Origin of the sequence: Lactococcus sp. SK2-659 (assembly GCF_020218185.2) — a bacterium.
GTDB lineage: Bacteria > Bacillota > Bacilli > Lactobacillales > Streptococcaceae > Lactococcus > Lactococcus lactis.
Window position 1 is genome coordinate 1 of the sequence record NZ_JAIWQZ020000004.1, and the last position, 51,941, is coordinate 51,941.

At 32.0% G+C, this 51,941-nt stretch carries 57 protein-coding genes and 5 pseudogenes; 40 read left to right on the top strand and 22 right to left on the bottom strand.

Going from position 1 to position 51,941, the window contains the following annotated elements; genetic code table 11:
* Positions 1-56: 56 nt before the first annotated feature.
* The 7 genes from LDP15_RS11165 to LDP15_RS11195 all read right to left on the bottom strand — a co-directional run bounded on the left by LDP15_RS11165 (position 57) and on the right by LDP15_RS11195 (position 4,337).
* Complete coding sequence (locus LDP15_RS11165) at positions 57-554, bottom strand: GNAT family N-acetyltransferase (RefSeq protein WP_176490543.1); 498 nt, start codon at positions 552-554, stop codon at positions 57-59.
* Between the two features lie 108 nt (positions 555-662).
* Positions 663-1,127 carry a hypothetical protein gene (locus tag LDP15_RS11170; protein ID WP_046125146.1) on the bottom strand — a complete coding sequence of 155 codons (465 nt, stop codon included), beginning with the start codon at positions 1,125-1,127 and terminating at the stop codon, positions 663-665.
* Between the two features lie 18 nt (positions 1,128-1,145).
* Positions 1,146-1,373, bottom strand: coding sequence for a Blp family class II bacteriocin (locus tag LDP15_RS11175; protein ID WP_081044545.1), 228 nt, complete (start codon positions 1,371-1,373; stop codon positions 1,146-1,148).
* A 537-nt stretch (positions 1,374-1,910) separates the two neighbouring features.
* Positions 1,911-2,648: an ABC transporter permease gene (locus tag LDP15_RS11180; RefSeq protein WP_225513583.1), complete on the bottom strand. Its 738-nt coding sequence runs from the start codon at positions 2,646-2,648 to the stop codon at positions 1,911-1,913.
* Positions 2,641-3,543, bottom strand: a complete 903-nt coding sequence (locus LDP15_RS11185; RefSeq protein ID WP_031559159.1) for an ABC transporter ATP-binding protein — start codon at positions 3,541-3,543, stop codon at positions 2,641-2,643. The genes LDP15_RS11180 and LDP15_RS11185 overlap by 8 nt, the downstream gene beginning before the upstream one ends.
* A gap of 45 nt (positions 3,544-3,588) precedes the next feature.
* Positions 3,589-3,987 carry a hypothetical protein gene (locus tag LDP15_RS11190; RefSeq protein ID WP_176490542.1) on the bottom strand — a complete coding sequence of 133 codons (399 nt, stop codon included), beginning with the start codon at positions 3,985-3,987 and terminating at the stop codon, positions 3,589-3,591.
* Positions 3,984-4,337: a LytTR family DNA-binding domain-containing protein gene (locus LDP15_RS11195; RefSeq protein WP_153017358.1), complete on the bottom strand. Its 354-nt coding sequence runs from the start codon at positions 4,335-4,337 to the stop codon at positions 3,984-3,986. Before LDP15_RS11195 ends, LDP15_RS11190 begins: the two co-directional genes overlap by 4 nt.
* A gap of 496 nt (positions 4,338-4,833) precedes the next feature.
* Here LDP15_RS11195 and LDP15_RS11200 point away from each other — a divergent pair, with 496 nt between their 5' ends.
* The 20 genes from LDP15_RS11200 (at position 4,834) to LDP15_RS11295 (ending at position 22,297) form a co-directional block, all read left to right on the top strand.
* Positions 4,834-5,124 (top strand): hypothetical protein, encoded by a 291-nt coding sequence (locus LDP15_RS11200; RefSeq protein ID WP_225513582.1) that lies wholly within the window; start codon positions 4,834-4,836, stop codon positions 5,122-5,124.
* A 98-nt stretch (positions 5,125-5,222) separates the two neighbouring features.
* Positions 5,223-5,600 carry a hypothetical protein gene (locus LDP15_RS11205; RefSeq protein WP_225513581.1) on the top strand — a complete coding sequence of 126 codons (378 nt, stop codon included), beginning with the start codon at positions 5,223-5,225 and terminating at the stop codon, positions 5,598-5,600.
* A gap of 3 nt (positions 5,601-5,603) precedes the next feature.
* On the top strand, positions 5,604-6,089 hold the full coding sequence (locus LDP15_RS11210; RefSeq protein ID WP_225513580.1) for a hypothetical protein: 486 nt from the start codon (positions 5,604-5,606) through the stop codon (positions 6,087-6,089).
* Positions 6,089-7,915: a VirD4-like conjugal transfer protein, CD1115 family gene (locus tag LDP15_RS11215; protein WP_225513579.1), complete on the top strand. Its 1,827-nt coding sequence runs from the start codon at positions 6,089-6,091 to the stop codon at positions 7,913-7,915. Before LDP15_RS11210 ends, LDP15_RS11215 begins: the two co-directional genes overlap by 1 nt.
* Positions 7,916-7,918: 3 nt before the next feature.
* On the top strand, positions 7,919-8,194 hold the full coding sequence (locus LDP15_RS11220) for a hypothetical protein (protein WP_075070788.1): 276 nt from the start codon (positions 7,919-7,921) through the stop codon (positions 8,192-8,194).
* 45 nt (positions 8,195-8,239) lie between these two features.
* Positions 8,240-8,980 carry a hypothetical protein gene (locus LDP15_RS11225; protein WP_225513578.1) on the top strand — a complete coding sequence of 247 codons (741 nt, stop codon included), beginning with the start codon at positions 8,240-8,242 and terminating at the stop codon, positions 8,978-8,980.
* Position 8,981: 1 nt separating this feature from the next.
* A complete protein-coding gene (locus LDP15_RS11230) occupies positions 8,982-9,350 on the top strand; it encodes a PrgI family protein (protein WP_225513577.1) in 369 nt (122 codons plus the stop codon).
* 19 nt (positions 9,351-9,369) lie between these two features.
* Entirely contained in the window at positions 9,370-11,667 is a 2,298-nt protein-coding gene (locus LDP15_RS11235; RefSeq protein ID WP_225513576.1) for a VirB4-like conjugal transfer ATPase, CD1110 family, read from the top strand.
* Positions 11,668-12,348: 681 nt separating this feature from the next.
* A complete protein-coding gene (locus LDP15_RS11240) occupies positions 12,349-13,563 on the top strand; it encodes a CHAP domain-containing protein (protein WP_225513584.1) in 1,215 nt (404 codons plus the stop codon).
* 3 nt (positions 13,564-13,566) lie between these two features.
* Entirely contained in the window at positions 13,567-14,166 is a 600-nt protein-coding gene (locus LDP15_RS11245) for a hypothetical protein (RefSeq protein ID WP_225513575.1), read from the top strand.
* The gene (locus LDP15_RS11250) at positions 14,147-14,494 is read left to right on the top strand and encodes a thioredoxin domain-containing protein (protein WP_010783640.1); all 348 of its coding nucleotides are present in this window, start codon (positions 14,147-14,149) and stop codon (positions 14,492-14,494) included. The genes LDP15_RS11245 and LDP15_RS11250 overlap by 20 nt, the downstream gene beginning before the upstream one ends.
* A complete protein-coding gene (locus LDP15_RS11255; protein ID WP_160214900.1) occupies positions 14,491-14,718 on the top strand; it encodes a hypothetical protein in 228 nt (75 codons plus the stop codon). The genes LDP15_RS11250 and LDP15_RS11255 overlap by 4 nt, the downstream gene beginning before the upstream one ends.
* Positions 14,708-15,925 carry a conjugal transfer protein gene (locus tag LDP15_RS11260; protein WP_225513574.1) on the top strand — a complete coding sequence of 406 codons (1,218 nt, stop codon included), beginning with the start codon at positions 14,708-14,710 and terminating at the stop codon, positions 15,923-15,925. The genes LDP15_RS11255 and LDP15_RS11260 overlap by 11 nt, the downstream gene beginning before the upstream one ends.
* 14 nt (positions 15,926-15,939) lie before the next feature.
* On the top strand, positions 15,940-16,962 hold the full coding sequence (locus tag LDP15_RS11265; protein ID WP_225513573.1) for an ArdC-like ssDNA-binding domain-containing protein: 1,023 nt from the start codon (positions 15,940-15,942) through the stop codon (positions 16,960-16,962).
* Positions 16,963-16,966: 4 nt separating this feature from the next.
* Entirely contained in the window at positions 16,967-17,248 is a 282-nt protein-coding gene (locus LDP15_RS11270) for a hypothetical protein (protein WP_014011520.1), read from the top strand.
* A gap of 191 nt (positions 17,249-17,439) precedes the next feature.
* Complete coding sequence (mobC, locus tag LDP15_RS11275) at positions 17,440-17,808, top strand: plasmid mobilization relaxosome protein MobC (protein ID WP_014011521.1); 369 nt, start codon at positions 17,440-17,442, stop codon at positions 17,806-17,808.
* Positions 17,809-17,812: 4 nt separating this feature from the next.
* On the top strand, positions 17,813-19,324 hold the full coding sequence (locus LDP15_RS11280; protein WP_225513572.1) for a relaxase/mobilization nuclease domain-containing protein: 1,512 nt from the start codon (positions 17,813-17,815) through the stop codon (positions 19,322-19,324).
* Positions 19,325-19,961: 637 nt separating this feature from the next.
* On the top strand, positions 19,962-21,116 hold the full coding sequence (locus LDP15_RS11285) for a RepB family plasmid replication initiator protein (protein WP_017865309.1): 1,155 nt from the start codon (positions 19,962-19,964) through the stop codon (positions 21,114-21,116).
* A 145-nt stretch (positions 21,117-21,261) separates the two neighbouring features.
* On the top strand, positions 21,262-22,071 hold the full coding sequence (locus tag LDP15_RS11290; protein ID WP_011669115.1) for a ParA family protein: 810 nt from the start codon (positions 21,262-21,264) through the stop codon (positions 22,069-22,071).
* A 1-nt stretch (position 22,072) separates the two neighbouring features.
* Positions 22,073-22,297 (top strand): hypothetical protein, encoded by a 225-nt coding sequence (locus LDP15_RS11295; protein ID WP_014567964.1) that lies wholly within the window; start codon positions 22,073-22,075, stop codon positions 22,295-22,297.
* A 339-nt stretch (positions 22,298-22,636) separates the two neighbouring features.
* Here the strand turns inward: LDP15_RS11295 and LDP15_RS11300 are convergent, their stop codons facing one another.
* Together LDP15_RS11300 and LDP15_RS11305 are read right to left on the bottom strand one after the other, a co-directional pair.
* A complete protein-coding gene (locus LDP15_RS11300) occupies positions 22,637-22,987 on the bottom strand; it encodes a hypothetical protein (RefSeq protein WP_373442490.1) in 351 nt (116 codons plus the stop codon).
* A complete protein-coding gene (locus LDP15_RS11305; RefSeq protein ID WP_195936443.1) occupies positions 22,977-24,443 on the bottom strand; it encodes a Y-family DNA polymerase in 1,467 nt (488 codons plus the stop codon). Before LDP15_RS11305 ends, LDP15_RS11300 begins: the two co-directional genes overlap by 11 nt.
* A 537-nt stretch (positions 24,444-24,980) precedes the next feature.
* On the opposite strand from LDP15_RS11305, the gene LDP15_RS11310 reads away from it, so the two are divergent.
* From LDP15_RS11310 to LDP15_RS11325, 4 genes are read left to right on the top strand one after another with little or no spacing between them, the layout of a single operon-like run.
* Entirely contained in the window at positions 24,981-25,529 is a 549-nt protein-coding gene (locus LDP15_RS11310; protein WP_046401314.1) for a TetR/AcrR family transcriptional regulator, read from the top strand.
* 54 nt (positions 25,530-25,583) lie between these two features.
* Positions 25,584-25,997 (top strand): hypothetical protein, encoded by a 414-nt coding sequence (locus LDP15_RS11315; RefSeq protein ID WP_046401315.1) that lies wholly within the window; start codon positions 25,584-25,586, stop codon positions 25,995-25,997.
* Between the two features lies 1 nt (position 25,998).
* A complete protein-coding gene (locus LDP15_RS11320) occupies positions 25,999-26,415 on the top strand; it encodes a DUF2871 domain-containing protein (RefSeq protein ID WP_225513586.1) in 417 nt (138 codons plus the stop codon).
* A 13-nt stretch (positions 26,416-26,428) separates the two neighbouring features.
* Positions 26,429-26,803 carry an HsmA family protein gene (locus tag LDP15_RS11325; protein ID WP_213497089.1) on the top strand — a complete coding sequence of 125 codons (375 nt, stop codon included), beginning with the start codon at positions 26,429-26,431 and terminating at the stop codon, positions 26,801-26,803.
* A gap of 125 nt (positions 26,804-26,928) precedes the next feature.
* On the opposite strand, the gene LDP15_RS11330 is transcribed toward LDP15_RS11325, so the two are convergent.
* Entirely contained in the window at positions 26,929-27,279 is a 351-nt protein-coding gene (locus tag LDP15_RS11330) for a hypothetical protein (protein ID WP_081200387.1), read from the bottom strand.
* A 166-nt stretch (positions 27,280-27,445) separates the two neighbouring features.
* A pseudogene (locus LDP15_RS11335) lies at positions 27,446-27,619 on the bottom strand (sigma-70 family RNA polymerase sigma factor); the annotation flags it as partial.
* A gap of 525 nt (positions 27,620-28,144) precedes the next feature.
* On the opposite strand from LDP15_RS11335, the gene LDP15_RS11340 reads away from it, so the two are divergent.
* Complete coding sequence (locus LDP15_RS11340) at positions 28,145-28,504, top strand: helix-turn-helix domain-containing protein (protein ID WP_002405438.1); 360 nt, start codon at positions 28,145-28,147, stop codon at positions 28,502-28,504.
* A 513-nt stretch (positions 28,505-29,017) separates the two neighbouring features.
* On the opposite strand, the gene LDP15_RS11345 is transcribed toward LDP15_RS11340, so the two are convergent.
* Both LDP15_RS11345 and tet(S) read right to left on the bottom strand, forming a co-directional pair.
* A complete protein-coding gene (locus LDP15_RS11345; RefSeq protein WP_005228365.1) occupies positions 29,018-29,185 on the bottom strand; it encodes a cysteine-rich KTR domain-containing protein in 168 nt (55 codons plus the stop codon).
* Positions 29,186-29,272: 87 nt separating this feature from the next.
* A complete protein-coding gene (gene tet(S) / locus LDP15_RS11350; protein ID WP_002405437.1) occupies positions 29,273-31,213 on the bottom strand; it encodes a tetracycline resistance ribosomal protection protein Tet(S) in 1,941 nt (646 codons plus the stop codon).
* Here tet(S) and LDP15_RS11355 point away from each other — a divergent pair.
* Positions 31,198-31,323, top strand: a complete 126-nt coding sequence (locus LDP15_RS11355) for a hypothetical protein (protein WP_193393255.1) — start codon at positions 31,198-31,200, stop codon at positions 31,321-31,323. The genes tet(S) and LDP15_RS11355 overlap by 16 nt on opposite strands.
* Positions 31,324-32,041: 718 nt before the next feature.
* Here LDP15_RS11355 and LDP15_RS11360 read toward each other — a convergent pair.
* Positions 32,042-32,245, bottom strand: a complete 204-nt coding sequence (locus LDP15_RS11360) for a conjugal transfer protein (RefSeq protein ID WP_017370349.1) — start codon at positions 32,243-32,245, stop codon at positions 32,042-32,044.
* Between the two features lie 83 nt (positions 32,246-32,328).
* On the opposite strand from LDP15_RS11360, the pseudogene LDP15_RS11365 reads away from it, so the two are divergent.
* The 4 genes and pseudogenes from LDP15_RS11365 to LDP15_RS11380 all read left to right on the top strand — a co-directional run.
* A pseudogene (locus tag LDP15_RS11365) lies at positions 32,329-32,412 on the top strand (IS6 family transposase); the annotation flags it as partial.
* 133 nt (positions 32,413-32,545) lie between these two features.
* Complete coding sequence (locus tag LDP15_RS11370) at positions 32,546-33,742, top strand: DNA adenine methylase (protein WP_225513587.1); 1,197 nt, start codon at positions 32,546-32,548, stop codon at positions 33,740-33,742.
* The gene (locus LDP15_RS11375; RefSeq protein WP_225513588.1) at positions 33,724-34,656 is read left to right on the top strand and encodes a DNA adenine methylase; all 933 of its coding nucleotides are present in this window, start codon (positions 33,724-33,726) and stop codon (positions 34,654-34,656) included. Before LDP15_RS11370 ends, LDP15_RS11375 begins: the two co-directional genes overlap by 19 nt.
* Entirely contained in the window at positions 34,640-36,574 is a 1,935-nt protein-coding gene (locus LDP15_RS11380; protein ID WP_081200385.1) for an AlwI family type II restriction endonuclease, read from the top strand. Before LDP15_RS11375 ends, LDP15_RS11380 begins: the two co-directional genes overlap by 17 nt.
* Before the next feature lie 121 nt (positions 36,575-36,695).
* Here the strand turns inward: LDP15_RS11380 and LDP15_RS11385 are convergent.
* Positions 36,696-37,375 (bottom strand): IS6-like element ISS1S family transposase gene (locus tag LDP15_RS11385; RefSeq protein WP_010890648.1). Its coding sequence is split into 2 segments (ribosomal slippage): positions 36,696-37,006 and positions 37,006-37,375, totalling 681 coding nucleotides; the frame shifts between segments, so codons are not numbered across the junction.
* Positions 37,376-37,540: 165 nt separating this feature from the next.
* Here LDP15_RS11385 and LDP15_RS11390 point away from each other — a divergent pair.
* On the top strand, positions 37,541-37,963 hold the full coding sequence (locus LDP15_RS11390; protein WP_003108064.1) for a cupin domain-containing protein: 423 nt from the start codon (positions 37,541-37,543) through the stop codon (positions 37,961-37,963).
* A 230-nt stretch (positions 37,964-38,193) separates the two neighbouring features.
* Here the strand turns inward: LDP15_RS11390 and fetB are convergent, their stop codons facing one another.
* The 5 genes from fetB to LDP15_RS11415 all read right to left on the bottom strand — a co-directional run bounded on the left by fetB (position 38,194) and on the right by LDP15_RS11415 (position 43,448).
* Complete coding sequence (fetB, locus tag LDP15_RS11395) at positions 38,194-38,949, bottom strand: iron export ABC transporter permease subunit FetB (protein WP_003572050.1); 756 nt, start codon at positions 38,947-38,949, stop codon at positions 38,194-38,196.
* Entirely contained in the window at positions 38,946-39,596 is a 651-nt protein-coding gene (locus LDP15_RS11400) for an ATP-binding cassette domain-containing protein (protein ID WP_225513589.1), read from the bottom strand. The genes fetB and LDP15_RS11400 overlap by 4 nt, the downstream gene beginning before the upstream one ends.
* A gap of 127 nt (positions 39,597-39,723) precedes the next feature.
* Positions 39,724-40,871, bottom strand: a protein-coding gene (locus tag LDP15_RS11405; protein WP_128192793.1) for an IS3 family transposase whose coding sequence is annotated in 2 segments (ribosomal slippage) — positions 39,724-40,619 and positions 40,619-40,871 — 1,149 coding nt in all. Because the reading frame shifts where the segments join, the coding sequence is not laid out codon by codon here.
* Positions 40,872-40,974: 103 nt separating this feature from the next.
* Positions 40,975-43,092 carry a heavy metal translocating P-type ATPase gene (locus tag LDP15_RS11410; protein WP_012477764.1) on the bottom strand — a complete coding sequence of 706 codons (2,118 nt, stop codon included), beginning with the start codon at positions 43,090-43,092 and terminating at the stop codon, positions 40,975-40,977.
* The gene (locus tag LDP15_RS11415) at positions 43,089-43,448 is read right to left on the bottom strand and encodes a metalloregulator ArsR/SmtB family transcription factor (RefSeq protein ID WP_003726380.1); all 360 of its coding nucleotides are present in this window, start codon (positions 43,446-43,448) and stop codon (positions 43,089-43,091) included. Before LDP15_RS11415 ends, LDP15_RS11410 begins: the two co-directional genes overlap by 4 nt.
* A 238-nt stretch (positions 43,449-43,686) precedes the next feature.
* Between LDP15_RS11415 and LDP15_RS11420 the strand changes: the two genes are divergently transcribed.
* Positions 43,687-44,241, top strand: a complete 555-nt coding sequence (locus LDP15_RS11420; RefSeq protein ID WP_058224159.1) for a recombinase family protein — start codon at positions 43,687-43,689, stop codon at positions 44,239-44,241.
* Between the two features lie 68 nt (positions 44,242-44,309).
* On the opposite strand, the pseudogene LDP15_RS11425 reads toward LDP15_RS11420, so the two are convergent.
* A pseudogene (locus tag LDP15_RS11425) lies at positions 44,310-44,641 on the bottom strand (hypothetical protein).
* A 200-nt stretch (positions 44,642-44,841) separates the two neighbouring features.
* Here LDP15_RS11425 and LDP15_RS11430 point away from each other — a divergent pair.
* The 5 genes from LDP15_RS11430 (at position 44,842) to LDP15_RS11450 (ending at position 47,168) form a co-directional block, all read left to right on the top strand.
* Complete coding sequence (locus LDP15_RS11430) at positions 44,842-45,084, top strand: GlsB/YeaQ/YmgE family stress response membrane protein (RefSeq protein ID WP_081200310.1); 243 nt, start codon at positions 44,842-44,844, stop codon at positions 45,082-45,084.
* Positions 45,085-45,118: 34 nt separating this feature from the next.
* A complete protein-coding gene (gene amaP, locus LDP15_RS11435) occupies positions 45,119-45,679 on the top strand; it encodes an alkaline shock response membrane anchor protein AmaP (protein WP_192948974.1) in 561 nt (186 codons plus the stop codon).
* Positions 45,680-45,688: 9 nt separating this feature from the next.
* Positions 45,689-45,877: a DUF2273 domain-containing protein gene (locus tag LDP15_RS11440; RefSeq protein WP_015425997.1), complete on the top strand. Its 189-nt coding sequence runs from the start codon at positions 45,689-45,691 to the stop codon at positions 45,875-45,877.
* 20 nt (positions 45,878-45,897) lie between these two features.
* Positions 45,898-46,449, top strand: a complete 552-nt coding sequence (locus tag LDP15_RS11445) for an Asp23/Gls24 family envelope stress response protein (protein WP_015425998.1) — start codon at positions 45,898-45,900, stop codon at positions 46,447-46,449.
* Between the two features lie 257 nt (positions 46,450-46,706).
* Positions 46,707-47,168: a GNAT family N-acetyltransferase gene (locus LDP15_RS11450; RefSeq protein WP_225513623.1), complete on the top strand. Its 462-nt coding sequence runs from the start codon at positions 46,707-46,709 to the stop codon at positions 47,166-47,168.
* A 731-nt stretch (positions 47,169-47,899) separates the two neighbouring features.
* On the opposite strand, the pseudogene LDP15_RS11455 reads toward LDP15_RS11450, so the two are convergent.
* Positions 47,900-47,992 (bottom strand): annotated as a pseudogene (locus tag LDP15_RS11455) (IS6 family transposase); the annotation flags it as partial.
* Between the two features lie 118 nt (positions 47,993-48,110).
* On the opposite strand from LDP15_RS11455, the gene LDP15_RS11460 reads away from it, so the two are divergent.
* The 3 genes and pseudogenes from LDP15_RS11460 (at position 48,111) to LDP15_RS11470 (ending at position 51,887) form a co-directional block, all read left to right on the top strand.
* On the top strand, positions 48,111-49,856 hold the full coding sequence (locus LDP15_RS11460) for an ATP-dependent endonuclease (RefSeq protein WP_225513614.1): 1,746 nt from the start codon (positions 48,111-48,113) through the stop codon (positions 49,854-49,856).
* Entirely contained in the window at positions 49,856-51,403 is a 1,548-nt protein-coding gene (locus LDP15_RS11465) for a UvrD-helicase domain-containing protein (protein WP_138406152.1), read from the top strand. The genes LDP15_RS11460 and LDP15_RS11465 overlap by 1 nt, the downstream gene beginning before the upstream one ends.
* 152 nt (positions 51,404-51,555) lie before the next feature.
* Positions 51,556-51,887, top strand: a pseudogene (locus tag LDP15_RS11470) (hypothetical protein).
* Positions 51,888-51,941 lie beyond the last annotated feature (54 nt).

Here is a 51,941-nt window from a genome sequence, read left to right on the forward strand (position 1 = left end):
CTTTTAACAATATTGGTAGATTTGCTTTAATTAGTTAAAATTTATGTCCTCACATTTTAGTTCAGTGTTGGAATAATATACTGCATTTCAAAGTCTACTAAATTCAGATAGTGATTTATTTGTGGTTCTCTAGTATCTTTAAATCCTTGTTTCAAATAAAAATTGTGAGCCGAAGCACGTGCTGACAAGCTCACTCGATAATATCCTTGCTTACGAAAATCATCAATTGCCCAGCTTAACAAACGCGATCCCAGTCCCTGTTGTTGATGTTGAGCATCAACAGCAAAGGATACTAATCGAACCGTATTAGAATCTTTTGGATAACTTGAAAATGTTGCGACTAAAATATCATTAATCGTAATACCGTAAAACTGATTGTTTTGCTCAACCATCATTTCATCTGATGTAATTAACTTTTTTAGTGGTTTTCTCAAAACAGCATTTCTTAAATCAATATTTTGTTTATAAAGTTGTTTGTTATTTGCTTTAAATTTTTGAAAAATAGGTTCTTTAGTTATCAAATCATATTTCTGCATCACGTTTTGTTTTTTCATGTTTTTGTCCTTTGTCTAAATTATACAATAGTGACTCTAAGATTTAAGGATAACATCAGTAAAGTATATATACCAAAAATTACAGTGCACAATAGGAAAATCTTCCTACTATTTTACTTTCTTTATAAAGTAAAATACTACTGTCATGAATATACCAAAACCAATTGATATTAGAGCAGTTTTCCCGTCAAAAGCATTGTTAGGTATATTTGGCATGAAAACAACGGATAAAACGTAATATACAATTGTTATAATAATGCCTGTTCCCCAAGGGATTTTATTTTTTATTTCAAATTTATTTGTGATTTCATCATAATTATGTCGTTTTATATAGTATAAAAAAGGTAGAGGTAATACCATATTGGCAATAAAACCAAACAAAACAATATATAAAGCGTTATTATTATTTATTAATAATAGAGATATAAAAGCAAAGATAATTATATTAAATAAAAATGAAACAACTCCATAAATACTTAATGTTTTTCCTATTTTTATAGAACCTTCTTCACTTAAAATAGCTTTTGAAGGTATTCCTAAGAATCTATTTATTAAAAAATTATCATTTTTCATTAATTTGTAAGCCTTTCTTTAGTGTACTGGTCTAGCATAAGTTACTCCACCCAAAACGGCGCCTCCTAATGCTGACATCCCTATACCGACAGGATTACCAGTCCAAGATCCAGCGATTGCCCCTTTTACAGCTCCTCCAGCAATCGCTCCCCAGATTGATCCAGATCCATTAATATTTTCTAGTTCTTCATCCGTAACAATAGCAAAGGTGCTTTTTGTCTTTCTAGTTTGAAAAATATACTCTATTTTTTTATTCCTCGTAACTCATTATATATACTTACAATCAAGGCTATTACTAATAAGCATTCCAATATTTTACTAAAAATATATTGCCCATAAAAAATACTGAATACAGAAATAATTAATAGAGGGAATTGCCATAATAGTGACTGTATCCTTACATTTTTTCTTTTCTGTATCGAAATGATTGTAGCAATTAATCCTAATATAAATACTACTAGTATAAAAACATTCATAGGGATAGAGAAATAAAAAATCATAAATAATAATATATAATAGAAAACTTCTTTATACTTTGAAAAATTTTTTTTAATAAATAATTTTATTGTTGCTTACTCCGCTTTCAGACTTATTTTATACTATTAAATCATAATTCATTACTAAAATAAACTATTAGAATTATGGATAACAATTACTTTTAAATGCACAAGTCTATTGTCCAGCTACAAACCCTTATTAACCTCTAAAATAATTTTAGAAGATTTTTTTAGATGGACAACAGGGTATACTTTATTGAACTTAGTTAACTCATTATTTATAAAATTAAGCAATATCTTGTTTTCTATTCTTAGATATAATAAGCGAAATAGATATAAAGATAATAGCGTAAATTATCATTATTAAAATAGATTTTGAAGGTATCTCATTATTACTTATATATCCAACAGCTAACTCTCTAAAATGATAGGTAGGAGTTAATTTAGATAACATTTGCAACCATTCAGGAAATTGACTAGTAGGAAACCATAATCCACCTAACATCGCTAAAGCTAAAAATAATATATCGGAAAATACAGATGCTGTTTTTTCATCTTTAAAATTTGTTAAAATAGTTCCTAAACTAAGAAACACAATGGCTCCAAATAATAGTAATAATCCGGACATAAGCCATTGAATAAAGGTTAAGTGAATTCCTCTAACTAAAAAACCGACTAAAAATACTAAAATAATTGAAATAATGAAAAAAATAATCATTTTAATTACTTTAACAATAAATACATCTATATCAGTTACTGGTAATCTATATAACAAATTTCTCCATCCATTCTTCTTATCTTCTATAATTTCAAATGGAAAAGTGAATATTGAAAAGCTAGTTAAACTAAAAGTCGTCATAGACATTAGATATTCTTTCATAAATGTATCTTGTGCTTCAGGATTTGGTAATTTTATCATTGCCGTAAATACTAAGAAAAAAAATACGGGCATGCCTATGCTCATAATAAGATATTTTTTATTACGCCCCATTCTTAAAAATTCTATTTTTGCTAAATTAGTCATTTTGTGTCTCCTCAATATGAGTACCCTCAAATATAGTATCCAGTAATGATGTATTGGTAAGCTCAACTTCTTTAATAGGGAATCCTATGCTTAATAACGCTTTAATAATATAATCTGTTTTTTCTGCTACAAAATAAAATTCCACAGTAGATTTTGAAAAAATTTCTTTGATCTGATTACTTATAATTATATGTTGTAATGGTTGTTCAAATTGCTTATATAAATTAATATCTAAAACAATAATTTTTTCGTGATTCAGCATTCTTAGACGGTATGGTGTTTCATCTGCCATTAAATTACCGTTATCTAATAAAAGTACTCTATCCGCACAATAATTTACTTCTTCAATATAATGGGTTGTAAATAATACAGTAGTGCCTTTTTCTTTAAGTTGTTGGATACATTCCCAAAAATGGTGTCTGGTCGATGTATCCATACTTGAGGTAGGCTCATCAACAATTAAAAATTGTGGTTTGTTAATTACAGCTAAACAAAAATCTAGTAATCTCTGTTGCCCTCCAGATAATTTAGAAGCAAACTTATTCATTTGTTCGTTTGAAAAATTAAGAATAAGTGCAACTTCTTCCTCAGAAAGAGGAGTATCAGTATAACTAGATACAAACTTAATTAACTCGTTTACCTTTATATCATCAGGAAAATTGGTATTTTGAGGTAAAAAACCAACATTTTTTTTCTCGCAGTATATCTTTACATTTCCATCATTTTGAAAATATTTTCCTATGATTATATTCAATAATGTACTTTTTCCTGCACCGTTTTTTCCAAGTAGAGCAATACATTCATTTTTTTTAATAGAAAAAGTAATATTGCTTAAAACTGTTTTCTGATTAAATTCTTTTTTTATATCTTGAATCTCAACAATTTTTTTTGTCAAAATTGTATCCTCCTATTTTTATTACTATCTTTTGCTTTCATTCTATCAAGCTTTCTCTTTAATTTTCATTTTTTTACTTTTTTCATCTTTTAATTTTGTGTTAATTTTATAAGCGTCTTTGTGATTCATAAAGTGAAAATAGGAAAATACAGATATAAATACAATAAACCACAATAAACTTACCATACTCAAAGATGAATTTTCTCCTACTATCCACCATAAAATAATTAATAAATAACTTATTGTTGCATGTAATAATACTTTTACTAAATATAGCGTTTTTATTTTATTATGATAAATAAGTGGAACAATTATACCTTGGAAAACACCTAAAACAAGAGAACTAATTACTACATTGATTCCAAAGTAAGAAATTGAATTTAAAACAATAATGAAACTAGCAATACCAATGCCTATGAAACAAGAATGTATGTATTTTTTCAATTATTTTCCTCCTCTAATTTTGAATATATCTCCTCCAAATAAGTTCTAGAAATTGGAATTTTAAATCCCATTACTCTTGCGACCATCCCATGAATAAGATCTGCTTCTACAGAATCTAAAAAATTATAATTTATAATGTATGTTCTAGATATTTGGATGAAATCATCACTTAACAACTCTTTAATTTTATACAGCGTCAAGCGAACTCTAAAGTTTTTAATTGTGTTGTTTTCTTTAGCATATACTTCAAGATAATTTCTATTGGATCCAATATATATAATATTGCCGAGTTTGACCTTATATGCACCAGACGTAGATTTTAAATAAATACTGTTATCTAACATATTCATAATTTCTTCATAAATACTTTCTGAATATGTCCTAACCAATATTTCAGTTTCTGTATAACTAGGATCAATTTTTTTATGGAACTTCAATTATTTTGTCCTTTCATTCTTTAGCTTATTCTAACAAAACTCATTAATTAATCAATACTTTTGGGATAAAATGATGTTTTTTAGGGATGATAGTAAGTATATGTAAAAATAAGTATCCCTGGGAAAATTGAACAAAAGCCCACAACTATTAAGTTTTGACTAGCAAAAAAGACTTACCATATGTTTTTCTTGGCAAGTCTTTTTGTTCATGCTCGTTGGTCTGCTTGACGACAGAAGCAGTCCGCTTGCAAAGCGGAATTGGTATATCTATAAAAGATGTTGTTGCCTTGCAATTCTGAATTATCAGACAATTAAGATAAAGGTAATATAAAAGTAACCGCAACGCAACGGTAATGTTAATTTAAATTGATAATAAGTATATAATAGTAGTTATAGAAAGGAGTAAACATTGAAAGAAAATAATTGGTATACATTTTCAGAGGGTAGTAAAAAACTAGGAAAAAGCCATTCGTATTTGTATAAAAGTATGAAAGATAGACCTGAACTATTTAAAAGTACAATGATTCAAAAACAGGGGCGAATTTGGTTAATTTCAGATGAAGGCTTGAATCATATTAAAAAGAATACAAAAAAAGAGGGCGACCGCCTAAGAATCCTACCTCTTAAAGCGGTCTACAAAACAAAGCATATTCTTTGTTTTTACCCAACAAACCATTATATCAAAATAGAAATTAATTAATAGTCTTAACACGCATGCCACCTTAGAAAGTCATTTCTATAAAGTCATAGAAATGTTAAGACTATTTTTGCATTTTGGATAGGGGGGAATGAAGAAATATGAATAAATTTCTTTCAATACTCCATTTAATTTTTATCCGACCTATTGAGATTTTAGTAGGAATAAGTGGATTGATAATTAGGTTTGTTCTAATATCACCATTATTTCTTATTCAAAATTTAATTACAGGGGCAATAATTATATGGATTTACGGACAAGTTGTAGCGCTTGTAACAGCACATCAATTTTTACCTGCAAGTTATTTTGATATTTCAAAATATCCAAGTTATGTACAAGAAGTATTGCAGACAAAAATGTCTTTCTCAGGAATGTGGAATTGGTACATTATGCCACTAGCAATTGTACTTCTTATCGAGGTGGTTATCAGCTTTTTAGTATGGTTTATACCAAAAGAGCTACGTTCAGGAGGAGAATAATTTATGGCAGAAGAAGATGAAACAGTAAGGGTAATTTTAGGAGCTGGGAAAAGCAGTATTAAGCACGCTTATAGCTTATTGAAAAAGCATTACGACAGCAAAGGTAAAGTTCCTAACTTCACGGATAGCGAGTTATTAAATGAAAGTTTATCCAACAGTAATGTTGCTATCAAAGCCTTACACAGAGAATACAAAAAGAATGGCGTTGATTTTCTATCACGTGTATTACCAGACGGCAAGACAGAGTTACTATTTCATGCTAAAGACAGAAATATGATTTTAGCTACAACTGAAAAAGTAATGCGTGATATGCAAGCCAATCCTCAAAAATATCTCAAAAAAGAAAAAGCTATCCAACCAGAAAAAGGCAAAAAAGAACTTTCGTTAAAAGATGAAATTAAAATTGCAAAACAAGAACAACAAGAAATGCTCAAAAACGTTGCTGATAAGGCAGTCAACAAAACAGTAGGGAAAGGGAAGAGTATCTAGTGAAAGATTTATCAAAGGTAGTTAAAGCTAAAATCATAATCTTTTCAGTCTTAGGCTTAATACTTGGTTGTTTACTTAATCGCTTTGCTTATTTTCTTTTAAATGAGAAAGCAGAGGGCATACAAAAAATATTTAATAGTTTAGCAAACACAATGGATTCCTATTCTAATCAATGGATATTCTTTAGTTTTAAAGGCTACCCTTTATTGGCATTCCTTTTAGGTCTGGTCTTAGCTTTACTATTCTTTATGTTAAGTACAAGTAATGGGAAATACAGACAAGGTAAAGAGTATGGTTCAGCTCGTTGGGCAACGAGTAAAGAATTGAAGAAATTTGCGGACAGCAAAAACGAAGATAACAATCTTATTTTTTCAGAAGATGTAAAAATGAGTTTGACAACAAAGAATATGGATTTTGATTATCAAAGAAATAAGAACGTTCTTGTCTGTGCAGGCAGTGGTGCTGGTAAAACAGAGATGTATGTGAAACCCAATATATCACAACTACATTCCTCTTATGTACTAACAGACCCTAAAGGAAAAGTGTTCCATGAAACTGGAAAGATGATGTCTGAAAATGGCTATCAAGTAAAGATATTTGATGTTAATACATTCAAAAATTGCAATAAGTTTAATCCCTTTAAATATATTCATGATGAAATCACTCTAAAGCGAGTTATTCAATGTATTATAGACGCTACAAATGGCGAAAACAGCCGAAAAGGCGAGCCTTTTTGGGATAAGTCAGAAGAACTGCTACTTGGTTCAATCTTTTCATTTCTTTACTACAAATATAAAGGCGACCCTAAAAAAGGAATTACAGGTACAGGAGATTTACCTAAGCTATATGAAGTATCGGATTTAATTAGATTATTGAATAGGGAAAACGAAGAAGTACCGTCTGTTTTAGAAAGAATGTTTGAAAAATTTGAAGACCGTTTCGGTTCTGAAAATTATGCAGTTACTCAATTCAATAGTTTTAAAAATTATCGTGGGGATACAAGAAGTAGTGTTGTAGCGATTGCTACTGCTAGATTTTCAATGTTCGACTTACAAGATATAAGAGACATATTAGATGATGATGAACTAGAAATTGATACTTGGGTTACTAAAAAAACTATCGTCTATCTACCGATTCCAGATATGGATACCACCTTTAATTTCTTAACCACCATGATATTTGTCTTAGCGTTTAGAACACTTGAACATCAAATAGATAATGAATTTCACGGAAATCCACCTAATCATATTCGTTTCTTATTAGATGAATTTGCAAACTTAGGAAAGATACCAAACATCAAAGAAGCATTAGCTGTTTTCCGTTCACGTGAAATGAGTATTAACGTTATCGTACAAAATATTAATCAATTAACTTCTATGTATAAAGAAGATTGGAAAAGTTTTGTCGGAAACTGCGATACAATCATGTACCTTTCAGGGGGAACAGAACCAGAAACAGAAAAATTCTTCTCTGAACGTGCTGGTAAAGAAACAATCAACATGAAAAAGAACTCTGAAAATAGAGGGTCTAATGGTTCATATTCAATTAGTCATGAGGTATTAGGAAGAGATTTAATAACCAAAGACGAAGTAAATAGATTGCCTAGAAGTGAATGTTTAGTCTCTATCTCTTCAATGCCAATGTACAAAGGGAAAAAATTTCCTTTCAAAGGGCATAAACGTTCTTCTGAATGGAGTAGTAGTCCGTCAGACGATAACTGGTATGAATTTCAACCAGAATTTAAGGTTGATGAATTAGAAAAAGCATTTGACTATTGGAATAGCAAGAAACCAGTAGAAACATTAACGAATACAACGGAGGAATAAATTATGAAAACAGAATTATCAAACTTAGCATTTAAAGCAATGACACACCCTCTTTTAGCACAGGTAAATGGATTAGACACTATTAAAAATCTCTTAACTTGGTTTTTCGGTGCTGGTTCAGTGGGATTGATTATTGTAGGAGTAATTCAAATTGCCGAAAGTATGGCAGAAAGCAACGGAGGACAACGGACAAGAGGAATTATGCTTATTCTTGGTGGTTTGCTTTTAGCTGGGGCCGCTGGATTGGTCAACTTACTTACAAATCCTCCTGGCGTTTAATTTAAGGATATTAACCAAGCAAATAGAAATAAGGAGGTTCATTCTATGGATTTATTCAAAGTGCTTGGAGGACATGCAGACAAATTAAATGAGAATGGCTGGAGCTATGTAACACAAGTCATGCAGAACTCAACAACTAAAGTTGGAATTTATCTTCTTATCTTCTTTTTGATTTTTGAGATAGCCAAAATCTTTGAAACCGCAAATAAGAACAATGAGGGTACTGTTGTTCCTATAACGATGTTTCAAGCTTCTGTCAATGCCCTACTTGCAGGGGCGCTTGTAGCTGGTTCAGTGTTTATTTTACCTTTTATTAATGACATTGTAGTTGGTGGGATTAATTTAATTAAAGATACTGGTTCGTATAATATTTTTGCACCAGCTTCACTTCAAGGTGTTTCTTGGCAGGACGGTGTTGGAAAAGTTATATCTTGGTTAATAACTTACTTAGTAGGGGCAGGGGCTTCTATAATTATTGTAGTAGTAGTTTCACTAAGAACGTTCCAACTATACGTGTATACCATACTCGCACCTATTGCATTTTCTTCATTTGCTTCTAGTGAATATCGCTCAATTGGAGTAGGCTTTGCCAAGCAATACTGTGCTAAGGCACTACAAGGATTTGTCATTCTCATAATTTTAGGATTAAGTAATTCATTTTCAGCACCAGACCCAAAAGGGTCAATTGCTGGGGGATTCGTTTCTTTAATTCAACCTATTATCGTTGCTGTCTTAATTTTGCAGTCTGAAAAATATGCAAAAGCTGTCGTTGGATTAGGAGGTTAGTATGTATATCAAGGTATATAAAGACGGTTCAAAAATTAAAAGCAAGGTAGCTGGTTTAACGTTCCGTCAATTCATTTTCTTATTAAGTATAGCTGGTGTTACTGGCTTAATCATGATAAATAATTTTTTCCTACACATTAGTAGTCTTTTCTTTGAGTTTCCACTAATGTTGCTTCTATTTATTAGTTTTTTCGTTTCTTTAGTAAAAATAAACGGACTAACTGGCGACCGTTGGTTCAAACTGAAATGGAATTATTTAAAGAAACCTATAAAAAGAACATATCAAACAGAGAGGATAGTGCAATATGAACGTAAAGAGTTTATTCAATCAAAAAAAGTCAAAGAAACAGACACCTTTATCGAAGACTGAAAAGCTACGATTAAACCGATTGAAAAAGAATGCGCAAAAAGCAAAAAGTAGTTCCAGTCAAAACACACTAAGATACACCTCTCTTTTTGAAAATGGACTGATGAATATTGTTGATGACAATTATTCAATGACCTATGAACTAGGTTCTACAAATTATGCGACCGCACCAAACGAAGAAAAAACAAATATCATTCAAAAATACAACACAATGATAAATACGTTATCTGATAACGAGCATTTCCAATTAACATTACTGGTTTCTAAAGTAAACGAAAAAACGTATCAAGAAAAAAATGAATTTCCTTTACAGGGCGATTCATACGACTATTTAAGAGAAGAATTAAATGAGTTGATTAACCTTAACTATCAAAAAGGGCTAAACAACTATCAGATTGATAGATACATTACTATTTCTACCAATGCAGAGGACAAGAAAAAGGCATTAGGCAAGCTAGAAAACACAAGAAACTTGATGTCAAGCACACTAGCTTCTATCGAAGTTCCTATTAAGCCATTAGATGGGCTTGAACGTCTTTCTGTAATGAATAAAATGCTTAATTATGATAAGCCTTTATATGGCAATTTCAATGATATAAGGCGTTCTATACTTACTACTAAGGATTTAATTGCTCCTAGTTCCCTTAAATTTAGTAAAACAGGGGTAGAAATAGACGACCGCTTCAATCAAATTCTTTTCTTAAAGGATTTTCCAATGGAATTATCCGATAATCTATTTAAAGACTTAGCAGAATGCGGACAAGAGTTAGTCATTACGATTCAAGCACAACCTTACTCTATTATTGAAACAAATAAACGTTTGCGAGCGCAGGCGACAAGCGTTGAAAGTGAGATAATCAAGCAACAAAAAATTGCTGTTAAAGAGGGCTATTCTCCAGATTTTATTGGACGGACTTCAAAAGAAGCGCAGGGCGATTTAGACGAAGTAATCAACTTTGTACGTGAAACAGGCGATAAGCAATTTTCTTCAATCTTTTTAGTCTATCTTACAGGAAAAACAATAGAACAAAGAGACGAAAACATAAGGATTATAAAAGCGATTGGTGAAAAATATGGGGCTATCTTCTCTTCTTTAGGCTATCTACAAGAAGAAGCCTTAAATTCTATCTTGCCTATTGGAATGAACTTCACAGATTGTGAGAAGACATTCCAACGTGATTTAATTACACCTAACTTATCTATCAATTCCCCTTTCACAACAGTTGATATTAACCATAAAAAAGGTAAATTCTATGGAATAAACTTATTTTCTAATAATATCATTGCGATAAACCGTAGAGACCCGAGCATGGATAATTCAAACGGTATTATTACAGGGCTTTCTGGCTCTGGTAAGTCAATGACTGCAAAATATGAAATCATTACAACGCTCTTGAAAGATCCGCAAGACGAAGTAATTATTCTATCTCCTGACAATGAATATGATGAACTAGCTAACCTTTTAGACGGTCAATTGATTAAAATAGCGCCAAAAACAAATCATCATATCAATATCTTAGATTTACCAGATGAAAATTTACTGGATTCTGATGATGAACCAGTCGGCTTAAAATCGAGTTTTCTTGTCAGTCTGTTTTCTTCTCTTTTTGAAAACATCACAGAAATTCAAGAATCCATTATTGATGAGATAACGATTGCAACCTATAAAGAGTACAGTAATCCTACACTTCACAATTGGTTTGATGTCCTACAAACCATTGATAATGACGAAGCAAGAGATTTAACCTACAAGCTAAAACTCTATATCACAGGCTCTATGGATATATTTGCTCACGAAACGAACGTTGACTTTAATTCACGTTTAATTGTTTATAATATCAGTCAACTTAAAAATAAATTTAAACCGTTTGGATTTATGGCGATAGAAGAAAAGATCTGGCAACGTGTAGTAGAAAATAAAGCTAAAGGAGTTACCACATGGGTTTATTTTGATGAAATTCAAGTTTTGCTCTCTGGTGCTTCTAGTGAATCCTCACGAGAAAAATTTAAAGATGTTTGGGCGAGAATACGGAAATACGGAGGAAATCCAACAGGTATTACACAATCCATTGAAACCGTCCTAGCTACGGAAGAAGGACGTGCAATGTTTTTCAACTCTGAATTTTTAGTGCTACTCAAACAGAAAAAATTTGCCATTGAAATCATCAAACAACACTACAATATCACGGAACAACAAGAACAATATTTAAGAACACCAGCAAAAGGAAGTGGACTAATCATAGCAGGCAATACCATTGTTCCTTTTGAAAACACTATCCCTAAAACAACGGAACTGTATAAAATCATGCAGACAGATTAGCGAGGTCTTAGTATGAATGACAAGCAATCTAAAGAAAAATTTAGGTTTAAAAATAATGATAACCTAAAAAAAGCCCTTCATGATACAGACAATAATAAATTCTTTAAAAAGAAATACGTACTAAAAAAGAAACCTAGTATTCCAGCCGATTTTAAACGGTTTAAAAGTACCAAGAACCTTAAAAAGATTAAGCCAGTTAAAGCAATTGACAGAAAAAGCAAACAGCTTAAACCACGAAAACCTTTTTATAAAACTGGAAAATTAGTTAAAAAAACAAAACCTATCATTAATTCTTTTAATGATATTGAACCAGATAACAGCAGTAGTGAGGAAGAAGAATCCACTAGCTACTTAGTTAAAACATTAAAAAAACCAGCTAAAAAAGTAGGTTTTCTTACAAAACAAGGACTGGAAAAAAGATTAGCGCAAAAACATGGTTTTAAGACAGAAAAAGGGTTAAAAAAATACTTTAGACCAGCACAGAAAAAGAATGCCACGTTTGCAGGCAAACAAGCCACCAGCATTAATGCAAAGACAGCTAGCCAAGCAAAGATACTGTTAGAAAAAGCTATCGCCAATAGTATTGCTGTTACAAAATCTATCATAACAGCAGTAATCGCCTTTGTTAGTACCTTGTCTATTCCTCTTATTGCTATTATTGGGGCAATAGTGGTAGTTATCATGATTATTTCTTTATTTATCGGAGTGAAAAACGACCAATGTTCACACCCTAGTTATAGTGACAGCACTACAACCGAGGACTTAAAGAAAGTTCCTAAAAGCGTTGAAGACTTTGTTAAAAGCCATAAAGAAGCCTACATTCTCTCATGGAAAGCAGGCGGTTTCCTACCGTCCGCAAGTATAGCTCAATCAATGGTTGAAAATGGTTTTAACTTTACTAACCCTAGCGGAACTTCCCTATGGAAAGCCCACAATATGGGGGGCGTTAAGACCTCTAAAAAAGAAGATTTTCCAGTTACGCTTGCGACTTATGGGAACGATGCAGTCGATATAACAGGAACGAAAGCAGGAACGAGCGTAGGAGATAACACAGGCGGAGCATACACTTACTTTAAGGATTACAACGCAGGCATAGTTGGCAAATCCGAGTTTATGGCACATCAAAGCCTTTATAAAGGAGCAATTAATAACCCAGACGGAAAAGCAACTTTAATGGCAATCGCTAATGGTGGTTGGGCAACCGACCCTAATTATCTTGTTTCTTTAATTGGAGCATATAACTCACTAGGTCAAAAATTTAAATGGATTGATAAAGAAGCCATTGAAAAATACGGAGAAGCACCGTATAAAGCTAACAGTCCAATACCAAAATTACCAACTGATAAAATTCCAAACAAAAATGAATCTAAAAATACCGCAGGTGTTGATGTTGATGAGGACGGTTGCGTTGTAAACCCTAATCCTAGCGGAGAAGTTACTGGAAAAAATGGCGCACCTACTCAAACCTTACCGCCAGAATATATTGGTAAATTGACACTTCCAATGCCAGACGATAAAAACTATGCTGGTAATTCTTATCCGTTCGGACAATGTACGTGGGGCGCTTATAATCGCCTTGCACAAATTGGAATGCCGATTGAATGGTTTAGCGGAGATAGTGGAAATGGCGGTAATTGGGGCGAAAATGCTAAAGCAAAGGGCTACAAAGTAGAAAAAGGCAAGCCACATATTGGTTGGGGCGCAAGTTTCCATGGTGGTTTAGCAGGTTCTGACCCAACCGCAGGGCATATTGCCGTTGTTGAGTATGTCAACCCTGACGGTTCTATCCTAGTAAGTGAAACAAACGTGGTAAAAGCAGGAAGCGGATTAAGAAGTTGGCGTGTTATCAGTAAAGAAACAGTCGCACAAGTGAACTTCATTCAAGGGAGAAAGTAAATTATGGAAAAGAAAATATTTATTATGAAAATAATATCTGGTGCTTGTATATTCTGTTTCGTTGGTATGTTGGTGTTTTATATAACATTAGTAAATTCTACAAATAAAATAATTGGAGATAAAGACCAAAAAATAGTTACTCTCACAAAGGAAAATAAAGCACTAGATAGCAAGTATAACGAGTTATACAAACAGAAAAATGACAATGCTAACGAGCAACTGTTAAAAGCGACAAATGTCGTATTTTCAAGTCTGTTTGACTATGATACAAAAAAAGACAGCATTAAAGACAGACGAGAAAAAGCAAGCAAATTTACCACAGAGGAAGCCTTAGAAGCGATTTTACCCAAAGAAGCTACAACATATAACGCTTCTGTCAAGTCTGTTTCAAAAATCAAAGGCAAGCCACAAGTCTATTTTGAACCGTCCAGCGATAAAAAACAAAAGGTGTTAGTGATTATTGATAATGAAATAGTGATTGATAATAACTATCCAACCGAAGCAAAATGGCAATATGAAGCCACTTTCGATACTGACAAGAATGTTTTTGTTGAATTAAAAATGTTAGGGGAGTTACAACAACTTGATAAAAAAGATAATTAAAATTCTATTGGTTTTATGTATCGCTGGCATAGTTGGAATTGGATTTAATTTTTATCAAACAGAGCATAGTAAAGCAGTTATCACAACGATAAAAGAAGATAAAATCAACTTCTTTTATCGTGATGATTGCAAAGATTGTAAAAAAATATTTAAACAAGTCTATCTGCACAACTTAATTAATCATGATGTACAGTTTATCAATCTTAATCAAGAAAAAAATCGCAAATATATTGATGAATACAATATCCATACCGTACCAACTTTCATTCATGAAAACGAAGCCTATGCAGGTACTCAAAAAGAGAAGATAAAGGAGATTTTAAAATGAATAATCAAACCTTACAAGAAAAGAAACAAGGACTAATTAAGCAACAAGAAGCCTTACTCAAAAAAAAAGATAAAATCAATCAAGAACTTAAAGAACTAAAAAAGAAGATTGAAGATAGCGAGAAAGATTATCTAATTGATAAGTTGAAACAATCTAACGTTAGTGTAGAAGAAGCAATCGAGCTTCTAGGTTTAAATAGTAGGGGCGATAATCATGATGAATAAAAGCGATAAACCTTTTAAATACGTTTTTTCGGAAACAAGCATTGAATCCTTTAAAAAGAAACCAGAAGACAATCTAACCTTTTCGGCTCTTGTCAACCTTGTTCAAACTGTAAACTATCAAATAAAATACTTGAATAATGAAAGTGTCGTAATCTCAAAGTACACAAAAGACGGAAAACTAATTCATACTGAAAAAATTGAGTTGCCAGTATCAGAACATACCGATTTTGAAGCTTTATTAGTTAAGTTTGAACAAACCAAGCCACCAAAACCAACTAAAGAGAATGAGGTTATTTCAGAGGGTATCAATAAAAAATCTAAAAAGGACAAACCTAAATTTCAACAATTGTCTATTCAATCCGTTACTATGATAGGTTTTACCGTCTTAACAGTGTGTGTCTTAGGAACAGGCTTTACAATCAATCATTCCATTAACCAAGCGAATAAGCAACAAACCAAACTCTCACAAGAATTGCTACTCTCACAATTAGAAACGAGTGAAAAGTACGATAAAGTCGCACAAAAGATGAAAGAGTTTGATTATCCTAAAAAAGATATTGTTAATATGTATCTTGAAAATGGACAATTTGTGAATGCACTAAAAGCCGATAAAAAAGCTATCACAAACGTTTTAGATAAAATCGATACAATGAACAACAAAGAGCAACAAAAAGCCTTAAACGAGCTTAAAAAGGCAAATATTACCTCTAAAAAAGAAAGCATTAGCTTAGACTTGCGATTAGCTTTGCTTAACAAAGATATTGATTTTCTCAAAAAGAATATCAAGTCCGTTGATAGTCAAGCCTTGTCAGATAGAATTGTGAAGCTATTCATAGACGAAAAAGAATATGCTTCGGCAAATGAACAACTCAAATTCTTTGCAAACAAAGCACTAGACAAACAAGCAAAGCAAGCCGAACATGACGATAAAAAGCAAGCGCTCACAAACAGAGTGAATGAGTTGAAAAAAGCCATATCAGATACTCAAAAACAACTGGACGGAAAGAACACACAACTTTCAGACTTGCATAAACAGCTTGATGACTTGAACAAAAATGACAAATCACCAGACAAAGGCAAACACGTTGATGATAAAAATAAAGAGATTGACAATGCCAACAAAGACAAGAACAAAATCTCTGACATTCTGAAAGACCAACAAGCCAAAGAAAAAGAAGCGCAAAAAGCAGTAGATGATTTTAAATAAAAGGAGATGTTAAAATGGCACAAGAAGATATTCAAAGTCTGTTAGCGCAAAAAGATACAACGAAGCTCTCTAGCTTTTTAAAAGAACAAATTAGCGACTATAAAAATTCAGAAATGTTTAAAAAATATCTTGATTTTGTCGCAAAGTGTCCGAAATATTCTAGTAGAAATATCCGAATGCTCCAAAAACAAAAACCAAATATCGGACATGTTGGTACATTTACAAAGTGGAAAGAACAAGGCTACCACATAAAAAAAGGCGAACATGGCTATAAAATCCTCATGCCAAACTTTAGAAATAAATACGAAAATGGCAAACCAGTTCTTGACGAAAAAGGGAAAAAAGTTCAAGAACTTAAAGGATTTAGTATAGGAACAGTCTTTGAAGATAAGCAACTAGTCGAGTATGAAAATCTACCAAAACAAGTGGAATATCTCAATCAAGACCCTAACAATACAAAAGATTTATTTATGGCTTTATCAGAAGTCAGCGAAGTAAAAATCGGATTAAAACCCTTAGAAGTTGACGGATTTTATTCCCCACAAGATAAATGTATTTTTATCAATGCAAATCTACATGGTGCAGACTTAATTCATACACTTATTCACGAAGTCACTCACTCAAAATTACACACAAAATCAGAAGCAATTTTCGGAGATAAACAATATACTTTACAAGAATTAGAAGCAGAATCTACCGCTTATATTGTCGCAAATAACTATGATATTGATACCTCAAAATATACAATAGGTTATCTCAATTCATGGGGATTGGATAAAATTTCTAACGAAGAATTACAAGGAGTTATGGAAAATATCCAAAAAACTGCAAGAGGATTAATTGAAAAAATTGACCTTGAATTAGAGAAAAGAAAAAATATTGAACCTACAAAATCAAAACTACAAACTGAAATTCAAGAAGCTAAAAAAGAACAAAAAGAATTGCTAAAAAAGCACGAAGAAACACAAAAAAAGAAACCTAAAAAAGAAAGTAAATTAGACAGTTTTAAAAATAAATTCAAAGGAAAAGGAGAATGAAAAAATGAATGAACAAGAAATAATGACAGAAGTAGAAGACTATGGACGACAAATATTTGAAGCCATTTCTTATGCAAATGAATTTCCAGTTGTTAAAGAAAAGTTATTAATTATGTTTGATAAATTAATTGAAGAACTATCCGAACTAATTGACGAAGACGAATTAAACGACTACAAAAAAGCAAAAAAAGTCGTTGAAAAAATTCCAGAAAATGAAGTCGAAGAATTGTGTTTTACGGTTGAAAGTTTGTACGGAGATGTTGAAAATTATCCTAGCTATTTCTAAAAAATGGGGATTGGGGCAACGCCCCAAAAATAAAAAGAATCGTCTGAAACGAGGAACAAACTAAAATGTAAATTTTAGGTGTGACCGAGTGGAAGATGATTACTTTTTACTGCATGTGTGTACACACATGCGAAGTTCACCACAATACTTTATAATCGAATTACTATTCTTAAATTTGTGGAGGTTTTAATATGGATAAAAAAGCAAACAGACAACGGAACATTCAAAAAAAGTTTTTTGTTTCTGAACTAGAAAATAAAATTATTGAGAAAAATATGAGGGAAGCAAACCTACAAAATTTTTCTACTTACGCACGAAAATCTTGCTTAGATAAAAAAATTTACACGGTGGATTTTTCTTCTCTTAAAGAAATTATGTCTACCATTGCGCAGGCAAATTTAGAAGTCAATCGGATTGGAAATAATCTCAATCAAATTGCCAAACACTTAAATGAATCCGAACAAAATCAAACAAGAGAATTACTCAATGAGTATCAAAATGAAATTCAAAGTTTAGATAAAAAATTAAAAAGCATGCTAAAAAAAATAGCGGAGGGATAATGCCATGACCGTAATTTATATGCCTAGAGATACAAGTGGAGTAATTCATAGTAAAGGGCAACTCTCACGAGCGCTGAATTATATTGTCAATCCAGAAAAAACAAATAATGGAGAATTAGTATCAGGGCAAAATATAAACGTTCCAAACAATGCCTATGATGAAATGTTACTGACAAGGGAATTAGCAATATTATCTGGGAAGTCAGAAATTAAGAACGAGCGTTTTGGTTATCACTTTGTACAATCTTTTTCGCCAGAAGATCATTTAACACCAGAACAAGTGCATGAGATTGGATTAAAAACCATGAAAGCCTATTTAGGCGAATCCGCAGAATTTGTTATCGCCACACATACCGACAAAGAACACTTACACAACCATATTATTTTGAATGCCACGAATCCAAAAACACTCAAAAAATTTCATCAATCTAAAAATCAACTAGAAGAACTCAAAGAAATATCTGATGTTATTTCTAAAGAGTATGGTTGCAAAATTATTGACCGTAACTTGAAAAATTCTCACAAAAAATATCAAGTCTACCTTGCTAAAAATTCTTATCGAAAAGAAATAAAAAGCAAAATCAAATTTTTACTTTCTCATGCCAACAATTGGAACGATTTTAAAAATAAAGCAACTACTTTAGGCTTGATTGTGGATGATAAAGGAAAGTACACCACTTACCAACTGAGTGGCACTAGTCAAGAAAGAAAAGTCAGAGATAGAAGCCTAAAAAATCAAGCATTCATGAAAGAAGCCATTTCTGAACGATTGAAAGAAAATGAAGTGGTTTATACAGAATCAGAAGTCAAAGAACTGTGGGCAGAGAATCAAACCATTCAAGACAAGGAACAAGAAACAGAAATTGAAATGCTTATAGAAGATTGGCAAGTCGAAAAAGAAACAGCCGATTATTTATATGTGAATATCAACATTGGTTTAGAAAGAGAGCAACGAAAATCTGCAATCAAAATTCCAGCACGTTGCGTTGACAAATTAGAAAATGGCAATTACCAAGTTTTTCTCAAAAAACAAGACCGATTTTATTTTGTCGATAGTAAGAATCCAGAGAACAATAAAATCATGCTAGGAAAAACCGTTGCGAAAAACCTACAAAATCAAAGCGGAAGCGTACCGCTTTATTCTAACAATGCCAAAATCAAGTTAAAACAACTGTTTAACGAGTTTGATTTTCTTATTTCTAAAGGATTAGATTTTGACACTTCTTTTGAAGCTATCGGAAAAGAATTAGAACAAACCTATTACCAAACAGAAAGCATTTTAGAAAACCTAGATAAGAAAATTCTGGAGTATGTCGAAGAAAATAAAGTCTATGCACGACCAAACACACGCATATTAAAAACAATTGAAAACCTACAAAAGGAACGGACAGACTTACACAAGACCTTAAAACAAGTCGAAAAAGAAATGCTTTACTATGACAAGTCCGTTGACCGTTACGAAGATTACCAGCAAGAACACACCAAAAATAAAAGCCAACATTCCCCACGTTTGTAAATAAGTAAAATAAAGCCCTGTAAGCAACGTTTAACTATTAGCGGAAGAAATTACATTAGAAATAATTTAAAAGCTCTTAAAACGCAAAATATGGCGTTCTAGGACTATTGTAGAATCCTTTAGCGCTTTAGAAAAGAATTTTCGCTTTTCAAGCGAACTGCTTCTGTTGTCAAGCAGACCAACGAGGCCCAACTGAAAGACTTGCCAACACAAACCGTTGACAAGCCTTTCAGTTAGTGTATTTAGAAAGATAGGTGTTTGTTTGATGTTTTGTACTCAATGACACGTAAAGTTGCTTAGAAAGCAGAATAGGAGCTTTTAGGATTGGTCTATGTTGTTTTGCTGAACGGTTTTGATTTTGACCTTGATTTTAATTTTAAAAAAAAATAAAAAATAGACTTGCTAAAGCAAGTCCTTTTATATATTTATCATATATATTTTAATCTTTTGTTCTTTTGCGAAAAAAAAATTCTAGTGTTTGCAAGGGATAACAGGATTATAGTCCTACAAAAAACTGTGCATAGTCCTACAAAAAACTGTGCATAGTCCTACAAAAAACTGTGTATAGCCCTACAATTTATTTGTATTTGTAGGTGTTTTTTGTTATTATTTATTTAAATCATAAAAGGAGTGGATTATGCAAGAGATAGCCACAGGAGAAAGAAATAAACAAATACAGGAAATAAGTTCAAGGAAGGTGGCAGAGCATAACGATTTAATTAGCTCAGTTGCAAAAATGGATAAGACACCATTAAAAATCTTTGAGCTAGCTGTTTCATGTATAGATACTGATGCTCCTCCTAAAGATAATACAGTATTCTTGTCAAAAAAGGAATTATTTACTTTTTTTGATGTTTCTGATAATGATAAGCATCGTCGTTTTAAAGAAGCAGTTGAAAAAATGCAAGAACAAGCTTTTTTCAGAATAAAGGAGAAAAAGAATAAAGGGTTCAAGTTTAAACGGATAGTACCTATACCTTATGTTGAGTGGAATGATTATAATGATAAAGTTTTGATACGTTTTGACCAAGCGATTATGCCATATCTAATAGATTTAAAAAATAATTTTACGCAATATGCCATATCAGATATTATGGAACTGAATAGTAAGTACAGCATTATTTTATATAAATGGTTCTCTATGTCTTATAACCAATTTGAGCATTACCAATATAAACCTAATAGAACGAAGAAACAATTAGAAGATTACAAGAGTCCTAGGATAATAATTAGTGACTTGAGAGAATTAACCGATACTGTTGATGACTATAGTAGATTTGATAATTTTGAAAAAAGAGTCATAAAAGATGCAATTAAAGAAATAAATTCTTTTACTCATTTTAATGTTGAATATGAAAAAATAAAAAAAGGGCGTTCAATCGATTCAATACAATTTCATATAGTTAAAAAAGCAAATTGGAAAGATGAGAACTATAAACGTAATGATGTACAAGCACAATTAACTGAAGAGCAAAAACAAGCTCAAAATCAGGTTAATTATGCAGTAGCTGTTGCAAATCCATTTACCATGAAACTTATAAATTCCTCTTTGTTGTATGCAACCGATATAGCAAACCAGGACACGATTTTAGAGCTTGCTGAGAGTGTTTATCCGTTATATGATAAACTTGTAAAAGAACTTGGAGAAGATGCTTTAGAAACGCATATGGACTATGTACGAAGAAAGATGGTAGACTATTCAAATGAGAAAAAGAATATCGCCAAGTATTTAAGTATAGCAGCAAAACAATATCTTAATTCAAGGTTGAGTAAACAGCAAATGAAAGAGTAAGGAAGAAGTTAATACAAAAGAAAGAAAAAGGTCGTGCAAAGGTATGACCTTTTTCTTGACTTTATCTTATACAAGTGTTAAGATATAGGTGTGACTTAAGTAATACCTATGGAATACTAAAGTAGTCGAAAGAGGAGAATAAGGTATGCAAGTAATTAGTTTTATGGCAATTAAAGGTGGTGTAGGAAAGACTACAATGGCTTTCCAATTTGCAAAATATTTGCAAGAAAATAATAAAAGTACATTATTAATTGATTTGGATTCACAAAAAAGTTTGACTGGTACATTTGAGACAAAAGATTTTAATTTTAAAGATAAACACAATATTTCAGAAATTCTCAGCAATCCCCAAATTGGAATCATTGCTACTACGGTTGAAAAAAATATTGATGTAATTCCTTCAACTAGTAATTTAGAAGAAATCGCAGATAACTTGGCAACTAAACCTAATAAAGAATTATTGTTATTTATGTGGTTTGTAAAAAATTCAAAAGAACTAAATCAAAAATATGATTATATTATTTTAGACTTACCGCCTGCATGGAATTTATTAACCAAAAATGGTGTGGCAGTTGCGGATAAGGTAATATCACCAATGGAACCAAGTCGTTTTGGATACGAAAGTCATACCAAAGTATTACAAAGCGTTTCAACTTTAAAAAATGAAGTTGTTGATCCTGTCAGTGGTAAATCATATGTTAGCGCAAAAATCTATTTTTTAGGAAATAGAGTTAAACACAATACTAATTCATCTAAAGAATTTTTAGAAGCGTTAAAAAATATAAATGATGTAATTGGAATTGTACCTGAAAAAGAAGCTATTAATACAAGTATGCTTCTTAAAAAGGGAATATTTGATTATTTAGAAGAGACAGGGCAAACTCATACACAAAATAAATTCATTGCATCATTAAAAAAAGTATTCAACCAAATAGAAACAAAGGGGATAGAGTAAAATGGCAAACAAGTTTGAAGATATGACCTTTGATAATAATGATTATCAAGTAGTAAAAAATATTTCGGAAGATAATAACACAAATTTGGGTTGGGAGAAAAAAATCAAAACTAGTTTTTCAATAAAAAAAAGTAATTCAGAAAAACTAGATGAATTAGTAAAAAAATTTAATGCTAAATCAAGGTCAGTAATTATTGACATGCTAATTGAAAAAAGTGAACTATAAAAAGTATTACTAAAGTAATACTTTTCTCTTGCTAAGGTGTCCCTTTGGTATTTAATTGGTAAGAACATGATAGTACCCCATAGATTATTCTTTGAATTATGAAAGAGGTTTAAATAGATGATAGTTTAAAAGAGTTAGAAGAATAGTTTATTAATTTAAGTAGGTAGTAAACGAAGAGTAATAGCATTTATAATCAAGGATGATGTTAAGAAAAAGGTATTACTTTACGAATACTTTTATCTTGATAAAGTAATACTGCTTTATGGAACACAGGCAAAAAAGACTAGCAATTTTGTAACTAGTCTTGTCATAGATCAGATTTTACTTTTTATTTTATATTTAAGAAATATTTATAATCTGTTCAATGGATATAAGATAGATTTTATCTGTTGATTTTATTCTCACTTGATTATTGATAAATTCAGAAACAAAACCATAAATTTCAGTTAATTTATCTTTTGATTGATATTTAACTTTGATTTGGACTTGATTTGAAAAAGACTGATTAAGAAGATGAAGCACTAGATGATGTGGTAATGTTTGAATTACCTTATCATCTTTTTTTTCTTTTTCAAAAGTATTTTGAGCCTCCGTGAGTTCTCCTGTCGCAAATGCGCCCCATTTCATCATCCCTCTATCGTGATAAGCACGGATGACTTCATAGGGGCTATATGAACGGTCAACTGACATCTTTTTCCTCCCTCTCTTGACTTGCTGCATGACCTCCAATGAGTTTGTTCCGATAAATGACACGTGACCCCTCGGATAAACTACTTGCTTTTTGTATCGATAGAAAATCGAATGTTTCTCTAATCTCATCAATAACTTTTTGGAGTAATTCCTGTTTTTTATTAGTTTGATTTTCTTCAACACTTTCAAATAAAGAAAGTTGTTTAACAGAACTATCAGAGAGTTGATTTCCGCTTATTCCTATTTGTCTTATCGCTCCCCCCTGGTACTTTTCACGAAATAAGGAGATTGCGAGGTCTTGCAATTCTTTTGTGTTTTGCGTTGCTTCAATATTGCGAGAAACCTTAACAGAAGAGTATTCAGAAGTAGAAGCAGCACCTGCATAAAGTGAAAGATTGCTTGCTAGTTTTCCGCCCTTTCTTAATCTTATCGCTAAGTTCTCAGCCATTTCTTTAATCACAAGTTCAATTTCTCTTTGCTTATGATAGTCACGTGGCAGAATTTGAGAATTGCTGAAGCTAGTAGATTTTGGAGTATATTTTTCTCTTACGTTGCTTTCATCAATTCCGTTTGCGTGGAAAAAATGTTGAAGTCCAATTGTTCCCAAATTTTGTTTAAGGAGAAGTGGGTCAGCATTCGCAAGCTCTTTGATAGAAGTGATTCCAAGTTTGTTTAATCGTTTCTCAGTTCGCTTTCCAATTCCCCAGAAATCTGTCATCTTAGGAATTGTCCATAGTTTATTAGGGACATCTTCATAACGGATTAGGGCTCTCATATTATCATTGTGCTTGGCATAGTTATCCATTGCAAGTTTGGCAAGCAAGGGGTTGTCTCCCATCCCAACAGTCACATATAGTCCTAGTTTATCTCGAATCTCACGTTGCAAGTCTAAAGCAATTCGATTCATCTGTTCATAACGATTTTTAATCTCAGGGTAGAAGAAGTTCAATGATTCTGTGATATCCAAAAAAGATTCATCAATCGAGTAGGAGTGAATCTCATCAATTGACGTATAATTGGTCAGTATATCTGTCACTTCAATTTTATAGTCCACATAGAGTTGCATTTGTGGAGGAACAATCCACGTGCGTTTCGCCCAAGATTCAATAAAAGCGACATATTGCAAAGTTGGTTCCGTTCGCTGTCCATGAATGTCTGTATGTGTTCGATACCATTGCGGATAATTGAACTTTCGTGTTTCTATAAGAAAAGGTAAATCGCTGGCACGACTGACATTTTTCATACCAAAAACTTTTTTAAAGGTTGGACTAGAGGCAAGCGTTAACCCTTTAGAATGATCTGCTCGACTCATGACACAAAGAGAAGTGGTCAGAGGATTTAAATTTCGCTGAACGCATTCAATTGAAGCATAATTAGACTTGACATCTTGAAAGAGGATGGCACGACGTGGTTCAAGCGAGTAGTCAAAGTATTGATTTAATTTTAATTGTTCCATAGTTCCTCCTAAATCAAAAATATCAGTTTTACTGATATTATATCTTTTTTTAGAGTGAAAAACAATCGAAATAAACACCAAAACTGATAAATCGGGATATTTAAGGGAAATTCTTAGTCCTTCAACATCCTTCCTATGCTTTTGGTTTAAATTTTTTAAGGACGACTGGCTTGTCCATAAAAAGTCCATTTACTGAACTTTTTGTTGCCGTTTATAACCCTAATTTTCGAGCCGTTCTTTCTCCTTTAGTTTTAATACTCAAAAAATAGCTCACAACTGTTAAGTTATGAGCTTATAAATACTATACAATATATCGTTAACAATACATTTAAAAGAAGGTATTTATTATCATATACCAACTTAAATTTTTTGTATCTAATATTTGAATGAATATCTAATTATATGATGTTTGTCCAAATTTCACTAATATAAAAAATAAGTGATGAGTTCTTTATATAGGTATAGAAAAATATATTATTGACATATTATTATATTATAAGTATAATATATGTGAACAACGTTCATATTGGAGGAGAAATGAATAAAGCTGTAACTTCAAAAGAATTATTAGTATCTTATTGCAAGGAGATGGTTAGAGAAGACGGGATTTCGGAAATAAATATCCGTTCTTTAGCAAAGAAAAGTCAAATATCAGTTGGTGTAGTATATAATTACTTTTCATCTAAAGATGAACTTTTATCTGAGACGATTTGTAGTATTTGGTCAGAGATATTTCATTTTGAAACTGAAAGTTATACATTTGATAGTCTTACAGAATGCTTTAATTCCCTGTTTTATAGCATAGAAAAGGGAAAAGAACTCTATCCTAATTTTTTTACGGAACATACATTGGTTCAAACACAAAAAATTAATGAGGATACTATGACTTTTGACTACTGGGGACATATCAAACAAAGTTTGGTGGATACTTTGAAGAAGGATAAAAGCGTTAGAGAGGATGTTTTTAACAATATTCTTACTCCTCAATATTATATTGATTATATTTTTGTACTATTTCTGCAAGTCATTGTAGAATCTATGCCTAAAGAAGGTTTTTTAAAATTAGTAAGTAACTCTATTTACTAATTTATTTATACAACAATATGAACATCGTTCACATAATATTAAGAAAGGAACACTATGGTAAGAAAAAAAAGCTTATTGGGCTTAGCGAGTCTAGTATGGATGATAGCGGGTTTCAACGTTTTTAAAATAGGAATTGATACTTATATAAATTATATAAGTGTAATAAATATTATATTATCTTTTCTTGTTTTTGGTGTGTTTTGGTATATGGTTTTTTATAAACTAGTTGTGAAACATACATTGAGAATAAAAAATTTTCAACAACCTAAACAGTATTTTTGGAAATTTTTTGATATGAAATCTTTTATTATAATGGCAGTAATGATGACTGGAGGTGTTACGATAAGGATTTTTCATTTACTTCCTGATCAGTTTATTGCTGTATTTTATAGTGGATTAGGAGCAGCCTTATTTCTAGCCGGTTCACTTTTTGGATATAACTACTTAACAAACGAAAGAGAGAATTAAAATGAAAAGAGTTATGAATTTATCAATTGTATATTTCATATTGGCAATGGTAAGCGGAGTATTTTATAGAGAATTCACTAAGTCTAATGAGTTTATGGGACACACAACCCTAAGTGTACTACATACACATATACTTGTCTTAGGAACTGCTGTTTTTCTTTTCATTGCTTTACTGTTTAAAGTAACAACTTTAGAAGAAAACACATTATATAAAAAGTTTTATATTTTATATAATATTTCCTTTCCTTTACTAATTATAATGATGGGAGTGCGAGGTAGTTTACAAGTACTTGGAACTACAGTTAGCAAAGGATTAAATGGTATGATCTCTGGAATTTCAGGAATTAGTCATATTGGTATCACTATCGCATTTTTAATGTTACTTATCGCGATAAAAAAAGAATTAGTTAAAGACTGAATGGGAGGAGTATATGTCTCAATTATTAATTTTAGCAATATTTTCAATGATTTTTGCTTTAATATTTTACACTACAGGGGTTTTCGCAGAAAGAAAGCAAGGGAAACTTAAAGTATGGCATGCAGTAATTTTTATTTGTGGTCTAATATTTGATACTTTAGGCACAAACCTCATGAGCAAAATATCAGGAAATACCTTCGCTTTCAACTTACATGGTATCACTGGATTGACAGCATTGATATTAATGGCATTTCATGCACTATTTGCTATTATCGTATTGCTCAAAAAAGATGATAATGCACAACAAGATTTTCATAAGTTCAGTATATTCGTCTGGGCTATTTGGCTTATTCCATTTATCATCGGTATTTTTATCGGCATGTCTTAATAAGATCAACTATAATTCAAAAAATACCTACCAGAGTAACCTCTGATGGGTATTTTTATTAACTAGTAGATAAAAAATGACAACAAAAAACTCGAAACTGTTAAGTTATGAGCTGGTTTTTCATTTCAAGGCTTCATTGTTTTTAACAAATAGTATATAAGTCCTCCAAATATAATGAGGAGAACATCCGATAATATGACTATTATATTTGTCTCTTTATTTATCAAAATATAAAATAAAGATAATAAGCCTAAAGATACAGTACTAATAAATATTGGGAAAAAAATTTGTTCCTTTTTTATTTTTTTACGTTCTTTTAATTCCTTATTAATAAAAATTATACAAGCTAAAATTAAAATTGTAAATGCGTAGTAATTTTTATCTGAAGTAGTTTCGTCAACTTTACTTTTTAAAGTGTAAAGGTAGTAAAGAAATAGTGGGACAATAACGAAAAATACGTATGTTGTTTTTTTCATGGTGCATACTCCGAATCTGTAACAGCCTACCAGTCTGCATCTAATCTATTAAAATTATCATTCTATTTTAAAAACGTTTTTGCAATAACCAGCATATTACCATTACTTTTTTCTCAATTTTACACTAAAATAGATTTTTTGGAAAACTTTGCAACAGAACCTACTGGTCAATACTAGCAAACTGTTCCACTACATAATCATCTAGTTCTGAAAAAGCGACTTCTTTTTTTGATATCCGACTGAGAGACTTTAAATAGTCCTTACGTTCGTCATCAATGGATCGTTTACAAATATAGTCAAATTGCATTTCAATGGCAGCTTGGAACAGGGAAGAACTCATGTCATTCACACCTCCTTTCCCGTTGAGAAAGAAGATGATTCCAATGAACATTTATCTCCTTTCGTAATATAACCCGACGTAAAGAGAGGAAATGACGGAATTTTTGAAAAAAACTTTTAGAAAAACACAAAAAAGTCCATATCCGACGATATGGACAAAGTAATTCACACAAATAGTTCCCTTTTAATAGAACCAAGAAACTACATTTTAATCCGAAAGGATTCTTTGAAATAGAAAAAATTTTTTTGATAAATTTAGTAAATAAATCCAATGGATGCTGTCATGAGTCATGGTTTATTCTCCCAAAAACATCGTCTTTAGCTTTACACATAAAAAAATGACGATTCAGAAATCGTCGTTTAGTGTACTCAGATATATTTTTGTGCATAGGAAAGAAATCGCTAAAAGACTGATTTTTTTTCTTTTAGCAATTTGAAAAAAATATGATTTATTTAAGCTATATACTGCTTTATATAAGGCCTGTTTACATTTAGATAGGAACAGTATAATGCCGATAGGTGATATATGATGGACAGAAAAAAACATAGAACTTTTGATTTCAAACCATTGGGTCTTGCGATTAAAGAAGCCCGTCTTAGTAAAGGATTGACTCGTGAGCAGGTAGGATCAATGATCCAGATTGCGCCACGCTATTTGACGAACATTGAAAATAAAGGACAACAGCCAAGTTTTCATGTTGTATATGATTTAGTGACTTTGCTAAATATTTCTTTGGATGGATTTATTTTAGGGGAAGAAAACAGTCATAAAAGCTCCAAACGTCTTCAAGTAGAAGCACAGTTGGATTGTCTGGATGAAGATGAATTAGTGACGATTGGGAAAGTGATTCAAGCAATTTACGGAGAAAAATGTAAATTTAACTAGTTCAATAATACACAATGGATTAATTAATACTATCAGGAAAGATTGATTACAAAGATGTAATGAATTTTTTCTGATTTTTGTTAATCATAAATAGAAAATGAATTTATCTTTGTTACACTTAGGAACTAGAGCGAATGATAAATAGTTCTTTGGTTACTCTTATCGCTGCAAAGTACAGTTCATTTTTTGTTGTTGGGAAAATTTTCTGGATTTATTGCATATCACTTCATCCGACTAAAAATTTTTGATTCCCATAGCGAAGTTCGTTTTTGTTCCTTAGGAAAAACTTGACTGATATACTAGTTTTGAAATGACGAGTAACTCTGTACTTCATCAATAATCAAGTATTGAATTTTAATTGTATACTTTTTATGCTTGAGGGATGTCTACTGTAATACAGCTACTGCAAAAAAAATCAGTACACTTATTTTCTTATAAAGGATATCAAGAACTAAGCTCAATGGTATGCATAGAAAAGAAAAAGCCGATAAAATGAGATTTTGATATCTCGAATTATCGGCTCTGCGTCTTTGCGTCTGGCTCTGTAATTACAGTTATTCTAAACTTCGTTATTTCAATTAAAATTTCTTGTCTGCATTTAGGACAAAATAGAGGGAAATTTTTTAATTCAGTATCTTCCCTCATTTTTAAACGGGTCTTATTGCCACATATAGGGCACAGTATCTACCTAGTATTTACAATATCTATATCCTCCTGTTCTAATTAACAACTCAATATTCATTTTAAAAATTTCTCTTTAGTTCACTATCAATGTAAGTTGATTTTATTAAACATATGCCTTACTTTGTCTATTCTATTATTTGGACGACGTGGTTGGAAAGCAGACTTAATGTTAGTAACCTGATAACCTTTTAACTCTGTTAAACAGACACTGCGTCCATTTGTAAAGAAAGTTAAACTGTTTCGATACTCTTGAATACAACGGGCTGGAATTTCACCAATGAGAATGACCTCGTTACCTTTTAACTTAGTATTTAAAATATTTGCACAATATTTGGAAGCATCATTATATGCTCTCGAAAGATATTCTTGTGGTACATAAATTTCGAAGCTAAGATATGGCTCTAATAACTCTGTACCACTCTTTCTAAAAGCCTGCTCTAGTACAATAGGCGCAAGCATTCGGAAATCTGCTGGCGTACTGACAGGGCTGTAATATAGACCATACTTAAAACAGATCTTACAGTCTGTTAATTTCCAACCGTACAATCCTTGTTCACACCCATAGCGTATACCTTCCATAACTGCATTTTGAAATGATTGATTTAAATAACCTAGAGAAACCAGGCTCTCATACTGAATGCCACTACCCAAAGGAAGTGGTGTTACAGATAAACCAATAGAAGCCCAGAAAGGATTTGGAGGTACTTCGATATCAATGGTAAATTCAGATTTTTTTAATGGTCTTTCCATATAAATGACAGTTGGTTTTCTTGTTTCTATCTCAATATGATATTTTTCTTGAATCAGAGTACAAGTTACCTCCATTTGGACCTCACCTAAAAAAGATAGCACAATTTCGTGAGTTACTGTATCTACATAATATTGTAGAAGGGGATCACTATCGGATATTTCAAAAAGTGCATCTAGTAACTTTTCTCTTTGTACTGATTTACATGGTTCAATTGTTGTTTGTAACATAGGAAGAGGATTCTCAAGAATTTCTCTATGTGGTAATCTTTTTTTATCTCCAAGTACGTTATTTAGTTTTAAAAGCTCATTTTTTAAAATAATAATCTCACCAGGCTCTGCCTTATCTATCTGGCGTAATTCTCCATTTATTGAAGTATACATTTCTGTAACTTTTATTTTTTCCTTTTCTGATATATTGACTGAGTCTCGCAAATGTAGCGTTCCACTATAAAGACGTACATAGACAAGCCGTTGACCATCATCTGAATATTCTACTTTAAAAACATTTCCACAAAGTTTATCTGAATTGAGTTGTGTGGGTGAAAATAATTTGCTAGTAATTACCTCTATAAGTTGTTTAATTCCAATATTATTCTTTGCACTTCCGTGATAAACAGGATATAAGGAGCAACTTTGAATTCTTTCGTTTTCCTCCTTTTCAAGTTCTGCAATATTCAATGTTTTCCCAATGGTATATTTTTCTAATAAATAATCATTTCCCACAATTACTGTCTCCCATTGTTCTGGTTCAGTATAATCTATTACATAAGGTTTCAAATTTAGATTCACAGTCTGCTTAATTATGATGTCGTCAGAAAGTTTGTCCTTAATATCTTGATAAACATCTGGCAAATTTATTCCATTTTGATCAATTTTGTTAATAAAAAATATTATAGGTATGTTCATCTTTCTAAGTGCATGGAATAGTATACGAGTTTGTGACTGTACTCCATCTTTTGCAGAGATTAGCAAAATAGCTCCATCCAAAACAGATAATGAACGGTATACATCTGCCAAAAAATCCATGTGTCCAGGAGTATCTACAATATTTACTTTAACATTTTCCCGTTGAAAAGATGTTATTGCGGTCTGAATAGTAATACCTCTCTGGCGTTCCAAAAACATAGTATCCGTTTTCGTTGTACCGCTATCTACACTTCCTAACTCTTTAATTGCTCCGCTACTGTATAGTAAGCTTTCTGTCAAAGTAGTTTTTCCTGCATCAACATGTGCTAAGATACCGATATTAATAATTTTCAATTTTATTTCCTCCATTCAAAAGCTCAAAAAGCAGAAAAAATCCCAGTGATAAATACTCTTATCACTGGGATTTTAATACAAAAATAGCTGTATACTACACACTGATAGCCACAGATGCTTTATGATAAAATGATAAAAGTATTCTTAAACTGGGCACAAAAAACCAGTCCTTATTTTAAATAAGGATGCTTAATTAATTATTCCCGCTATCTAATTGACAGTTTATTTAAGAATACCTTGCCGCATTTTTATTATCTCCTTTTGAATGTTATCTTAATTCTATCATATGATAGAATGCTTGTAAAGCCAACCATATTTTTTGAACGAAAGGGAAATTAATGAGAAATTAATGGAAGTTAGTGTAGTAGTTGAAGATAACTCTTCAGAATGGCTATCAAAATTCAGCGATTTAATAACGATTTACAAGTTCATAAGGGATTCTTTATTCATCCAGCTATTATATTACTTTTCAGGTCAATAGGACAACTGTCCACAACCTTTCTACAAATATATTACGTATAATTTTTGAAATATATACTGCTTAACAAAATATTTTGCAGTGGTTCCAATAGTTTTGAATTGTTAATATTAAGTTTGACTTGGAAAATATCATTAAAAGTTATACTGTTTATTTGGAAAAAATTGGAGAGACCTTTTTAAGTAATGTAATGAAAATAGTTATAAGTTAGAATAAAGGTGAATTTGCTTATACTTCTCATAGAAGGTTGATTTCACGCTATATTTTGGATTATTTATGCTAAATCATTATAAGTTTGCTATAGTGACATACAATTTTTTTTGCTTATACTAAATATTCAAGTATTGTTTTCATCTTAATATTCTTTATTCATTCATTATTATTTTCCAGTTATCCTTCTTCTCTAAAGTTAATTGGTATTGGGAAATATTTTCAATCTTTGTTTCATTGTCTAAATATCGAACGGCTATTTTTACTAGATACTGTTTCTCTTTCTTCTGAATAATTGGATTCACCAACTCAGAGTAAATAAAGTTTTGACTGATTATTGGTAAAACATCTTCCATCATATAATAATCGGTTCTGTTGCAAAGTTTTTAATCTACTATCAAATAAGGTAGAATAATAGAAAAAGATAGCAGGAGGAATGACGATGAATCATTTTAAAGGAAAGCAATTTCAGCAGGATGTGATTATTGTAGCCGTGGGCTACTATCTTCGTTATAACTATAATTTTAGTTATAATTGTAGTTGTAGTTGTAGTTGTAATTATAACTTAGAATAGAGATATAAATTAGATTTGAAGTGAATGCGTATAGAATATATATATTTATGATATAATTTAACTGTAAAAGGAGAGTGATGCCTAAATGATGTCTACTAAGGAAATTGAAACAACTTATGATATTACCCGCCAAACTTTAAACAATTGGATACAAAGAAAAATAATCTCAAAACCTACAAAAAAAGGAAATAAAAATATATGGTCTAGAACAAATATTATTGAAATTGAAAGAGCAGTTTCTCAAAAAAATGGAAAAACTCCTTTTTTTGAATTTGATCATCAAAAATTAAAAATAAATAATCGCCGTTATCTAGGAAGTAAACAGCGAATGCTTAACTTTATTGATGATGTGGTCAAGGAGAATACAACTGATATTAAGTCAGTTGCAGACATTTTTGGAGGAACTGGAGTTGTTGCAGATCTTTTTTATTCACAAGGTAAAGAGGTAATAGTTAACGATATTTTATTTAGTAATGTAATTTCTTATAATACATGGTTTGGGACAGAAACAATTGATTATAGAAAAATAGAAAATAAAATTTGTGAGTTGAACAATTTAACAGGCATTTCTGGCTACGTGACAGAGAATTTTGGAGATCGTTATTTCTCAGAAGAAAATGCCAAGAAAATAGATGCTATTAGAGAAAAAATAGAGCGCTATTCTGACTTAAACAAGAGAGAGCATGATTTTCTTTTGACCTCGCTACTTTATGCAATGGATAAATCAGCAAATACAGTTGGGCACTTTGACGCTTACCGAAAAAAAATGGATAGCTTAAAACCTATTATTCTTAGAGTTCCTGAACAAAGAAAGACTAATAAAAGTCAAATATTTAATATGGATGCGAATCAACTTGTTAGGATAATCTCAGCAGATTTAGTTTATATCGATACCCCATATAATTCACGAGGTTATGAAAGTGCATATCATGTTTTAGAAAATGTAGCAGAATGGAAAAAACCAGCTGTTGAAGGGGTAGCTAGAAAAGCTATTAACCGTTCAGAAAAATCTTCTGATTATACAAAAAATAAAGCTCCCCAAGCTTTTGATGATCTAATTCAGAATATTTCGGCACGTTATATTTTAGTAAGTTTTAATAATATGGCTCATAAGGGGAATTCACGTTCTAATGCAAAAATATCGAATGAAGAGATCTTAGAAAGTTTAAAAAAACGTGGTAGTGTAGAAGTTTTCAGTACCGATTTCAATGCTTTTACAACTGGAAAATCAAAAATAGCTAATCACAAGGAGTTACTTTATTTATGCAAAGTCGATTCATAAAAAGTGCTTTAAATTATACAGGAGGAAAATATAAAATTCTTCCCCAAATTATTCCTCATTTCCCAAGAGATTATGAAAGATTTATAGATTTATTTGCTGGAGGAGCAACAGTATCAGTAAATATAGCTTGTTTTGATAGTGATAAAAAATATCTTATTAATGATATAGAAAATCATGTTATTGATTTTTTTAAATATTTAGCAGAAATAGATTTTGATAATTTAATTAATCAAATAGAAAGTAAAATTTCATATTATGGCTTATCCGATTCAAAAGTAAATGGATATAAATTTTATAATCTTGATAGTTCAAAAGGTTTGGGCAGTTATAATAAAGAAAAATATAAAAAACTTCGAGATGATTATAATCTAAGTAAGGATAATGTTTTATTTTATTTGCTAATTGTTTATGGCTTTAATAATCAAGTTAGATTTAATAATCAAGGAAATTTCAATCTGCCTGTTGGTAAACGTGATTTTAATAAGAGTATGCTAAATAAGCTGAGAGAGTTTCATCAATGTTTTAAAAAAGGTTCCTTTGATTTTTCATCAAAGGATTTTAGAGAAATTGAAATTCAGAAATCAGATTTTATTTATGCTGATCCTCCATATAGAATCACTACGGCTTCATATAATGAAAATGGTGGTTGGGGAATTCAAGATGATTTAGATTTGATGGATTATCTTGATAAGGTAGATAGTCTAGGTGCAAAATTTGCCTTATCAAATGTTTTTATTCATAATGGAAAATACAATAAAGAGCTTATTAATTGGTCAAAAAAATATAATGTAAGTGAACTAGATTTCCATTATAATAATAGCAATTATCAAACCAAAGCAAAAAATAATAATACACAAGAAGTTTTGATAACAAACTACTCGGAAAAATTAGAGGTGTATGATGAAAGTAAGTAATGGGTCAACTTTTAATTTGGGAGATACGAGTTTTCGTAGAAAAACCCTTTTAGATGATTATAAAACCTTATTACCAATTTTGAGAAAGCACAATACTTTATTCCCAAATTGGAATAATGACTCACAAATAGCATACTATCAAGAAGTAATGGCTGAAACAGATTTATTTGAACGCTCAGAAAGTGATGATCCTGCTAAACGTAGTAGAACCTTAACCAACGCTCTAATAAAATCAGGTTTAATTAATGATAAAAGAAAATTATCTGAGGTTGCTAATAACTGGATTGATGACAAGATTGAAAATTTTGATGACCTTGAAAAAGCGTTAGGCATTTCAAAAGATAATCTAGTTTTCTTCAGACAGTTCATAAAATTAAGGGTTTATGATAATTCAAATAATTATTTTTATCCTTTCAGAGTAGCTTTGAAATTCCTAACAAAATATCAGAATGTTCCAGAAACGGACTTTCTTGTATTGTTACACTCTATATCTTCTAATAATTCTGAACAAAGTATTTCAGAATTGATTGAAGATTACTCTGAGGTTGCTAGTAATAATCAAACTTTTGGTGAATATATTGCAGAACATTTTTCTGATAGTTCAGCAGATAAAGTTAATGCAAAATTATTATTTTCAAAAACTATGATTGATGCAGAACTATTTTATAGATTATTTTCTAATCGTAAAACTCCAGCAAGTCAAGTAGAGTATATTGACTTTGTTACAAATCTTTTAAATTATAAACTAGAAAAAAATGAGGATAATTTAAGAAAACTACTTGCTTCTTCCAAAAAGTCAAGTGTAAAAAAAGCATTTGGATTTAACAAACTTCCCTTTGAGTCTAAGAGAACTATCGAAGAGTTTGAAGAAGCAAATTTAGAAAGCGATCTTTTAGATTCAGATAACACAAAAATTTACTTTCAATTTTCAAGTTCCAAAAAATATGATTTGGTTCGTGAATATAAAGATATGACTAAGCGATCTTTTAATTTAACGGGGATAATAAGTTTTGCTAATGGATTAGTTAATTTGGAAAATAGAGAAGTTATTGAAATTATTATTTCTAATATTGATTTATCGGGAAATGGTCAATATAGAGATTATGAAAGTAATTTGGATAGTATTTTTTATAAGGACTTAGCGACCACAAATATTTTAGGGCTTGATACTTTTGAAATTACGAAACTAAGAGAAAAAATTGTTGCATTACTAGGAACTGAAAGCTTTGATATGGCTGTCAGAAATCAAAAGGAAAAGAAATTTAGAAATATTATTAAAAAAGAATTTCCAAAATCTAAAATTCAAGAGCTTTTACCTATGTTTATAACAAGGGAAGATGAAAAAATTCAAGAAATGGTTACAGATTTAGCTAAAGTTCCTGATATATTTGAATATATTTTAGCTATTGCTTGGTTTTATTTATCTGATACTGAGTATTCAATAATAGATAGTTTAAAATTACCACTTGATGCTAATTTCAAACCTCTTGGTCATGCCTCCGGTGGAGATGGGGATATTATAATAAATCATCCTAATTTGACAATTATGCTTGAAGCTACATTAATGAAAAAAAATGTTCAAAAACGAGGAGAACTTGAACCAGTCATACGCCATGCTACTAATCTATCAATCACTAGTGAAAATAAAGTAAAAACGATTTTTGTTGCTGATGAGTTAGATGATAACGTTATAAATATTTTCAGAGCTACTACTTATATTGAATTAGAAGGTACCAACGTAAATGGTAAAGTCAATGGTGTTAATATATTTGCCTTGACAATATCTGAAATTATGAAAATGTTGGAATTCAACATTCCAAGTAGTAAAGTATTTAATGCTATGAATAACCATTTTACAAATCAACCTGAGTTTGTGAAATGTGGCTGGAGGAATTTAATCCTTCAGGAAATTTTTTAATATCAGCAAAATAATATTATATTTTAAAATTAGGCAGGTAATGAGTATGTACGAAGATTACACAAACGGTTCTGTTGCAAAGTTTAAAAATCAAATACAAGGTTTATAATCCTTCTTGTTCTTAAGCTAATATTCCCATTAAGACCTTAATCTCAGTAGATACCGAAAATCCGAAGAGCGTTCCATTTCTTCGGTTCTTTTTGTATATTCCTCGAATTGTTTCCATGCCCTTAATCGTGGTTGAGGCAGTTCGTAGACTTCGATAAAATTTATTGCGTCGTTTGATTGGTCGATGGTCTTGCTCAATGAGGTTATTGAGATACTTCACGGTTCGATGCTCTGTCTTAGTATATAAACCGTTACTCTGTAACTTTCTAAATGCAGAACCAATAGAGGGCGCTTTATCCGTGACAATTACTCTTGGTTGACCAACTGTTTATGTAGTCGTTTCAAGAACGCATAAGCAGCTTGAGTATCCCGTTTCTTGCGTAGCCAGATGTCTAAAGTTAATCCATCCGCATCAATTGCACGATAGAGATAATGCCAACGACCTTTGATTTTGATATAAGTTTCATCCATTTTCCACGAATAGAAGGACTGTCTATTTTTCTTTTTCCAGAGATGATAGAGGACTTTACTGTATTCTTGTACCCAACGATAAATAGTTGTGTGACAAACGTTAATCCCACGATCATAAAGGAGTTCTTGAATTTCACGATAGCTTAGATTGTAACGTAGATAATAACCAACAGCGACAATAATCACATCTTTTTGAAATTGTTTACCTTTAAAATAGTTCATTGATATACCCTCGCTGTCATTTTTATTCATTTTATACTAAAATAGACTTATCAGAAAACTTTGCAACAGAACCTTTTTCTTTGCTTTGTAAACGGTTTTATGTTATTACTATAGTATAGATTAATTATTAGAATTAGTCTAATTAAGAACAAGGAGGACTTTCTAATGACATTCGATTATAAAGATCATGGCAAAGAAAAATTTATCGTTAACATTGAGGATTATACCAAAGAAAACGAGAATTACCGTACAACAATTTGGACTGGTGAAAAACTTCAGGTTACATTAATGGCTATTGAACCCGGTGACGATATTGGTTTAGAAGTACACATGGGTATCGATCAATTCCTCCGTATCGAAGAAGGTAAAGGTTTATGCCAAATGGGAGATGCCGAAGATAATCTTACATTTGAACAAGAAGTTTCAGATGATGATGTAATTTTAGTACCTGCTGATACTTGGCATAATGTAACCAATATTGGTGACAAACCTCTGAAAATTTACTCAATTTATGCAGGCCCTGATCATGTCCCTGGTACAGTACATAAAACGCATGAGGAAGCTAAAAATGATCCTAATGAAGACTAATTTTAGTTATATGATTTGTCAAATTAAGGGCACCTCTAATAACTACCAATTAATTCACCTCTAAATGAAATTAGAAAAAAACACAGAAAACTAAGCATAGTCTACTGTGTTTTTCTTTATGTTACAGACGCCACTTGACTGTTTATTCTTATTTTAGACAGATTACCTCCATGTTTTGAGATTTAAACGTTTAACTTGTTCGTACCTCGCGGGACTGCAATCAGGAGTCATTACTTCAACTGTTTTTGTTCATTATAGAAATTACGGTAAGCTAAATAGCAAGCAATGATTGACCCCAAACTAGTCGCTGATAAGAGCATGAACGTGACCATAATTTGATACTTAATGGCCCGTACTGGATCGACCCCTGCAAAGATCAAACCGGACATCATCCCTGGCAGACTGACTAGACCCACAGTCTTTGCCGAATCAATGGTTGGTGACATCCCCGTACGAATCGCCTCACGCACGATGGCAATCGAAGCATCAAGTAGACCAGCCCCTAACGCCAAACGTTCAAGCACACCTTGCCGCTGGTCATGAAACTGACTATTGAGGCTGCGATAAGCCAGCCCAATTGCGACCATTGAATTCGACGCAATCATACCAGAAATAGGAATCATTTGCGATGGCACAAACTTAATCGCACCAGATAGCACGAGGACGCCGAGTGTTACCCCCGTACTAACAAAAATGGCTAATAACGAAATGGCTAATGCATGGTCAATCCCCGGCCCCCGTTTTTTCGCATTCCAAGCCGCATTGAAGATAATGAAGCCCATCATCGCCAGCGTTAGCCACAAATTGTTGACTCGGAAAATATACTTTAGCAAGTAACCCACGATAAATAGTTGTACAACAGCCCGCACGACACCAATGACGATGTCCCTATCCAAGCCAAGTTTCTGCCACAAACTAATTCCTAACGCGACGAGCACTAACATTGCCGCCAAAAATAGCGACGTATTATTAACTGCTAAATTCATGCGTGTACCTCCAATCTGCCAGCAATCACTTTCGCTAATTGATCTGCCGCAGCAATCTCTGTCGCGTCATGAGTAATCATGATCGTTGTCACGTGATCCTGCTCATTTAACTGTCGTAACCAGGCGTGCACGATTTGCTTATTATTTTCATCCAAACCAGCTGTCACCTCATCTAATAACAACACTTTTGGTAAGAATAAGATGTTGCGAATCAGCGCGACTCGCTGCCGTTCACCACCGGAAAGCTCGATAATCGGCTGATCCAGGGTTCGTTCGGACAGCCCAAGATTATTTAACGCCGTTACCACTCGTTGCGTATCCATGACTTGCTTACGAATTTGGTACGGGAAAGCTAAGTTATCTGCCACCGTCTCACCAAATAACGTCGGTTGTTGGAAACAATATGAGACTTGCCGCCGATACATGATTGGGTCATAACTTTCAATCGGCTGCCCATCAAAAATCAAGGTCCCACTTGTTTTAGAAATCATGGCCGCAATGATCCGTAATAACGTACTTTTCCCACCACCGGATGGTCCCGTCAATGTAATATGAGCCCCAGCTGGAATCTGCCAATCAACATCATGTAAAATATGTTGATCAGCGATTTGATAATTAACTTTTTCTAAACTAATCAATGAATTCATATGCCCGCCCCCGATTACTAATTTATAATCATTATAACCTGACTTGGACTAATGTCAAATAATTAGACACGAAAATGGAAATTAATTTGGAAAGTCAACGAAAAACTAGACACGGAGTTAAGAGAATTTAAGAATTATATTTTTCAAAGTCTTTTGGAGACTTGTAATCAAGACCTGAATGCATCCTTTTTGTATTGTAATAGGTCTCAATGTATTTAAATATTTCTTGAGTAGCCTCAGCTCTTGTCTCAAAATGAGCATCATTAATAAGCTCCCTCTTTAGCGTCTTATAAAAAGACTCCATCATTGCATTGTCATAGGGATTTCCTTTACGACTCATGCTAGATTGAGCACCGACTTGACGAAGAGTAGATTGATAACGAGAGCTTGTATATTGACTCCCTTGATCAGTATGGACAATCAAGCCAGGCTGAGGATGTTCTTTCCCACAAGCTTGTAAGAAGCAATCCCTCACCAGTTTATCTTGCATCCGTGAAGACATTGACCAGCCTACAATCTTACGTGAAAAAACGTCGATATTCACGGCTAAGTATAAGGTGCCTTCTTTGGTAGGGATATAGGTCATGTCTCCCAGCCATACTTTATTAGGAGCTGTTGCTTTAAAGATCTGATTAATTAAATTGGGTCTTGAAAGCGAAGCTCCTTTTCTGTTGTAATGTTTATATTTATATCGGCTTCCCTTGGCATAAAGTCCCATCAAGTGCATCAGTTTCCCAACACGTTTCGTGTTGGTCATAACACCAGTATTATGAAGTACCTTGGTAATTCTAACCGCACCATAGCGTCCCTTATGCTCATGAAAGACAGCTTTTATCTTCTCTGAGAGAACTTCTCTCTCCATTTGTTGTTTTGAAGGACGACGATGCATGTATTCATAGAAACCTGAGCGAGAAACCTTAAAAACTTTTACTGCATGCTTAATTTTTATCTTCCCATGATGTTTCAAGAGAAATTCAAAACGTTTTACTTGCTTCGCTTCAAGAAGACCCGGAACTTTTTTAGAAGTTCAAGTTCCCCCTGAAGATAACGATTTTCTTTCTCTAACAATTTAATCTTATGTTGGGCATCAGCTAGGGCTGTCCCATTGCCTGGAAAAGCACTTTCTCCATATTCTTCAACTTCTTGAACCCAGCGATAAAGACTATTGGCATGAACCTCAAGCTCTTGGCTGACTTCTTTAACAGAGTAACCCTCTTCAAGAATGAGTTTTACTGCAGAATTTTTAAATTGTTTATCGAATTTTCTTCTTGCCATAATAAACCTTTCCACGATTTCTCTTAACTTTGTGTCTAGTTTATTATAACCTTTCCATAAAAAGAAGGCACGCTTATAAACATGCCTTCTTTTATTTGTTGTGTTATTTAACTTTCATCAATCGTAATCCGTTTAATGTTACTAAAAGCGTTGCTCCCATATCTGCTACAATAGCAATCCATAGTGTTAGCCAACCTGGTATGACTAGTAGTAGAGCTAATAGTTTTATACCTAATGAGAAGGTGATATTTTGCTTAATTACTTTTAGAGTTTGACGGCTAAGTCTAACAATGAATGGTAATTTTTGTAAATCGTCGCCCATTAGAGCAACATCAGCAGTTTCGAGAGCCGTATCTGTTCCTGCACCGCCCATTGCAATACCAACCGTCGATGCAGCTAATGCTGGTGCATCATTAATGCCGTCGCCCACCATTGCTACTTTATTATAAGTTGTCCGCAACGCTTTAATCGAATCTAATTTTTCTTGAGGCATTAGATCTCCTTTTATTTCAGTCACACCTAATTGCTTACCAATAGATTCAGCGGTTTTAGTATTATCACCAGTAAGCATAATAGTGTGTTCAATTGACAACTTGTGGAGTTCAGAAATAACGGCAGCACTTGAATCTCTTACTTCATCCGCGACAGCAATTACTCCTAAAATTTGTTCGTCAGTACCGAAATACATGGCGGTTTTCCCTTGTTCTTGAAATTGTCTGTATTGTACTTTGACCGCTGTTTCTTCGATTACTGATGCAGAAAACAGTTTAGGGCTTCCAATATAGTAACGTATGTTTTGATGTATACCTGTAAGTCCTTTACCTGTGATAGATTGGAAATCCTCGATTTGTATTGACTTGTAATCCACATTAGTTTTATCCGCTTCGTTTAAAATAGCAGAAGCTAATGGGTGTTGAGAAAGAGATTCCAACGATGAAATAATCGATAGATAATTTATATCAGTTTCAGAACTGGTTGCAATGAAATCCGTTACGATAGGCTTTCCTTTTGTTAAGGTTCCAGTCTTATCGAAAGCAATTGCTCTCAAATGACCAATTTCTTCCAGATAGACTCCGCCTTTTACTAAAACACCATTTTTTGCTGCATTACCAATAGCCGAAACAATTGAAACAGGTGTTGAGATCACTAATGAACAAGGACATCCGACAACTAAAATGGATAACCCTTGGTAAAGCCATTTATTCCAGTCACCACCAAAGAATAGCGGAGGAACAACCACTATCAAAAGGGCCATAATAATTATGAATGGCGTATAGTATTTTGCAAATTTATCTACAAAGGCTTGTGCAGGAGCTCGTTCTCCTTGCGCTTCTTCAACTAAGTGAATGATTTTGGCAATCGTTGTATCCGTTACTTTTTTTGTTACTTTGACTTCAAGAACACCTTCTTCATTTAGTGTTCCTGCAAACACTTCATCATCTAACTGTTTTTCAACAGGAACCGATTCTCCTGTTATTGCTGCTTGATTTACTGAAGAATGACCGTTGATAACAAGCCCATCCATGGCTATTTTTTGTCCGGGTTTAATGATCATAATATCGTCGATATCGATTTTATCGACACTGACTAATTGCTCTACATTGTTTCTCCTGATAAGAGCTTCTTTGGGAGCTATATCCATAAGAGAACGAATCGACTGTCTTGCTTTATCCATTGAAAATCGTTCCAAAGCTTCGCTAATAGCAAATAGTATTACTACAATAGAACCTTCGGCCCATTCTCCAATAAATGCGGCCCCAATAATTGCAATAGTCATTAAAGATTCCATGGAGAAGTCCAATTTGATCAAATCAGAGAACCCTTCTTTAAATAAATCAAATCCACCAATTATTATTGCCAATATATAAAGAGCTTTCGTTAATAAATGATCTTCGCCCAATGATAGTTGGGAAATCACAGCAACAAGTATAAAACCAAGAGAGATGATTAAAGCGATATTCCGTTTAATAAAAGACTCTTTTGATCTAACTTGTTCATCATTTTCTTGATCATCACGAATGATAAGATTTTCGAAGGCTCCCGCTTCTTCGAGTTCTTCAATTGTTGTTTGGCCTTCTACTGAAATCTTACTTGCACCAAAGTTTACTGTTGCACTCGTAACTCCTGGCAACTGCTTTACATTTTTTTCAAATTTACCTGCACAATTTGTACAGCTTAATCCTTCTATTCGATAGGTTTTTTCGGTCATTTTCTCACTCATGCTAGCACCTCTTCTTTAAAATTTACGCCAAGCTCCATAAGATTTAAGATTTTGATATTTTTAATAAAATAGTAGACTAACTTACCATCCTTGTGACTATCAACTACTCCCAATTTTTTTAAGGAGTTCAGATGGTGTGAAGTTGTTGCGACCGAAGCATCAATGATATTAGCAATATCACAAACACATAGCTCATCTTCATGAACTAAAGCATGTACAATTTTAAGTCGATTTTCATCTGACAATATTTTAAAGAAACCACTTACTGACGGAGTATCAAAGTTTGCTAGTTTAGATTTAGCACGATTAACTTTGTCTTCATGAATACAAGTTATTTCACAAATTTCATTATTCATACGATCATTCCTTTACATTCAAATGTTTGTTTGAATGTATTATATCAGAACATCCATCTATATTCAAGTGAATGTTTGAATGTTCATAAAATGGTCATTTTCTGAACACTTTTCTTTTCCTATTAAATTTCTCAAAATCATTTACATTTAATGTTCATTAACCCGTAATTTATTCTATGTTCACTTATACGCATATTTTTAAGTTATGATACAATAATATCAATGGAGGTTAAAAAAAATGAATATCGGATATGCCCGAGTTTCAACTGGACTTCAAAATTTGGATTTACAAAAAGATAGTCTTAAAAAATATAACTGTGAAAAAATATTTACTGATCATATGTCAGGAAGTAAAAAAGATAGACCTGGATTAAAATCCGCTATCGAATTTTCTCGTCCTGGGGACACGATCGTTGTTTGGCGATTGGATCGGTTAGGAAGGAACATGGAGGATCTCATTAATATTGTAAACTCACTTAATAATAAAGGAGTTAGTTTTCATAGTTTACAAGAAAATATTACAATGGATAAGTCAAGTTCTACTGGGCAATTAATGTTCCATTTGTTTGCGGCTTTTGCGGAATTTGAGAGAAATCTTATTTTAGAACGTTCTGCCGCTGGTAGAGAAGCCGCACGTGCAAGAGGACGGCTGGGAGGAAGACCTGAAAAATTTTCAGAGCAGGACATAAAGCTTCTTAAAACATTAGTTGAAAGTGGTACTCCAATTAAGTCGATTGCGGATTCTTGGGGAGTTTCTAGAACAACAATTTATAGATATATTAATAAGTTTTAGAATAAACCAAAAACGGTTCTGTTGCAAAGTTTTAAATAAAGAATAAAATCCCTTACGGTATCTATGATTTAAGCTGGGATTCCCAATAATACCTTGATTTCAGTACAGACCGAAAACCCGAAGAGAGTGCCTTCTTTTCGGGTTTTCTTATATAATCCTCGGATGGCTTCCATGCCTTTTATTCGTGGAAAATGGACTGTCTATTTTTCTTTTTCCAGATTTGATAGATCAGCTTACCATATTCTTGAACCCAACGGTAAATTGTTGTGTGAGAAACGTTAATGCCACGATCATATAACATCTCTTGAACATCACGATAACTCAAATTATAGCGAAGATAATACCCAACAGAGATAATAATCACGTCTTTTTGGAATTGTTTGCCCTTAAAATGATTCATCTGTTGTCCTCGCATTCTTTTTTATTACATTTTACAATAAATCAGGTGTTATGGGGAACTTTGCAACAGAACCGTTATTTGAAGTACCACAACTACTGGTGTTATTAAATAAAAAAAGGAATCATATCCCTTGAATGCGATTTCTAAATGTGTTAGATTAAAGTAAGAAACATATTATAATCTTTAGAAAGAGGTGGCTTATGATTTGGTCATTAATTGTTGGTGCATTAATCGGTTTAATCGCTGGTGCGATTACAAATAAGGGAAGTTCAATGGGCTGGATTGCTAATATCTTGGCAGGGTTAGTTGGATCTTTTGTAGGTCAAGCCTTACTTGGAACTTGGGGACCTTCGCTTGCTGGCATGGCATTAATACCATCCATTATTGGAGCGGTCATTGTGGTTGCTGTAGTTTCCTTCTTCTTATCTAGAATGAATCACTAGATCTTAATATCTTAAGATCAAGAAAGGAGGAGTTTTGGCAACTGGAAAGAAAATAATACTCATTATCCTTGATCTCCTTTTACTTACGCTTGTTCTACCAATGACGTGGGATTATTACAATTTCATGGAGTATGATTGGGGGACAACGACCTCTAGTAACATTCCCTTCATAGGCAAATATATGGCAGACTATTTGTTTTGGGGGAACATCGTTTTAACAGTCATATTAATTATTGCCTTGATTGTAATCCTTTTTTACCCTCGAACCTATATGGATGTACAACTCACTTCAAATAATGGAGATTTAACTTTGAAGAAGTCTGCCATTGAAGGTTTTGTAGGTGAAAAAGTAAAAGAAAATGATTACCTTAAAAACTCAAAAATCGCTGTTTCACTTTTTAAAAATAAGATAAAAATTGATATAAAAGGTGAGATTATTCCTCGAGTTGAAGTGGCACAAAAAGCCCAAGTTCTGGAACAGGAAATCATTGAAGGCTTAAAAAAATTCTTTGGATTGGAACATACGGTTAAACTTAAAGTAAAAGTCAATACATTAAGTAAAGACGATAACCCTAAACGACAACGTGTTATGTAGGAGGGATCAATGGATTATTTCGAAAAAAATCGATACCCGATTATAGGGGGAATCGTAGGTGCACTCATTGCTGTGTGTATCTTCACTATTGGATTTTGGAAAATGATTCTGGTTTTATTTTTAATTGGATTAGGAATTTACATTGGTCTATTTTTAAAAAAATCAGGAATCATTGATCAATTTATAAATCGTAAATAACATTATAAAAGGAGAAGATTATGGTACAAGAAAACATGAAAGCATTTGGAACAATGGCAGAAAAAGAAACTCCTAAAACAAAGGAAACCCAACCAGAAATTAAGGGGACTTTGACTTATGAAGATAAAGTTGTGCAAAAGATTGTAGGACTAGCATTAGAATCAGTGGATGGACTTCTTTCTGTAGAAGGTGGGTTCTTCTCAAACTTAACAGGAAAACTTATTAATACTGATGATGTTACAACAGGTGTTGACGTAGAAGTTGGGAAAACACAGGTTGCAGTAGACTTGAAAGTAGTTACAGAATATCGTAAGAATGTGCCTGATATTTATGAAAAAATTAAAGAAGTCATTCGTAAAGAGGTTGCGGCAATGACAGAATTGGAAGTTGTTGAAGTTAACGTAACAGTCACAGATATTAAAACGAAAGAGCAACAAAAAGAAGATGATGTAAGTATTCAAGATCGAGTGACTAGTGCGGCTCAAACAACTGGAAAATTCACCTCTGAACAAGTTGATAAAGTAAAAGACAAAGTAGAAGACAATACAGATAAAGAAGCTAGAGTTAAATAAATTTCTAGATAAATCGTGAGAAATAAAAGCCTCTATTATGAGGCTTTTTTAGTAAGTGACTTCAATTATATAGTTTTTTATTTAGATAAAAGCACCGAGTCAAATAAGTCTAAGGAGATCTTTCACGATAGATTATAACACACGTATTTGTGTCTACTTTTATAGTATAGCTCCAGGTCGGGCAGATATTGATAAAGATACAGGCGAAGTATTGAATAATGAGTAAGGGTTTAATTTTATTTTAGGGGGAAGCAATTATGAAATTTGAAGAAACATTATTACCAGAAAAATCAGACGTAATGATATTACAAAATATGATCAGAAAGTATAATAAGCAAAATTTTGAAACTGCAAATCAAACAGATTTTGCTATTTACATAAAAGATGATAGTGATAATGTTATGGGGGGTATTTCAGGAGAAATATTTGGTAATTGGATGGATATAGAATATTTAGTTATTCATGAGAGTTTGCGCAGAAATGGGTTAGGTCGGGATTTGTTAAAAAAAGCCGAAGATTTAGCTATACGGAGTAATTGTAAAAATATATTTTTATATACATTTGATTTTCAAGGTAAAGATTTTTATCCCAAATTTGGATTTAAAGAAGTTTATGTAAAAAGACAGTATCCGTTAACTGGAACAGAACATTTTTTTGTTAAGAAATTATCAAATGAAATCGATAAAGAAGCTGGCGAAATACTAGAAGAAACTGACTGATGTGATGAAAGGACGGATAACTAGATCCGTCCTTTTTTGTTGTCGGCTAGCCGACTTCTGATACATTTTTAAGCAGAAAAACCACCAATTTTGGAGCGGGTTGTAGGTGCGCATTGTCATGAAAAATGGCATGCAATTTCATCACTTTTTAAAGTGATGTTACCCTTAAATCCTAGAGTCACTATTGTATAATTCATCTAAAGGACAAAAACATGCAAAACGATACTCACAAGAATTTAAAGAAACACTTATCGACTTCTATCATTCTGGACAATCCGTCGTACAGCTTTCTGGACTAATGTCAATAAAGAATATAAAAAACTAAAGAATAAAAAGTCCAAAACAGAACAACATGAAAAATAAAACAATAATAAAAGCAGTTTTTAGTATAATTACTGCTTTTATTATTTACTCCAAAACTGTTGTTTTACCTTTGTGTCGGTAGATTGTCGTTCTTTTGTCGTCTATCTGTCGTGTACATGTTTTAAAAAATAGTTTATTATATATTCATGAATAGGTTCTGTTGCAAAGTTTCAATACTGAGTACAAAAGTCCCATTCTGATACTTTGACTATGCTGGTATACCCATCAAAACTTTAATTTCAGTAGATACCGAAATCAAGGTATTAATGGGAATACCAGCCTAAGATATTCTGAGTTCAGAGAGGGCTCGTTTGATTTTCAAACTTCGCAACAGAACCATTTATTCCACGATCATAAAGAAGCTTCTAAACTTCACGATAGCTCAAATTATATCGTAAGTAGTAACCAACAGCGACAATAATGACGTCTTTTTTGAATTGTTTGCTTTTAAAATGGTTCATTACTCTGTCCTCTCTATCTTTTTTCTCAATTTTACACTAAAATATACTTATCGGGAAACTTTGCAACAGAAACGTAAAGAATATATTTGAGATTTTCTATTTTAATAAGGAGTTTTTTATGAAATTAAATAGGCTTATGATTGAGAATTTTAGAAATTTTGAAGAGGTATCTATCAATTTATCTAATAAAAATGTTGTATTTGGTATGAATGATGTCGGAAAAACTAATTTACTTTGTTCGTTAAGATATTTGTTAGATCGTAAAATAAGATCTGACGGTTTCTATGAAAGTGACTATTTTCATAGAGATACGTCTAATGCCATAAAAATCAGTCTCGAAGTTGATTTAACAGATCGTCAGACTGATAGAGATTCACAGCATATAATCTCAAAAGTTGGCGGTTCAAGGGACAGTTCAGAGCTAAACAGATTCTATTTTCAAGTTACAGGTACATTTGATCATAGCGAGGCCCTGGGTGTTCCAGAATTATTTTGGGGTAATAATTTAGATAGTATGCATAAAATCCCTCAAAATGGTAGCTTTTCTGATATTGATAGATTATTTAATATTATTTATGTTGATCCAACTATTGACTTAGATTATGTTTTTTCTAAAAATAGAAAAAAATTATTTAATCAAAAAAAATTAACAAGTGAAGATATAGATATCTCGCAAGAAATTTCTGATTTGACGTTTGAAATGAATAGGAAAATTAGTTCTATGGCAGTTATGCAAAATTTTCAAAAGGAATTAACAGATGAGTATCATCACCTGAAAAAAGAGGATATAACAATTGAATTACAATCGGAGATGGCGATAAAAGGTTTCTTTAGTGATATACACCCGTATATAAAAAGAGAAGGAGATAATGCACTTTATCCTACATCAGGGGATGGCAGGAAAAAAATATTAGCTTATTCTCTTTTGAATTATTTAACGAAAGAATACGATTCTGATAGAATCACCATTTATTTGATAGAAGAGCCAGAAAATAGTTTACATCGTTCTATGCAAGTAGCATTATCAAAGCAATTGTTTGATTATTCTGTGTATGACTATTTTATCTTATCCACTCATTCGTCAGAATTATTATATGAAATGGATGATGCTTCTCTTGTTAGAATATACTCGCAAAACAAAACTAACTGTAAATCCAGTATGTATAATGTGCCCGAACAATTTAAATCAATAAAGAAAGAATTGAATGAATCATTAACTACGGCATTGTTTTCAGATCGTGTGCTGCTTATAGAGGGCCCTTCAGAGAAGGCATTATTTGAAAAAATATTGTCAATTGTTAGTCCAATTTATGAATTAGAGGGCGGATATCTTTTATTAGTAGATGGTATTAAATTCAAACCATACTTTGATATATTAAAAGAGTTAGAAATACTACCCATTATCAAAACTGACAATGATTTGAAAGCTAAAAGAGGAAATATAACGTCATTTGATACTATAGGATTCAATCGTTGCTTAAATATTATCGATAGAGAAAATTTAGAGGCTATTACAATTGATTACTCATCGAATGATGAAAATGGAAAATTAGTTTGGATAATAAGTGATAAGGAGAGGATGGTTTTAGATAAAAAGAGAGAGTTATATGAGTATAACGGAGATTGTATCAAAGAATTTGAAAAGAATAATATATTCATTTCAAAAGTTGATTTAGAGAATGATTTATTCGAGGTTATTCCAGAAAAACTGGAAAATATTTTTGGTGAGAATCCTGTGGATACTCTTCAAGATAAGAAATTACTAAATATGTTAAAACTTATTGATAATTTGAATGACGATGAGTGCCATAAAATTTTTAATCATGATAGATTTAAAGCTTTAAAAAGATTGGTGGAGAACTAATGGAAATTGTTGATGAGCAAATAAGGAAAGATATCTTAGCTGCTAGCGGCAATATTATAGTTTCTGCTAGTGCTGGTTCGGGTAAAACAACAATAATGGTTAAAAAAATCCTAAAAAAATTGAATGAAATTTCAGATCATAAAACAGTTGCTGCAATAACTTTCACGATTAAGGCTACAGAGGAAATTAAAAAAAAGTCAGAACAAATTGATGGAAACAATAAATTTGTTGTAATGACTAATGACTCTTTTATTGAATATGAAATCATAAGACCATTTTTGAAAGATGCTTTCGGCGAAATGTATAATAATGATTTTGTGATTAGTTATGAGCATTCTGTAAAATCTAGTTCTTTTGATGGATGTCTAAATACGTTAGAAAAGAGTAATAAATTAGGAACTTATCATAACATTAGAAGAAATTTTAAGTTTGAATTAGCAAAAAAAGTATTAGAGCGAAGTACGGCGGCTCAAGAATATTTTAAATCAAAATACGCAATGATTTTTTTGGATGAATATCAAGACTCTGACATAGACATGCATAATCTATTTATGTATATAAAAAATGTGTTATTGATTGATCTTTTTATCGTAGGAGATGGTAAACAAGCCATATATCTATGGCGAGGTGCACAGAGAGATATTTTTAATCAATTGGAAAATGAAGGGATGCAAAGATTTGAATTAGTAACTAATTTTAGAAGTCATTTTGAAATAGTTAATTATGCTAATCTAATACATAATTATTCTCAGTTTAGAAACGATTACCCTAAAGAAGTAACTCATGTTGTTCATTGCAGGACTAATGACTATGTCAGCTCTATTAATGAGCTTTGTGAGTCTAATGTATTGGATAAAAATAAAAATATAACAATTATTGCAAATATAAACAGGGATGCAAAAGAAATTTCTGATAATCTAAATGCACGAGGATTTAATTTTGTTTTTATTCCTAAAACACCATTAGATGACGGATCGGAAAATGCTAATGTATTAAAAGTAATTGCCTGTTACTTATTGGATGATAACTATTCTGTCTTTGATATCGCTGAAGTATTGAGAGTAGAGCAAGAGAGAACGGTACTGAATAAAATTGATAATTTATTAAAACCTCTAAAGAAATTAGTGCCATTATCATCCAATCAAACTAAAGATGATATTAAGAGTAGCTTTTTTGAATCTATTACTAATTTTAATAATTTCTTTGGGACGAATATAACAAATGATGAACAAGTATTATTGTTAGATACTGTTACAAATAAGTATTTTTATCCGGCATTTATAAAATCTAATGATTTACACAAGGTTATGACTGTTTTCGGTTCAAAAGGCCTGGAATTTAATCAAGTTATTAGTTTTGCTAAGTACTATAACTTCAGTGACGAAAGTAAAAAAAATAATCATTATGTTTGTGTAACTAGGGCTGAAGAAAAATTTGTGATGATGGAAGGAGAATTAGAAAAATATAGTGAACAGATTAACAGTAAATTAAGAGAATTAGGTATAGGTAGTGAAAGTACAACTTTCAAGTTGATAAATCATATCTAAGGTTCTATTACAAAGTTTTCCGGTAAGTCTATTTTTGTTCTAATATCTGATAAAACCAGCTAACAAATATTAGCTGGTTGGTTCTGTTGCAAAGTTCCCCATAACACCTGATTTATTGTAAAATGTAATAAAAAAGAATGCGAGGACAACAGATGAATCATTTTAAGGGCAAACAATTTCAAAAAGACGTGATTATTATCTCTGTTGGGTATTATCTTCGCTATAATTTGAGTTATCGTGATGTTCAAGAGATGTTATATGATCGTGGCATTAACGTTTCTCACACAACAATTTACCGTTGGGTTCAAGAATATGGTAAGCTGATCTATCAAATCTGGAAAAAGAAAAATAGACAGTCCATTTTCCACGAATAAAAGGCATGGAAGCCATCCGAGGATTATATAAGAAAACCCGAAAAGAAGGCACTCTCTTCGGGTTTTCGGTCTGTACTGAAATCAAGGTATTATTGGGAATCCCAGCTTAAATCATAGATACCGTAAGGGATTTTATTCTTTATTTAAAACTTTGCAACAGAACC

What these genes read in the sequence shown, in the direction of transcription:
- LDP15_RS11165 (WP_176490543.1), bottom strand. Translation starts at nt 554, where the DNA reads ATGAAAAAACAAAACGTGATGCAGAAATATGATTTGATAACTAAAGAA.
- LDP15_RS11170 (WP_046125146.1), bottom strand. Translation starts at nt 1,127, where the DNA reads ATGAAAAATGATAATTTTTTAATAAATAGATTCTTAGGAATACCTTCA.
- LDP15_RS11180 (WP_225513583.1), bottom strand. Translation starts at nt 2,648, where the DNA reads ATGACTAATTTAGCAAAAATAGAATTTTTAAGAATGGGGCGTAATAAA.
- LDP15_RS11195 (WP_153017358.1), bottom strand. Translation starts at nt 4,337, where the DNA reads ATGAATATGTTAGATAACAGTATTTATTTAAAATCTACGTCTGGTGCA.
- LDP15_RS11205 (WP_225513581.1), top strand. Translation starts at nt 5,223, where the DNA reads ATGAATAAATTTCTTTCAATACTCCATTTAATTTTTATCCGACCTATT.
- LDP15_RS11210 (WP_225513580.1), top strand. Translation starts at nt 5,604, where the DNA reads ATGGCAGAAGAAGATGAAACAGTAAGGGTAATTTTAGGAGCTGGGAAA.
- LDP15_RS11220 (WP_075070788.1), top strand. Translation starts at nt 7,919, where the DNA reads ATGAAAACAGAATTATCAAACTTAGCATTTAAAGCAATGACACACCCT.
- LDP15_RS11225 (WP_225513578.1), top strand. Translation starts at nt 8,240, where the DNA reads ATGGATTTATTCAAAGTGCTTGGAGGACATGCAGACAAATTAAATGAG.
- LDP15_RS11230 (WP_225513577.1), top strand. Translation starts at nt 8,982, where the DNA reads ATGTATATCAAGGTATATAAAGACGGTTCAAAAATTAAAAGCAAGGTA.
- LDP15_RS11240 (WP_225513584.1), top strand. Translation starts at nt 12,349, where the DNA reads ATGATTATTTCTTTATTTATCGGAGTGAAAAACGACCAATGTTCACAC.
- LDP15_RS11245 (WP_225513575.1), top strand. Translation starts at nt 13,567, where the DNA reads ATGGAAAAGAAAATATTTATTATGAAAATAATATCTGGTGCTTGTATA.
- LDP15_RS11255 (WP_160214900.1), top strand. Translation starts at nt 14,491, where the DNA reads ATGAATAATCAAACCTTACAAGAAAAGAAACAAGGACTAATTAAGCAA.
- LDP15_RS11260 (WP_225513574.1), top strand. Translation starts at nt 14,708, where the DNA reads ATGATGAATAAAAGCGATAAACCTTTTAAATACGTTTTTTCGGAAACA.
- LDP15_RS11265 (WP_225513573.1), top strand. Translation starts at nt 15,940, where the DNA reads ATGGCACAAGAAGATATTCAAAGTCTGTTAGCGCAAAAAGATACAACG.
- LDP15_RS11270 (WP_014011520.1), top strand. Translation starts at nt 16,967, where the DNA reads ATGAATGAACAAGAAATAATGACAGAAGTAGAAGACTATGGACGACAA.
- mobC (WP_014011521.1), top strand. Translation starts at nt 17,440, where the DNA reads ATGGATAAAAAAGCAAACAGACAACGGAACATTCAAAAAAAGTTTTTT.
- LDP15_RS11280 (WP_225513572.1), top strand. Translation starts at nt 17,813, where the DNA reads ATGACCGTAATTTATATGCCTAGAGATACAAGTGGAGTAATTCATAGT.
- LDP15_RS11285 (WP_017865309.1), top strand. Translation starts at nt 19,962, where the DNA reads ATGCAAGAGATAGCCACAGGAGAAAGAAATAAACAAATACAGGAAATA.
- LDP15_RS11290 (WP_011669115.1), top strand. Translation starts at nt 21,262, where the DNA reads ATGCAAGTAATTAGTTTTATGGCAATTAAAGGTGGTGTAGGAAAGACT.
- LDP15_RS11295 (WP_014567964.1), top strand. Translation starts at nt 22,073, where the DNA reads ATGGCAAACAAGTTTGAAGATATGACCTTTGATAATAATGATTATCAA.
- LDP15_RS11300 (WP_373442490.1), bottom strand. Translation starts at nt 22,987, where the DNA reads ATGTCAGTTGACCGTTCATATAGCCCCTATGAAGTCATCCGTGCTTAT.
- LDP15_RS11305 (WP_195936443.1), bottom strand. Translation starts at nt 24,443, where the DNA reads ATGGAACAATTAAAATTAAATCAATACTTTGACTACTCGCTTGAACCA.
- LDP15_RS11310 (WP_046401314.1), top strand. Translation starts at nt 24,981, where the DNA reads ATGAATAAAGCTGTAACTTCAAAAGAATTATTAGTATCTTATTGCAAG.
- LDP15_RS11315 (WP_046401315.1), top strand. Translation starts at nt 25,584, where the DNA reads ATGGTAAGAAAAAAAAGCTTATTGGGCTTAGCGAGTCTAGTATGGATG.
- LDP15_RS11320 (WP_225513586.1), top strand. Translation starts at nt 25,999, where the DNA reads ATGAAAAGAGTTATGAATTTATCAATTGTATATTTCATATTGGCAATG.
- LDP15_RS11325 (WP_213497089.1), top strand. Translation starts at nt 26,429, where the DNA reads ATGTCTCAATTATTAATTTTAGCAATATTTTCAATGATTTTTGCTTTA.
- LDP15_RS11330 (WP_081200387.1), bottom strand. Translation starts at nt 27,279, where the DNA reads ATGAAAAAAACAACATACGTATTTTTCGTTATTGTCCCACTATTTCTT.
- LDP15_RS11340 (WP_002405438.1), top strand. Translation starts at nt 28,145, where the DNA reads ATGATGGACAGAAAAAAACATAGAACTTTTGATTTCAAACCATTGGGT.
- LDP15_RS11360 (WP_017370349.1), bottom strand. Translation starts at nt 32,245, where the DNA reads ATGATGGAAGATGTTTTACCAATAATCAGTCAAAACTTTATTTACTCT.
- LDP15_RS11370 (WP_225513587.1), top strand. Translation starts at nt 32,546, where the DNA reads ATGATGTCTACTAAGGAAATTGAAACAACTTATGATATTACCCGCCAA.
- LDP15_RS11375 (WP_225513588.1), top strand. Translation starts at nt 33,724, where the DNA reads ATGCAAAGTCGATTCATAAAAAGTGCTTTAAATTATACAGGAGGAAAA.
- LDP15_RS11380 (WP_081200385.1), top strand. Translation starts at nt 34,640, where the DNA reads ATGATGAAAGTAAGTAATGGGTCAACTTTTAATTTGGGAGATACGAGT.
- LDP15_RS11390 (WP_003108064.1), top strand. Translation starts at nt 37,541, where the DNA reads ATGACATTCGATTATAAAGATCATGGCAAAGAAAAATTTATCGTTAAC.
- fetB (WP_003572050.1), bottom strand. Translation starts at nt 38,949, where the DNA reads ATGAATTTAGCAGTTAATAATACGTCGCTATTTTTGGCGGCAATGTTA.
- LDP15_RS11400 (WP_225513589.1), bottom strand. Translation starts at nt 39,596, where the DNA reads ATGAATTCATTGATTAGTTTAGAAAAAGTTAATTATCAAATCGCTGAT.
- LDP15_RS11410 (WP_012477764.1), bottom strand. Translation starts at nt 43,092, where the DNA reads ATGAGTGAGAAAATGACCGAAAAAACCTATCGAATAGAAGGATTAAGC.
- LDP15_RS11415 (WP_003726380.1), bottom strand. Translation starts at nt 43,448, where the DNA reads ATGAATAATGAAATTTGTGAAATAACTTGTATTCATGAAGACAAAGTT.
- LDP15_RS11420 (WP_058224159.1), top strand. Translation starts at nt 43,687, where the DNA reads ATGAATATCGGATATGCCCGAGTTTCAACTGGACTTCAAAATTTGGAT.
- LDP15_RS11430 (WP_081200310.1), top strand. Translation starts at nt 44,842, where the DNA reads ATGATTTGGTCATTAATTGTTGGTGCATTAATCGGTTTAATCGCTGGT.
- LDP15_RS11440 (WP_015425997.1), top strand. Translation starts at nt 45,689, where the DNA reads ATGGATTATTTCGAAAAAAATCGATACCCGATTATAGGGGGAATCGTA.
- LDP15_RS11445 (WP_015425998.1), top strand. Translation starts at nt 45,898, where the DNA reads ATGGTACAAGAAAACATGAAAGCATTTGGAACAATGGCAGAAAAAGAA.
- LDP15_RS11450 (WP_225513623.1), top strand. Translation starts at nt 46,707, where the DNA reads ATGAAATTTGAAGAAACATTATTACCAGAAAAATCAGACGTAATGATA.
- LDP15_RS11460 (WP_225513614.1), top strand. Translation starts at nt 48,111, where the DNA reads ATGAAATTAAATAGGCTTATGATTGAGAATTTTAGAAATTTTGAAGAG.
- LDP15_RS11465 (WP_138406152.1), top strand. Translation starts at nt 49,856, where the DNA reads ATGGAAATTGTTGATGAGCAAATAAGGAAAGATATCTTAGCTGCTAGC.